Source organism: Candidatus Odyssella thessalonicensis L13, assembly GCF_000190415.1.
Taxonomy (GTDB): Bacteria; Pseudomonadota; Alphaproteobacteria; order Paracaedibacterales; family Paracaedibacteraceae; genus Paracaedibacter; species Paracaedibacter thessalonicensis.
Genome location: NZ_AEWF01000008.1, coordinates 1 through 57671 on the forward strand (window position 1 = coordinate 1; position 57671 = coordinate 57671).

At 36.3% G+C, this 57671-nt stretch carries 51 protein-coding genes and 2 pseudogenes (1 of these 53 running past the window's edge); 37 read left to right on the forward strand and 16 right to left on the reverse strand.

Annotated elements, in window-relative coordinates; translation table 11 throughout:
- Window positions 1-8: 8 nt before the first annotated feature.
- A complete protein-coding gene (locus HMO_RS14800; RefSeq protein ID WP_139016881.1) occupies window positions 9-896 on the forward strand; it encodes a group II intron maturase-specific domain-containing protein in 888 nt (295 codons plus the stop codon).
- Window positions 897-957: 61 nt separating this feature from the next.
- Window positions 958-2226, forward strand: coding sequence for a Y-family DNA polymerase (locus tag HMO_RS0111205; RefSeq protein WP_029448987.1), 1269 nt, complete (start codon window positions 958-960; stop codon window positions 2224-2226).
- A gap of 217 nt (window positions 2227-2443) precedes the next feature.
- Here the strand turns inward: HMO_RS0111205 and HMO_RS16880 are convergent, their stop codons facing one another.
- Window positions 2444-2746, reverse strand: a complete 303-nt coding sequence (locus tag HMO_RS16880; RefSeq protein ID WP_139016882.1) for a hypothetical protein — start codon at window positions 2744-2746, stop codon at window positions 2444-2446.
- Window positions 2747-2900: 154 nt separating this feature from the next.
- On the opposite strand from HMO_RS16880, the gene ltrA reads away from it, so the two are divergent.
- Window positions 2901-4145, forward strand: a complete 1245-nt coding sequence (gene ltrA, locus HMO_RS0111210) for a group II intron reverse transcriptase/maturase (RefSeq protein ID WP_010303084.1) — start codon at window positions 2901-2903, stop codon at window positions 4143-4145.
- Between the two features lie 84 nt (window positions 4146-4229).
- Window positions 4230-4517 (forward strand): WGR domain-containing protein, encoded by a 288-nt coding sequence (locus HMO_RS16220; protein ID WP_010303088.1) that lies wholly within the window; start codon window positions 4230-4232, stop codon window positions 4515-4517.
- Here HMO_RS16220 and HMO_RS14805 read toward each other — a convergent pair.
- Window positions 4440-5099, reverse strand: coding sequence for a phospholipase D family nuclease (locus HMO_RS14805; RefSeq protein WP_010303092.1), 660 nt, complete (start codon window positions 5097-5099; stop codon window positions 4440-4442). The two genes, HMO_RS16220 and HMO_RS14805, sit on opposite strands and share 78 nt — an antisense overlap.
- Window positions 5100-5666: 567 nt before the next feature.
- Complete coding sequence (locus HMO_RS0111220; protein ID WP_139016883.1) at window positions 5667-6926, reverse strand: hypothetical protein; 1260 nt, start codon at window positions 6924-6926, stop codon at window positions 5667-5669.
- A 472-nt stretch (window positions 6927-7398) separates the two neighbouring features.
- Between HMO_RS0111220 and HMO_RS0111230 the strand changes: the two genes are divergently transcribed.
- The gene (locus HMO_RS0111230) at window positions 7399-7611 is read left to right on the forward strand and encodes a hypothetical protein (protein WP_010303101.1); all 213 of its coding nucleotides are present in this window, start codon (window positions 7399-7401) and stop codon (window positions 7609-7611) included.
- 398 nt (window positions 7612-8009) lie between these two features.
- Window positions 8010-9638 carry an F-box protein gene (locus HMO_RS0111235; RefSeq protein ID WP_010303104.1) on the forward strand — a complete coding sequence of 543 codons (1629 nt, stop codon included), beginning with the start codon at window positions 8010-8012 and terminating at the stop codon, window positions 9636-9638.
- 154 nt (window positions 9639-9792) lie between these two features.
- Here the strand turns inward: HMO_RS0111235 and HMO_RS0111240 are convergent, their stop codons facing one another.
- The 3 genes from HMO_RS0111240 to HMO_RS0111250 form a co-directional block, all read right to left on the reverse strand.
- Window positions 9793-10374: a recombinase family protein gene (locus HMO_RS0111240; protein ID WP_010303107.1), complete on the reverse strand. Its 582-nt coding sequence runs from the start codon at window positions 10372-10374 to the stop codon at window positions 9793-9795.
- 728 nt (window positions 10375-11102) lie between these two features.
- Window positions 11103-11426 carry a tetratricopeptide repeat protein gene (locus tag HMO_RS15825; RefSeq protein WP_010303109.1) on the reverse strand — a complete coding sequence of 108 codons (324 nt, stop codon included), beginning with the start codon at window positions 11424-11426 and terminating at the stop codon, window positions 11103-11105.
- Between the two features lie 261 nt (window positions 11427-11687).
- A complete protein-coding gene (locus HMO_RS0111250) occupies window positions 11688-12287 on the reverse strand; it encodes a hypothetical protein (RefSeq protein ID WP_010303110.1) in 600 nt (199 codons plus the stop codon).
- A 253-nt stretch (window positions 12288-12540) separates the two neighbouring features.
- Here HMO_RS0111250 and HMO_RS15285 point away from each other — a divergent pair, with 253 nt between their 5' ends.
- From HMO_RS15285 to HMO_RS0111280, 6 genes are all read left to right on the forward strand, one after another.
- The gene (locus HMO_RS15285) at window positions 12541-12828 is read left to right on the forward strand and encodes an IS6 family transposase (RefSeq protein ID WP_139016884.1); all 288 of its coding nucleotides are present in this window, start codon (window positions 12541-12543) and stop codon (window positions 12826-12828) included.
- A complete protein-coding gene (locus HMO_RS17695) occupies window positions 12810-12986 on the forward strand; it encodes a DDE-type integrase/transposase/recombinase (protein ID WP_083821306.1) in 177 nt (58 codons plus the stop codon). Before HMO_RS15285 ends, HMO_RS17695 begins: the two co-directional genes overlap by 19 nt.
- Window positions 12987-13033: 47 nt before the next feature.
- Entirely contained in the window at window positions 13034-13732 is a 699-nt protein-coding gene (locus tag HMO_RS0111265) for an IS6 family transposase (protein WP_010303112.1), read from the forward strand.
- A 445-nt stretch (window positions 13733-14177) separates the two neighbouring features.
- Window positions 14178-15344 (forward strand): hypothetical protein, encoded by a 1167-nt coding sequence (locus HMO_RS0111270; RefSeq protein WP_010303113.1) that lies wholly within the window; start codon window positions 14178-14180, stop codon window positions 15342-15344.
- 46 nt (window positions 15345-15390) lie between these two features.
- A complete protein-coding gene (locus HMO_RS0111275) occupies window positions 15391-17355 on the forward strand; it encodes a hypothetical protein (protein ID WP_010303114.1) in 1965 nt (654 codons plus the stop codon).
- Between the two features lie 116 nt (window positions 17356-17471).
- Window positions 17472-17894, forward strand: coding sequence for a hypothetical protein (locus HMO_RS0111280; protein ID WP_010303116.1), 423 nt, complete (start codon window positions 17472-17474; stop codon window positions 17892-17894).
- A gap of 226 nt (window positions 17895-18120) precedes the next feature.
- Here the strand turns inward: HMO_RS0111280 and HMO_RS16230 are convergent.
- Both HMO_RS16230 and HMO_RS15290 read right to left on the reverse strand, forming a co-directional pair.
- A pseudogene (locus HMO_RS16230) lies at window positions 18121-18366 on the reverse strand (Tn3 family transposase); the annotation flags it as partial.
- 65 nt (window positions 18367-18431) lie between these two features.
- Window positions 18432-19126 (reverse strand): annotated as a pseudogene (locus tag HMO_RS15290) (IS6 family transposase).
- Between the two features lie 262 nt (window positions 19127-19388).
- Here HMO_RS15290 and HMO_RS0111295 point away from each other — a divergent pair.
- Window positions 19389-20207, forward strand: a complete 819-nt coding sequence (locus tag HMO_RS0111295; RefSeq protein ID WP_010303137.1) for an alpha/beta fold hydrolase — start codon at window positions 19389-19391, stop codon at window positions 20205-20207.
- 241 nt (window positions 20208-20448) lie between these two features.
- Here the strand turns inward: HMO_RS0111295 and HMO_RS0111300 are convergent, their stop codons facing one another.
- A complete protein-coding gene (locus HMO_RS0111300) occupies window positions 20449-21339 on the reverse strand; it encodes a DMT family transporter (RefSeq protein ID WP_010303140.1) in 891 nt (296 codons plus the stop codon).
- 619 nt (window positions 21340-21958) lie between these two features.
- Between HMO_RS0111300 and HMO_RS0111305 the strand changes: the two genes are divergently transcribed.
- Both HMO_RS0111305 and HMO_RS14825 read left to right on the forward strand, forming a co-directional pair.
- Entirely contained in the window at window positions 21959-22669 is a 711-nt protein-coding gene (locus HMO_RS0111305) for a JAB domain-containing protein (protein WP_010303143.1), read from the forward strand.
- Between the two features lie 347 nt (window positions 22670-23016).
- Window positions 23017-23610, forward strand: coding sequence for an acyl-homoserine-lactone synthase (locus HMO_RS14825; protein WP_010303146.1), 594 nt, complete (start codon window positions 23017-23019; stop codon window positions 23608-23610).
- Between the two features lie 286 nt (window positions 23611-23896).
- Here the strand turns inward: HMO_RS14825 and HMO_RS0111315 are convergent, their stop codons facing one another.
- Window positions 23897-24601, reverse strand: a complete 705-nt coding sequence (locus HMO_RS0111315) for an autoinducer binding domain-containing protein (RefSeq protein WP_010303149.1) — start codon at window positions 24599-24601, stop codon at window positions 23897-23899.
- A 443-nt stretch (window positions 24602-25044) separates the two neighbouring features.
- Here HMO_RS0111315 and HMO_RS0111320 point away from each other — a divergent pair, with 443 nt between their 5' ends.
- From HMO_RS0111320 to HMO_RS0111340, 5 genes are all read left to right on the forward strand, one after another.
- Complete coding sequence (locus HMO_RS0111320; protein ID WP_010303152.1) at window positions 25045-25317, forward strand: HU family DNA-binding protein; 273 nt, start codon at window positions 25045-25047, stop codon at window positions 25315-25317.
- Between the two features lie 362 nt (window positions 25318-25679).
- Window positions 25680-26012, forward strand: a complete 333-nt coding sequence (locus HMO_RS0111325; RefSeq protein WP_100070084.1) for a hypothetical protein — start codon at window positions 25680-25682, stop codon at window positions 26010-26012.
- A gap of 1 nt (window position 26013) precedes the next feature.
- Window positions 26014-26319: a helix-turn-helix domain-containing protein gene (locus HMO_RS0111330; protein WP_033444752.1), complete on the forward strand. Its 306-nt coding sequence runs from the start codon at window positions 26014-26016 to the stop codon at window positions 26317-26319.
- 290 nt (window positions 26320-26609) lie between these two features.
- Window positions 26610-27308 (forward strand): IS6 family transposase, encoded by a 699-nt coding sequence (locus HMO_RS0111335; RefSeq protein WP_010303170.1) that lies wholly within the window; start codon window positions 26610-26612, stop codon window positions 27306-27308.
- Between the two features lie 265 nt (window positions 27309-27573).
- Entirely contained in the window at window positions 27574-28233 is a 660-nt protein-coding gene (locus HMO_RS0111340) for an F-box protein (protein WP_010303177.1), read from the forward strand.
- A 349-nt stretch (window positions 28234-28582) separates the two neighbouring features.
- On the opposite strand, the gene HMO_RS0111345 is transcribed toward HMO_RS0111340, so the two are convergent.
- Complete coding sequence (locus tag HMO_RS0111345) at window positions 28583-29884, reverse strand: ATP-grasp domain-containing protein (protein WP_010303179.1); 1302 nt, start codon at window positions 29882-29884, stop codon at window positions 28583-28585.
- 475 nt (window positions 29885-30359) lie between these two features.
- On the opposite strand from HMO_RS0111345, the gene HMO_RS0111355 reads away from it, so the two are divergent.
- The 12 genes from HMO_RS0111355 (at window position 30360) to HMO_RS0111410 (ending at window position 46512) form a co-directional block, all read left to right on the forward strand.
- Window positions 30360-33125, forward strand: a complete 2766-nt coding sequence (locus tag HMO_RS0111355) for a hypothetical protein (protein WP_010303183.1) — start codon at window positions 30360-30362, stop codon at window positions 33123-33125.
- 1 nt (window position 33126) lies between these two features.
- Window positions 33127-34713, forward strand: a complete 1587-nt coding sequence (locus HMO_RS0111360; protein WP_010303187.1) for an MBL fold metallo-hydrolase — start codon at window positions 33127-33129, stop codon at window positions 34711-34713.
- Window positions 34634-36001: an MBL fold metallo-hydrolase gene (locus HMO_RS0111365; RefSeq protein WP_245528679.1), complete on the forward strand. Its 1368-nt coding sequence runs from the start codon at window positions 34634-34636 to the stop codon at window positions 35999-36001. Before HMO_RS0111360 ends, HMO_RS0111365 begins: the two co-directional genes overlap by 80 nt.
- Entirely contained in the window at window positions 35988-36602 is a 615-nt protein-coding gene (locus HMO_RS0111370; protein ID WP_010303203.1) for a nucleoside/nucleotide kinase family protein, read from the forward strand. Before HMO_RS0111365 ends, HMO_RS0111370 begins: the two co-directional genes overlap by 14 nt.
- Before the next feature lie 807 nt (window positions 36603-37409).
- Complete coding sequence (locus HMO_RS14830) at window positions 37410-38471, forward strand: SagB/ThcOx family dehydrogenase (protein WP_010303206.1); 1062 nt, start codon at window positions 37410-37412, stop codon at window positions 38469-38471.
- A 551-nt stretch (window positions 38472-39022) separates the two neighbouring features.
- On the forward strand, window positions 39023-39997 hold the full coding sequence (locus HMO_RS0111380; RefSeq protein ID WP_010303209.1) for a LysR family transcriptional regulator: 975 nt from the start codon (window positions 39023-39025) through the stop codon (window positions 39995-39997).
- A 466-nt stretch (window positions 39998-40463) separates the two neighbouring features.
- Window positions 40464-41144 (forward strand): hypothetical protein, encoded by a 681-nt coding sequence (locus HMO_RS0111385; protein WP_010303212.1) that lies wholly within the window; start codon window positions 40464-40466, stop codon window positions 41142-41144.
- Window positions 41145-41251: 107 nt separating this feature from the next.
- Window positions 41252-41614 carry a helix-turn-helix domain-containing protein gene (locus tag HMO_RS15830; RefSeq protein WP_010303230.1) on the forward strand — a complete coding sequence of 121 codons (363 nt, stop codon included), beginning with the start codon at window positions 41252-41254 and terminating at the stop codon, window positions 41612-41614.
- The gene (locus HMO_RS0111395) at window positions 41614-42582 is read left to right on the forward strand and encodes a hypothetical protein (RefSeq protein WP_010303233.1); all 969 of its coding nucleotides are present in this window, start codon (window positions 41614-41616) and stop codon (window positions 42580-42582) included. The genes HMO_RS15830 and HMO_RS0111395 overlap by 1 nt, the downstream gene beginning before the upstream one ends.
- 14 nt (window positions 42583-42596) lie before the next feature.
- Window positions 42597-43313 carry a hypothetical protein gene (locus HMO_RS0111400; RefSeq protein ID WP_010303236.1) on the forward strand — a complete coding sequence of 239 codons (717 nt, stop codon included), beginning with the start codon at window positions 42597-42599 and terminating at the stop codon, window positions 43311-43313.
- 162 nt (window positions 43314-43475) lie between these two features.
- Window positions 43476-43916: a hypothetical protein gene (locus HMO_RS0111405; protein WP_010303239.1), complete on the forward strand. Its 441-nt coding sequence runs from the start codon at window positions 43476-43478 to the stop codon at window positions 43914-43916.
- Between the two features lie 52 nt (window positions 43917-43968).
- A complete protein-coding gene (locus tag HMO_RS0111410) occupies window positions 43969-46512 on the forward strand; it encodes an SEL1-like repeat protein (protein ID WP_010303242.1) in 2544 nt (847 codons plus the stop codon).
- A gap of 305 nt (window positions 46513-46817) precedes the next feature.
- Here the strand turns inward: HMO_RS0111410 and HMO_RS0111415 are convergent, their stop codons facing one another.
- The gene (locus HMO_RS0111415) at window positions 46818-47636 is read right to left on the reverse strand and encodes a ParB/RepB/Spo0J family partition protein (protein WP_029449010.1); all 819 of its coding nucleotides are present in this window, start codon (window positions 47634-47636) and stop codon (window positions 46818-46820) included.
- Between the two features lie 150 nt (window positions 47637-47786).
- Window positions 47787-48749 carry a ParA family protein gene (locus HMO_RS0111420; protein WP_010303247.1) on the reverse strand — a complete coding sequence of 321 codons (963 nt, stop codon included), beginning with the start codon at window positions 48747-48749 and terminating at the stop codon, window positions 47787-47789.
- A gap of 448 nt (window positions 48750-49197) precedes the next feature.
- On the opposite strand from HMO_RS0111420, the gene HMO_RS15835 reads away from it, so the two are divergent.
- Window positions 49198-50244 (forward strand): DnaA N-terminal domain-containing protein, encoded by a 1047-nt coding sequence (locus tag HMO_RS15835; RefSeq protein ID WP_010303250.1) that lies wholly within the window; start codon window positions 49198-49200, stop codon window positions 50242-50244.
- Between the two features lie 36 nt (window positions 50245-50280).
- Here the strand turns inward: HMO_RS15835 and HMO_RS14845 are convergent, their stop codons facing one another.
- Window positions 50281-50871, reverse strand: a complete 591-nt coding sequence (locus HMO_RS14845; RefSeq protein ID WP_010303254.1) for a GNAT family N-acetyltransferase — start codon at window positions 50869-50871, stop codon at window positions 50281-50283.
- A gap of 27 nt (window positions 50872-50898) precedes the next feature.
- On the reverse strand, window positions 50899-52005 hold the full coding sequence (locus tag HMO_RS15840; protein ID WP_010303258.1) for a DnaA N-terminal domain-containing protein: 1107 nt from the start codon (window positions 52003-52005) through the stop codon (window positions 50899-50901).
- A 478-nt stretch (window positions 52006-52483) separates the two neighbouring features.
- Between HMO_RS15840 and HMO_RS0111440 the strand changes: the two genes are divergently transcribed.
- The 3 genes from HMO_RS0111440 to HMO_RS0111450 all read left to right on the forward strand — a co-directional run bounded on the left by HMO_RS0111440 (window position 52484) and on the right by HMO_RS0111450 (window position 56550).
- Entirely contained in the window at window positions 52484-52774 is a 291-nt protein-coding gene (locus HMO_RS0111440; RefSeq protein WP_010303262.1) for a hypothetical protein, read from the forward strand.
- Window positions 52775-53030: 256 nt separating this feature from the next.
- A complete protein-coding gene (locus HMO_RS0111445; protein ID WP_010303265.1) occupies window positions 53031-54368 on the forward strand; it encodes a hypothetical protein in 1338 nt (445 codons plus the stop codon).
- The gene (locus tag HMO_RS0111450) at window positions 54337-56550 is read left to right on the forward strand and encodes a tetratricopeptide repeat protein (RefSeq protein WP_010303268.1); all 2214 of its coding nucleotides are present in this window, start codon (window positions 54337-54339) and stop codon (window positions 56548-56550) included. The genes HMO_RS0111445 and HMO_RS0111450 overlap by 32 nt, the downstream gene beginning before the upstream one ends.
- On the opposite strand, the gene HMO_RS0111455 is transcribed toward HMO_RS0111450, so the two are convergent.
- Complete coding sequence (locus tag HMO_RS0111455; protein WP_139016885.1) at window positions 56547-56996, reverse strand: helix-turn-helix transcriptional regulator; 450 nt, start codon at window positions 56994-56996, stop codon at window positions 56547-56549. The genes HMO_RS0111450 and HMO_RS0111455 overlap by 4 nt on opposite strands.
- A gap of 405 nt (window positions 56997-57401) precedes the next feature.
- On the opposite strand from HMO_RS0111455, the gene traL reads away from it, so the two are divergent.
- Window positions 57402-57671, forward strand: the 5' portion of a protein-coding gene (gene traL, locus HMO_RS0111460; RefSeq protein WP_083821307.1) for a type IV conjugative transfer system protein TraL. The gene runs 30 nt beyond the window's last position; only the first 270 of its 300 coding nucleotides appear in the window; the start codon lies at window positions 57402-57404; its stop codon lies beyond the right edge, outside the window.

A 57671-nucleotide genomic window follows, 5' to 3' on the forward strand; every position in this document is an offset into this window, starting at 1 on the left:
ATATACCTATGGAAAAAGGCATTTTACAAAAATGGTTAAAGGCAGGGTTCATACAAGGAAGAACTCTCTTCAGAACAGAAGCAGGAACTCCTCAAGGGGGGATTATCTCACCTACCCTAGCGAACTTAACACTGGATGGCTTGGAAACAGGACTGAAAGCAAAGTTCCATAGGAGGAATGGTAGAGAATTATCCCCTAGAGTAAATGTCATCCGTTATGCAGATGATTTTATTGTAACTTGCAGGACAAAAGAACTTCTTGAAGAAAAGGTTCTTCCCTGGGTCACTACGTTTTTAAAAGCAAGAGGCCTTGAGCTCTCAGCAGAGAAGACGAAAATCACCCCTATTGAAGAAGGATTTAACTTTTTGGGACAAAATATACGCAAGTATAACGAAAAACTATTGATTAAACCTTCTAAAGAAGGAATCAAAGGTTTTCTAAATAAAATCCGAGAAGTCATCAAAGCACATAAGCAAGCAACTGCAGGGGAGTTAACAAATTATCTCAACCCCCTTATTCGAGGTTGGGCTAATTATCACCGGCATGTGGTTAGTGCAAAGACTTTCTCCAAAGTAGATGCTGCTATCTTCCGTTGCATTTGGAAATGGTGCCTACGGCGCCATCCAAATAAAGGCAGAAGGTGGATTAAAAGGAAGTACTTCGACAGAATTGGTAATAGAAATTGGGTGTTCTATGGTATGTCTACAAATAAGAGGGAAGGCAAGGTTAAACATTGGTTATGTTATGCTGCCAAAACTCCTATAAAAAGACATATCAAGATTAAAGCACAAGCTAACTTTTATGATAAAAAGTGGAAAACCTACTTCAGTCAAAGATTAGCTAAGAACCAAATCCAACGACCTAAACTCATTCAAATTGTAAAGCCGCGTTCATAGAAGAGCGTCATAAAAGCTTGAGCTGTATGATGGGAAACCATCACGTACAGTTCTTGGAGGACTGGTCCCTAGTAATGGGGACTGGTTACTCGACTATGTTTCATGTGAGCGACTTTTTCGCCCGGATTTACAATCTAAGCCTGTTGTTGTTTTATCCAATAATGATGGCTGCGTCATCTCGCGCTCCAATGAAGTGAAAGCTTTAGGAGTCCCTATGGGGGCACCTTTATTCCAAGTCCAAGAACTGTTAAGCGCCCAACAAGCCAGCATCTTCTCATCAAACTTTGCTCTCTATGCCGACCTTTCAACGCGGGTCATGACAACGTTATCTGACCTTGCACCGCGAGTAGAAGTCTATTCAATCGATGAAGCCTTCTTAGATTTTAGCAACGTCAGCAATATTGCCCAGGTAGCTTATCAGATTCGTCAACAGATAGCCGCTTGGATCGGGATTCCCACGTGCATCGGCATTGCCCCAACCAAAACCTTAGCAAAGGTTGCCAATCACTTAGCCAAGAAAAATTCAGCATACCATGGAGTTTGTATCCTCGAGGATCCCTTGGAGATCGAGCAGGTCCTCCGAACTTTTGCCATTGACGATATCTGGGGCATCGGACGGCGGATTTCTGCTCGTCTCAAAGCCTTAGGTATCAATACGGCCTATGAGCTTAAGCAACTCGATCCTAAATGGATGCGTCAGAACTTTACTGTTGTTGGGGAACGGCTGGTGCATGAATTAAATGGTATCCCTTGTCTGCTCCTAGAACCGGAAGCTCAAGCCCGACAATCCATTCAAGTCTCGCGAAGCTTCTCTAGACCCTTAACTCAATTTGAAGAAATCAGGGAAGCGGTCGCTTCCTATGCAACTCGACTCGCAGAGAAGCTAAGGTCTCATCAATTGAAAACCAATACTCTTGTGATCTCGGTTTGTACTAATCGCTTCCAGGTCACGAATCGCCAGTATTATAATAGCATTCTGATTAATCTACCTACAGCCCTCAATGATGATGGAAGATTGATTCAAGCGGCAGTGCAAGGGTTAGAAGCCATCTTTAAGGCCGGCTTTGACTACCATAAAGCGGGGATTATGGCTCTGGATTTAATGCCCATCACTTTGACCCAACTCAGTCTCTTCGATCCCCACGAGGAGAGAAATACTAAAGCGCAACAGATTAGCCGGACCTTGGATAAAATTAATCAGCGGTACGGCCGAGGAACCGTTCATATGGCGGCTTGTGGGCCAAGATTAAGCTGGAAAGATAGGAAGACCAGGAAGTCACCAGCCTATACTACCTCATGGCACCAACTGCCAAAAGTTAATGCTAAGTAGAGTATAATAACACTTCTCAGTTGCTTAATTCTTAGGCAAAGAGGTAATCTTCAATCAGAAAGCCAAGATTAAGGGATAAAACTTCCTTTATTAAGGAAGTTATCCACGGTATTTGTGGAGTGTGCCGTAGCAATAGAATTAAGGAGGACTAAAGAAATCCAGCGAAATTCTAGACAAGCTTTGAAAAAGATGAAGGAAGGTCCTTCGAAGCCGGCTTTCAGGAGCAGGCTTCAAACCACCTTAAGCGGCTGTTATTAAGAGTGACGGTCGTGAGCGTTAAGGAAAAGTCAGGTAAACTTGGCAGGTAAGAATCATAAAGACGAATGTAAATGAACCATTGATGACGCGTCGTTATTCGTAAAACTGACATCAAAACCGGGATCGTCCACAAATTCCGGGATAAGTCTACAGGAAACCTGATGACTGTGTAGACGGTGTCCGGCGTATAGATGGCGTGAGTATGATTTAGGCTTTTTCGAGGAACTACGGGAACCAGTCGTCTTGATGATAAGGGAGACACCCAAGATATCAAAGTGTCAAGGGTAAGAGTACTGATACAAGGCACTGGGACGGAGCAACGTGTAGTAGTTATGAAGTGGCTGTAATGGTCATGGAGCAAAGGCGTTGCATCAAGCAAGTGTTATTTTAAATTCAACTCGCAAGAGGAGGAAATTTTGAATAAAACAAAGCCTTTCATTATCTCCAAACAACTGGTAATGAAAGCTTATCAATTGATCAAACAAAATGCAGGGTCGGCTGGCGTAGACCAGCAATCTTTGCAAGACTTTGATAAGAACTTAAAGGATAATCTTTATAAGATCTGGAATCGGATGTCGTCTGGGACTTATTTGCCCCCGCCTGTAAAAGCGGTTCCGATACCGAAAAAGTCAGGTGGAGAGCGTATTCTAGGAATACCCACAGTATCTGATAGAGTAGCACAAATGGTTGTGAAGTTAACCTTTGAACCCATTCTAGAGCCTTGCTTTCATGAGGATTCCTATGGATATAGGCCTCACAAATCGGCGTTAGAAGCCGTGGGAGTAACGCGATATCGTTGCTGGTATATAGACTGGGTGGTCGAATTTGATATCAAAGGTCTATTTGACAACATCAACCATGCTCTATTGATGAAAGCAGTTAGGAAACACACAGAAAATAAGTGGGTTATACTTTACATAGAACGCTGGTTAAAAGCTTCTATACAACTACAAGATGGAAAATTAATTAAGCCTACCTGTGGGGTTCCCCAGGGGGGAGTAATCAGTCCTGTCTTAAGTAATTTATTTCTCCATTATGTATTTGATGCGTGGATGTCTCGTTATCATCCAGAGACAAAGTGGTGTCGATACGCCGATGATGGTTTGGTTCACTGTAAAACGGAGCAAGAGGCTAGTCAATTATTGAAGGCACTTAACCAACGTTTTAAGGAATGTGGGCTAGAATTACATCCAGGGAAAACAAAGATTATTTACTGCAAAGATGAGTTTCGTAAAGGTCAATATTCTAATATAAAGTTTGACTTTTTAGGATATACTTTTTGCCGACGGACGGTAAGAAATACGAGGCAAAATCGTCTCATGTCGCGATTTACGCCGGCAGTCAGCCAAGAAGCGAAGAAATCAATGCGGGCTCGCATACGTAAACTAAGGAACCAAGCACAGCGTAGCTTAAAAGATCTAGCCCAATTCTATAATCCAATTCTGAGAGGATGGATTCAGTACTATGGGAAATATCATTTATCAGCTTTACAGCCTGTGTTGCGGCACTTCAATCTAGCTTTAGTGGCGTGGGCGATGAATAAGTACAAACGGTTGAGAGGGCATAAAAGAACAGCATCACAATTTCTGATTAAAATTGCTGAAGAGCAACCAGAGATGTTTGTTCACTGGAAAATGCGTATGATGAAAAGCTTTGCTTGATGGAAGCGGTGTGAGTTGAGAGACTCACGCACCGTTTTGCGAGAGGCTAAGGGGGAAGTTCCCTTGGTCTACTCACCAAAAAATATGCAAGATTATCGACTGAAGGCCATTGATTCCGATAAAGGGATCTATCGTTGGTACGAAATTAAGCAAGCGCCTGATCTTCTGGGCAGATGGTCTCTGATCATTTCTTACGGACGTATTGGCCGGAAAGGGCGAAGTAAGGTTATGAGTTTTGATAGCCTTGAAGAAAAGGACAAGTTCTTACAGAAGACACTTAGGAAGCGCCTAACCTCAGAGCGGCGCATTGGCTGCAATTACACCCTTATCAAGGAAGATCGCATCAGCTTTCTGTCTTCGGAAGGGCGTTGATAAAGCTTTTCTCGCTTCCCAATTCTTTAAGTAGCGTTGAGTCAATTCAGTATTCTTAATAATCAGAAGATTCTCGGCATTCCGGCTATAGGCGGCTGCACTAAAATTGTACGACCCCGTTATCACGGTCTCCTTTTCGAGAATTAGGACCTTACTGTGGGCGATCCCTTGAGGGCTATCAATATAAACTTTGATGCCGTTTTGAGCTAATAAGTTTGCTTTAGAGTGTTTATCTGTTTTATTGGATTTGTCTAAGATAACTTGTACCTCCACCCCTCTTTTTTTCGCATCAATTAAGGCATCAGCTATATCTCTATCCGTGAATGAATAAGCCTGAAGATGAATGGAATGTTTAGCCATTTTTAAGGTGGTTAGAAGCGTTTGCTGACAAAGAGGGTTCGGCGAGAAGCACACCGCTAGCTCTTGAGATTTTTCGTGGATAAGAGTTGGTAGCTCATAATGAGCTGCATAAAAATAAGCAGCATTATATCCCACCCCTAAAGAAAGGGAAATGGCGGAGATTAATGTTGCCAGGGAGAATCGGTTTTTATTTGAGTGTTTAGGTGATTTCTTTTTTCGCATTTATAATCAGCCGCAATAAATGATAATGGTTTCTAAGAGTACCATTTAATTGTTTTACTCTATAAGGAAATCAGGAAGCCTAAGTAAAAAGACTTCTCTTGCGCAACTCATTATTCCTATAGTCTGTTTTAAGAAATCTCAGCCTTGTCCTATAAAAAGTTACTATAAAGGCACAGATTGAAGGAATTAGGAGATGATTCAGATTTGTTATGCCTTTACCGAGAGGTAGAGAAGGAACCATCTCCTTGGATAACTCATTATGACTTAGAGCTATTTGAATTAATAAACTATTTGTATTTATACTTTCAAGTTTATATCACTATTCTCTGTGCTGTATTTTTATCTCTATAGAAATTAAGCTTAATTATTTAACCCATAAGTTGTTTATCAGTGCAGTGCTACCCGTTAAGAACGGACAAAAATTACAGCTCCGTTTGTTAATACTATACCACTTATGCAACTAAGAGAGTCCATCTGTATTCTCTTGCTTGCGAGATGTTCCAAGCTTCTTGAATCGCTTCAAAGGACCCTCACAAACAATCTATCCCATTTCTAGGATCCTTTCTCTTAAGAAGCATAGTTCAAAACTTTCCTGCCTTCCTTTTTAGGAGTTATAATAGCAAGCATGGCTTCTTGTTTTTCATCTTCGATATTTAACGCTTTAAAAATGAGTTCCAATTTTTCTGCACGGGCTCCTCTAAGGGAACTTATAAAAAGCTTAGCTTTTTCGTCTTCCGTTAAACAGAGTTGAGTCGTAATATTATCTAAAACCAGAAGCTTATCTTTCATGGGGGATTGAGGAGACAGTGTATGCAACATACTCGCTTGATATTTACTAACATCAAATTTTTCTACTAAGCATTCACATATCCCGTCAGGTTTAATTCGGTGGGCAAATTTAAATATCTTATCAGGATTTTCATTAATAAAATTACCAACAAGTGTTGCTGTTTCTACTAAACGTTTTTTTGCTTGGATTGAGAGGGTTGGATGGGTGTATGTAAAAATGCGTTGTAATTTATCGGCGATTTTCTTTTCAAAGAGATTATCTTTCATAATAGTTTTCACCCCATCTGCCCGTTCTCTGCATTTTGATTCTGTAATAAACATCTCTGGATCATCTGAATTATCAGTAAAGATCCCATCAAATCCATTATCTGTACCATATTTTGAAAAATGTCCCTGGTAACCAAAATGAATCATGGTCAAGGTTGTTGCTAATTCTCCTAATGTCCCTCTTTCTTTATTATTGTCCGATACATCAGCAGACAAATTACTAAAAGCCTTATTTTCTTTCTCTTTTCCTCTATAAAAAGTAGCTTCAAGAGCTCCCTTAGACTTAATTTTGCCAGAATATTCGTTAAGTTTATTCTTAATATGTTGGGCAGTTCTAATGTCAATTTTTTTATGGGTTAAAATTAGTCTTTTGGATTCCTCTCCATTGTTTTGAAAGTCTGATACCTTCTTTATAACGCATCTGTCAAGATTACTCGCGTCTTCATCATCTATTACGTCTGCTTCTTCTAGATCCTTACCTTTTATTTTTATGGTTCCTTTAGTAGTAAGAGTATAGTTCTCTAACTTAGATTCTGACGACAAATCAACATTACAATCAGAATCAAAAGTAAAATCCAATAAATTCCATTTAAAGGGTGCTGGAGTAGTCTGAACAAAATAATTTACAGCAGTGAACCGCTGGTTATCTGTATCAAAGCATACGACTCTAACGCCTTTTATTTGGGTAGAACTAAAAGAAAATTTGTCTATATCAATGATCTCAGTTGCAAATATATTGAGATAACTTCCTAGAAGAATAGATGTCTGCACGAAGAATCTTTTAAGGGTTCTTTTAAAAAACATTATGTTTAGCTCCTTGGCTCTGGGCACTTAAGTGCGAATAAAGAGCAAAAATATGACTTTTTATCTCAAGGGTTTTTATTTTTCCAAAAATATTTTTATTTAATTTACTCATTTTATTTATGTTTTCCTTTGTTTTTTATTCAGAACGAGATAACAATAATCGATAAATATAATTTTTCTTATCCGCAAATTATACTTAAGGGCCTTACTTAAGTGTATTTTTAAAAGTTTTAGCATTTAGTAGGGTAATTTTACCGGAGTTTTTATCTGTTACACTATTATGCCTTATTATGCTATGAAATTTGACTTACCTGAAGCCGAAGAAAGAGTTTATGGAACAGAGGAGAAACTTTGACAACTAATTGAATATGGATGGGTTAGAAAAATCAGCTCTAGTGCAGATTTATATAGAGTACTCACGCAGCCTTCTGGCTACTTTATGAGAGTAAAAGAGCAGCTTGGTATTTTAGGCGTTTGTGGGATCAAAATTTCTTATCAACAAAGCATGGCAATAAGCGATCTGGATGAGAAAGATTCCCATGAATATATTAGTGAGCATACAGATTGGAATAGGATTCATGAATTGATGCGCCAATACGCACCGAATATTGAGCTGGTCGATCCTAAAACTCTTAATATTCCGAATTCTTAATTCTCTAGTGGCTAAGTTAACGCCCCATATGAGCCTTAACTTCTAGGATGTATCATTTTTAAATTATTGTTGAAAAATAGCACTAGCATTTCTGATTTATTTCATTGATGGTTGAAGGGAAATATTAATGAGATCATTACAAGCTTTAGTCATATCCTTTCCCATATTATTGCCGGGTCCCCATAAATTGGGGGTGCTGGTTATACTTTTAAGGGATATTAGCCTTAGAACATTTTGACGAATATCTGAAACCTATTTATACTGCGGGGGCATTGCATATCGTTATAGTAGAAGAGGATGTTGTAGAAATTATAGAAAGGTAATTTTTATGAGCTTTCTAAGCTATCTTCTAAACCTTAAAACCCAGAAATTATTACTATTGAGAAGGTCTAAAAGAAATGAATATAAAAAGAAATAATGTAGCTAATATCATATTTTCCCAACTATTTTCCTTATTCTTTATTAATGGTATTGCCGCAAATGAAAGTGACTATAATCAAAGATTTTTATTAGCGCCTCCATTACCTGAGATGCCTAATATCGACTTGGATAGCACCCCTAGAAAGCTAAAAGTAGAGAATAGTAAGCAAGAAGAAAACGGGAAAATTAAAGATAACAACTTAATAAATGAACAAATGCTACAAAAAATTTATCAAGAAGCAATAGATAACCGCAATAACTATAAAGATTGGCATAGGTATCATCCTTCTCTTTTTAAAGATTTTATCGGATATCTAAGGAAAGCAAAGGAGGGATTTTTTCAAGTAGCCCAAAATGGAAATGTAAGAGCGATGCATAACTATGCCATGCTCGCCTATAAATATGATAAGCTTGAAGCTGCCCATTATTGGTTTAGAAGAGCAGCCGAAAGAGGTTTTGAGCCCTCCAAACGTAACCTAGTTCGACTAAATAAAAGGCTCAACCTGCAACATGAAAAAAGTCAAATAATATCTTTAGAACTATTCTTAGAGTCCTTACCCTCTGAACTCTTTGTTCATGTGCTCTCTTTCTTACCTCCTACAGATATTGCTTTATCAATAAGATTAGCCTCTAAGCAATTTCATAGCTTATCGTATGATAAGGCCTTAGGTTTCGCAAATAATGAAGAAAGAAGATGGGAACAAATAGTTCGAGCTCCAAGCCTTGCTCATGTAAAAAGGCTTATTGTATGTACAGTTAACGGAAGAAACTTGTATCAGCAAACTTTTGAGAAATGTGGCTATAGTAAAGAAGGTAGCGATCGAATATTAAGAGCACCCTATGGGGAAGAAAAAATATTTCTCTCTCCTCCCGTAGCTTTCAAATTTTTAGGTATTTTACCAGGTGCTCTCTTTTATACCATATCCTATGAGCGACTGGCATTGAAGCTGCCGTATGATTTAGCTACTGATATTGAGGTGTATGATAAGGTTCGTCAATTTGCTGAAGATGTATACCTATCTCCTGAATTCCCTTTTAAAGAATATAAGGTAAATAATCCGAAGTTCGACATTTTAATCCACCGTAAAGACTTTAATACAATATTAGATTATAAAAAACGTAGCATAGTTGCAGGATATATTTGTGCCTTAAATAATATTCGTGGCATGAGAAATTGCTTGGATTACTATAAATTATACGAGCAACTATATAAAAATATTATCGCAACAATTAACACTTATCTTAAGGAACAGGATGTTTGGGCTGCCTTAGGAAATTTGCCTACAATTCAAAAGGAACAATGGACAAATGAAGATTATCGCACTGATATTATAAATAGCAGAAAGATATTCCTTGCTACGACGCAGTTCGATAGATATGCGTTAAACTTATGGATGAGCTTTAAAGCTTTTTATGAACTCAGATTCCCAATCCATATTCTCTCTCTAGATTTGAAAAGAATTAAGCTCTTGTTTAAGAGAATAACGAGTATCTTAATCATAGCCAATCATGAAGAAGCTAATGAGTGGAATATTCTATATAATAAACACAAGTATCTTGAAGGTGAAGAGCTCCCTTATAAGGGGTGGTTATTGGCAGCATCTTAAATGAGATAATTATTATAAATACGAGACTATATGTACGTCTCCTATTTCAGATTAATATTGCACATTAATTTGATCTGAACCCGATCTATGCTTAGCTCTATGAGCTTATTATGGTTCATCTACATAAAGGAACGAAAAGTACCATAGGAGTGCATTAATAATTGATAGTATCTCTGATGCGCATGATAGTTTGTCGGCTTGTATTAAAGTTTCTTGCAATAGCCGCAATAGTTTTACCTTCTTGTAATTGCTGTATAGTTTGCTTTGTCTGTAATTCTGTGAGAATTTTCGGGCGACCGAGAGTTTTGCCCTTTGATTTGGCTCTAACAAGCCCGGCTTGGGTACGCTCAATTAACAGATCTCGCTCGAATTGAGCAACTGCATTAATTACTCCCATAGTCATTTTCCCAGCTGAACTAGTAAGATCGACACCTCCCAGTGCCAGACAATGGACTTTGATCCCTACTTCTTCGAGCTTAGCAACAGTGGTGCTTACATCAATAGCATCCCGTCCTAGTCGATCAAGCTTAGTGACTACTAAAATATCCCCCTTTTCCATTTTATCTAATAAACGCGCAAACCCTTTACGTCGTGAAATATGCATGGATCCCGATATAGTTTCAGTAATTATTCGATGAGGCTCAATAACAAAGCCAGCTTCTAGAATTTCTTTTATCTGGTTGTCAGGGTTTTGTTCCATAGTGGAAACACGGGCATAAGCAAAAGTACGTGGCATAATGTTGTATAAAGTGTATAAAAAGGATGTCCTAAATGTTTCATATGTCCTAATCTATGTCAATATAATTTTTGGACAGTAGGAAGAAGCCGTGTCCAAAACCGATCGATTTTGAACACCTAATAATCGTTTTGATCAGAGAGTATAATCTATGCTAATGAGACCGAATAGATTTTTCCTTTCAGTAGAAGCTACTTAACCATTTAGTATAAGGAACACGATGATAAAGATCATTATTCTAGAAGGGGATAATTAAATTATCATAAACTTTATAATAAATCTTATGTTAAATATTTTATATTCTTTATATTGTTTATAATTGAAAAATTTTAATCTAATACATTAAATTCTATACAGTTTATGGTAATATACGGTTATCAAAATTAGTCTTGCTTCTAGGCCGCTTTTTATAGGGATCAAGCTTAAATATCTTATAATTTGGCACTAGCTTCGTATTAATTTTACAAATATACACCTCTCTTGAGGAACAACAAATTCACTGTCCCTACTAGACAATCTGTGAAAAATGGCCAATGCAAGAGCCAAATTGAGACCTGACCATTTCCTAGCTATACATTTATTGTGAAGTTAGGCTTAAGCTCAATGCTTAACCTTTGACACATTTAGTTGAATTCTCTCTCTTCAATCTTAACCGAAGGATTACCCGACACGGTACTTATTGAATCTTCTTCAATCGCATCCTCTTTAGCAAGTTGCTTCCATTTCTCTCATTCAGCAATATCACCTTTCCCATGTATCGCTAATCCATATTGAGCCTTAACATGACCTTTTATAGCGGCTTTTGCGTAGCATTTTAGAGCCATTTTGTCTGCCCCTGGCCCCTTAGACAGTTCCACGCGGCCCTGCATATGCATCCATCCAAGATTATTTTGAGCAGCAGCATGTCCCTTTGTAGGAGCTGTTTTGTACCAGTACACAGCCTGTTTGTCTGATATTTTCCCTTTAAATAATTTTGCCCGACCTTCCTTATACATCTGGCCAAGATTAAACTGAGCTTCACTTACCCCTTGTTCAGCCGCTTTGGTACCCATTTGTTTGCCTGTGATCCCTTAGGCCATCCTCCTCGCCCTTGTTCGTAGAGTATTGCTAGATTAAAGCTAGCCCCAGCATGTTCTTGATTGGCCGCTTTGATGTACCATTCTACAGCCTTCTTATCTGCGTCTGGTCCCTTAGGTAATCCTGCACCATCTTATTCATAGAGTACTGCAAGTTAGTTTACTGCTTTATATTCTAAAGGGGTGCTGTGGAAAAACTGACAAGGACGTTTTTTCCACAAATGCTAACAAAGAGGCTTACGACCTCTTTTTGTTAGCTTCTAGAAATTGACAATTGAGTTTATAGAGTAGAGTTATTGCTTTTTTATGTCCAGCGAGGGCAGCCTGATTCCAATAGTGTATACCTTTAGGCCGATCCAATATCCTATTCACAACCCCATGTTTGCCGTCATGGTTAAAACCCTCAAACCATTTTTTACCTATTTCATAAAGAGCTTCAGGATCCCTATTGTTCACTTTTTCCAATAATTCCTCTCGATTCTCTTTCTTAAGATTTTCTCGCAAATACCCCTCGTCCTTCTCCTGTGATCCTGCGGTAAGACCGAAAGAGCTCTCCTTAGGAGATTCGATAAGTTTTCTAATTGCTTCCTGTTGGCCTTTTAAAGCTGCTACATGCCACCACTCCTGTGCTTTAAGCTTGTGTGATTTTGTTGTTTTAGCGTCCACCCTGTTTCCGAGTATAAGTTGGGCGGCTCCATTTTGGATAGAAACGGCTACTTCATCTAATCCTTGTGGTGTTAAATTTTCAAGGCCTTTTGGTATGTCAATAGCTTGGACTAATGAGTGATGAAACAGTGTTATAGATACTATTGTTAGGTATTTTTTAAAATAGATCACAGAGAACCCCTTAATTTCTTTAGTTTTGATAAAAGGCAACCGAACAACATTATTAAAGTAAGACTTTTAAAAAACAAGCAAGAAAGAGAGAAGCATTTTCCATTAGGTGCCGTTGCAAGTTTTTAAGAAACTGGTAATTTAGGGAAAAGCAATCTTATAAATGAGCTATATGATGAAGCCCAAAGAGTACCGTCAAGTAGTTGAGATGTAGATACAGTTATTGTAAGATTTATGCAAAAATAAGAGAAAATCTTTGATCATGGGAGATCCTTATAAAGGATGCCGTTTTTCCAAAAGTGTTATCAGCTTTGCTATTCATTACTATTACCGTTATAAGATCAGCTTAAGAGATTTAAGCGAAATGCTTCAGGATAGAGGCCTATCTGTCACTTACGAAACGATTCGAAATTGGTGTCAAAGCTGGGGTCCTGTTTATGCTAGAGGTATTCGTCCCAAAAGACGATCAGCTTTTAAAGACAAATGGCATATCGATGAAGTGAGGATAAAGAAAAAAGGGAAGTTTTGTGGTTATGGCGGCTGATTGATAGTGAGGGAGAAGAGATTGATGTCCTTTTACAAAGGAGAAGAAATGCCAAGTCAGCTATCCGATTTTTAAAGCGAGCGCTTAAAAAATTAGGTGTATCTCCTCGCGTCATAGTGACAGATAAGCTGAAAGGGACTGTTGCATTTAGAAACTAATCAAAGATAATAGCACTTAGCAAAGCTTGTGAAGATAGGACTTTACAATGAAGAGTGATTTCTGGAAGCGCCGTTTTAGCGGCTTAATCATTTTGCAATGTATGCGTTGGTATTTGCGTTATCCCCTCAGTTACCGGAACCTAAAAGAGATGATGGAAGAGCGTGGGGTAGACGTTGATCATACAACCATCTATCGTTGGGTTCAGAGATATGCCCCAGAGTTCGAGAAAAGGTTACGCTGGTATGCTAAGCCATTAGGTTTTTCCTGGAAAGTTGATGAAACCTATATCAAGATTAAAGGTCACTGGAAGTATCTTTATCGGGCTATAACTTCTAGCGGTGAAACCATCGATTTTATGCTTTCCCATAAAAGGGATACCAAGAGTGCTATTAAATTCTTTAAAAGAGCACTTAAACAATGTCATGAACACCCATGCAAGATTAACACTGATCAGAATCCAGCTTATGCTAAAGCTATAGAGAAAATAAAGAAAGAGGGATCGTTAAGCCAGGATGTCAGTCATACTCAAGTAAAATATAGCAATAATAGAATTGAATCTGACCACAGTAGATTGAAAAGGCGGCTCAGACCAATGCTTAGTTTCCAGTCATTTCATACAGCCAACCGAACTATTAAGGGTATTGAAGCGATGCTAATGTTGGTAAAGAAGCAAACATGTTTCTTGAGGAGGACACTGAGCGATCAAATCAAGCTTATTAATGAGCTATTCCACATTTATTCTTAAAGTTTATGACAAATAAGAGATAACTATTATCTCATTCCTTAAATGCAACAGTCCCTTTTAGCTTTTCTTCCGATCACCGTATAATAATAGAACTTTTTTACACATATAAGCCAAGATCACAGGTCTCATACCTCTACTTTAGCTTTGAAGTAGTTTAAACGAAGGATGCTCTTTATAAAAATACGAGTATGTGTTTTAAAAATGATGGTTAAACATTTACAGCCATGGAACCCTAAATATATTGACATCTAAGACGGTAGCATCAGAACCCTTATATAAGCTTCACTATTTGCTTCTCATTTTAAGACGATAGCATCAGCACCGTTTCAAATTAGTTTCCCTCCCATTTTCAAAAAGGTACAAAAAATATCGTATTTTCCTGTAAGGAGGATAACTGAATAAATTTTAAAATCCTTCAAAACGAATTTAAGCTATAAGGTTTGAGATGTCTCTCTGTTTAAAAGCTAAAAAGACCTCTTTGTATTGGCTAACCATAATATTTATTTTTCTAGTTAATCCAATTACGGCAGCTGATAACGAAGTAACAGGAGGAGAAGGAAGTTTTATTCCTCCTTCCTTTCCTTCCTTATCAAATATTAAAAGAGAAGAGGAAGCAGAGCTCAATAAAGAAAGAGGTGAAGAGTCCCAAAACACTTCTTCAAGCAGCCCTACAGACAGAGGGTTAGATAGTGAAGAAGAAGAAATTAAGCCGGCTCATTTTTTTTCTCTAACGCAGGATAATAAAGATTGCCACTCTTATTTAGATAGCCGAGCTATATGGAATGATGAAAATCTATCCTTTTATGATCATGAATTCAAAGACTGGCATAAGAGTGCCTGTCAACATTTGAAAGATCTTACACCCCAGGTGAGAACATTTTTGACATTTAATGATAGGCCCAGCAAAACTAATCTTTTAAGATATCGTGTAGATATACTCTCCACCACCAGCAACTTAGGTATTGAAATAGAAAATGATCAGAGTGTATGGGTGCCAGGATGGCCAAGTGAACCGGTTAAAAAGGACCTCCCAGCTGCTTTTCATAAGGAGAAATTCAGATTTATAGATGACTTGTTACCTCCTGAACAACGTAAATTAGCGCGAGAGAGAAAGAGGCCTTTTTTAATCCAACGTATTACTGCAGGATATAAGTTTGAAACTTATAGTTATCTGATTAAAGAAAGACAAAATTACGTCCAGAAAAGCTTAAATAAAGCGAAAATCAATGATACGCACTTTAATATGCGTTTTTTACATACTGAACAAGGTTTGCTTACCTACTTGTCCTCTGAAGAATTCATTACTAAGGCCATAAAGAAAATAAAGGAAATAACTCAGGACAAAAACTACCAAGGGGAGGAACTAGCTATTGTTATCAATATAGCTTCCTCCAGGAGTGTGTGTCTTTGCTGTGCAGATAGATTTTTTCGGGAATCTGAATGGGGGAATGAGTTATTACACACCCTTCAATCTAACCTAAACACTAAGTTCCTAAACACTAAGTTGAAATTACATTTTCTCGCTTCTGCAACACAAACCTATCCTGATGACCTTGATGCAAAAAATCCAGATTCAAAAGAGCTAATAGAGAGATTGAAAAAATTGAATTAAATTCCCATTATCATCTTAAAGGTAATTAATCAAGTTAGGTATTTGAATGAATAGAATTAGTGTACTTTTAGTTAGTATTTGCTCACTGGTAACTAATAATTATGCTTGGACACAACAAAACGACTATATAGAGGTAATCCAGAATGGCGTAAAATATAATACCACAGTGGAAAGTTTTTGTGCTCAGTATACTCAATCCGAGAATGAAGATTGGTCTGTTTTAGATGTTACCACTACCCTCAACAATTTAACTTTTATTACTCTTAACCCTCTCCTTATTAGTGGATCTCTCTTTACTCTAGGAGCCGCGGTCTATAAATATCGCCGACTTATACTTAATTATTGGTACAATTTGAATACGAGTAGTGAGACCATGGAAGTGGAAGAAATCTTACCCGCAACCATGCCTGGACTGTATAGAGACTATTTACAGGCGATTGATGATATATTGTCCACTGGCTTTCCCACACATAGAAAAAGTAATCTGTCAGACTGGTGGAAGTTTCCAATCTACGGTAGATTCAATACAAAAAGGAATTCTTGGTTAAGTTATATTTTATGTAACAAATTAGTAAAATCTTCAGAAGACTATCTTTATGGTTACCTCTATATCAATGATAGCTATCAAGTGGAGATGAAATGCCATTTCCATATTATTAACCCTGAAAAAATAAATACTAATAATTTTTATAAAATTAATACTTTTTTCAAAAATTATACTAGGGGCTTGAAAGTAGATCCGAAATTTTCTCCTTCTCGTGGTTTACAAGAAACTACTAGAAAGATAGAAGGTAACTCCTCTGATTTAGAAATGGGTAAGTATATAGCTGCTCACCCACATCTTAATATAGAGAAATTTAATACTCTGGATATAGAAGAAGCTCAGAAATTTCTGGATAGTTTTTTAGACAAGAATAATTTCTCACAATCTTACCCTTTCCAATGGGGTAAAGATAATAACCCCTTTAGAGCTTTACTAGAATTATCTAAAACGGATGATAGAGTTAAAGTTAGTTGGGTAAAAGAGATCAATGATAAAAGCGAATTATTAACTCATTTATATTTCCTGTTCCCAACTCACCCCGAAACCTTAACCGATAAAGAATCCTTCAGCATTGTCTTACATATTACCCAGCGTGATGCGGAGGGTTTTATTTACAAGGGATTTATTCCCAAAGGAACGATTTATCTTAAGGGAGAGGAAAACAGTGGTCCTCTTCATTTCACTCTTAGAAAGGTTAGCGGTGATGGTGATTGCGGGTTTCATGCTATAAATAGTACACGGAAGCAGAGTCTAAAACTTCTCATGGAAGTTGCCCATGATTCATCTATCAGAGCCCTTGTGGCACCGGAGATTTTTAGAGCCTTAAGAGATGGGAGTCTTCCAGAAATTTTAGAGCCGGCTTTTAAAGAGTTAGAAAATGACTATAACTTGGTTATGGAAGATGAAAAGTCTTTAGCTGGCTCCCTGACGAGTGAGCTAGGAGATAATAAGGGAGGGCTTCAATCTCTGGATGAGTTATTAAATAGCTATGAATTATCTACCGAACAATTAAATGCAATTACTGCTATAAAAGCTAGGTATGCTGATTTATGTAGAAGAATTCTTGAGCGTGCTGGAGAGAAAAAAATCTATCTTAAATATATAAAGCATTTTAAGACCAGTGGGATAAACGGCAGCGGATGGCTTACTCATACTCCTAACAAGAGTATAGAAGCAACTATAGGCACGACTGGACTATACGATGCTATTGCTTCCTTGCATGGAAGTAATCTTTATGTATGGCAAACCACAGAAGATCCCTCATATTTAAAACTTATTCATTGGTATGAAAATGAGAACAATACTGATGATGCCCATGTACTTCACAACGGGGAAGATCATTATGATAAGTTAGAGTGCTATGAGAAGATAAAAATGAGAGATAATTTATTAAATCCCCAAGAATCTCATCGTCAGCACTTAAAAGGCAAAGTGAGAAAAAGAAAAATAAAGCAGGAGATAGATTAAATAAATAAAGGTGATTTTTTAAGAAAAAAGATATATTATTAATATATAGCTAATAGTGTTCCAAAGGTATAATGAAAAAGGAATAATTATAACTAACGATTTAAGGAGCTAACACAATGAAAAAGAATTCCTTACTATTTTTGTTTGCATTGTCTCTTCTAATAACCTCAAAGCCCCATGCAATGGACAGTGAAGAGCGCCCACTTTTATTAGATGGTGGACTAAGACAAAGGAAGATAAGCCTTCCGAATAGAGGGACATTTTCTGGAAAAGAGGAAATTCTAAGGGCCAATAGAGAAAACAAAGTTTCAATAACACTAAGCCATCCTTTAACGCTAGATCTTACCTTAGATAGATTTCTAAAAATTCAAGAAAACCAATACGGTCGACGTTTCTCGAAAGAGGAGATAATAAGGGATTATTATCCGCTCAGAGAAAATGTAAATAAATTTATCAGTTCCGCAATGTTTGATTTCCACATTAAGCGCGAGGAAGCACGCTTATTATATGAAGCATTTAGGGACGAAGAACCTATATAGAAAACTTGTTCCTAGCTCTGTCAAATTAATTAATAGAGAATATATTAAGGTTAAGAAATAAAGTAAATCTATGATATGTGCAGCGATTTAAAAGCTTTACAAAATATGGTAATCATATTTTATGAGAAAATATATTACCCTTTCAATTAAGTTCGCCTGCTCGCTGGGAAAATAGTATAGGGGTAGTTTGCGGCAAAGTGCAGGGAACTGCGTTAAGGGTAAATACTCACCATCTATAGTACCCTGTAAGGATGATATGCTCCCATCCAAGAGGCGAGAGATGTGCCAATTGCTCCGGGGTTATGGTTATTCCATTCTGTCTCATACCATAAACGATATGACCTAGATGTTTAGTGTTCCAATAGATGATGATAGCAGCAAGCAAGTTAAGATGCATCATTCGTAAATGCTGGTTTTCTGATGTGCGGTCAGTAATTTCACCTCTACGGTTAAAGTTTAAGGCTCTTTTAAGGGTTCCGTTGCAAATTGGGAAACAGGTTGGTTTAAGGCTGAAAGGTAAGATGATTTGGACGCAATTTAGGCGTATACGTTAAAAAGTCGATTGAAAAATCGAACCTGATCCTGGAAGCTTTTTGTCAAATAAATTGTTTGCTCTTTAAGCATCATGGCCATGGCTTCAATGCCTTTGAGCGTTCGGTTAGCCGTCTTAAACGATTGGAAGCCTAACATGGGCCGGGTACGGCGTTTGATACGCCGATGATCCTGTTCGATGATATTGTTGAGATATTTGATTTGCCTATGCTTGACGCGTTCATCCAGACGCCCTTCTTTTTTTAATTCTTCGATAGTTGTATGATAAGAAGAATGCTTATCAGTGGTAATAGATAAAGGCATATCCCTGCACTGTTTCAGCATTTTTTTAAAGAATCGCTTAGCAGCAGCTAGGTCCCGAGTATGAGCTAGCATAAAATCAACAGTGCGCCCATATTTATCGACGGCTCTATAAAGATACTTCCATTGGCCTTTGACTTTACATCCACCCTTAACGACCAAGCTGAAGGGCGAGCATTCCAACGTATCCTTTTCTCAAATTCGGGAGCGTAATGCTGGATCCAGCGGTAAATGGTTGTATGGTCAACCTTTATCCCCCTTTCACTGATCATTTCAGCTAATTGACGATAGCTAATGGGATAACGTAAGTACCAGCGCAGGCATTGCAAGATAACTTCGGGAAGGAAATGGCGATATCTAAACTCTTTGGGCTTCATCACACGGCTCATCTATTGGGCAATCTCCCCTTAACCTAACAACTTCTCAAAAATTTGCAACGGAACCGCAATGATTCTTCTCTTGAGGGAGACTAGCTTGATCCTTATCCTCTAAAGGGCTCCTCTTTAGATAATTACTCTTTATAAAAAGATAAACTTATGTTTCTTCTAATAATTTATAAGAATTTGTTATTAATTATGGCCCAGCAGCACCCTAACCTATATAATCTCCAAGATATGGGGGGAAGATATAGAGGAGGATAAGATGAAATATTTTTATGACGGAAATCAAATTAGATATACTTTGGTATCTACAAACGGTAACAGTGCACTGAATTGGCTGTTTATTCCGGGCGGAGCCGGCGCTGACTCAAGCTATTATAAAAGCTTAACCGATCACCTTCACTGTTCAGGAAACACTTGGTTGATTGACTTCCCCGGCAATGGTGACCATAAAATTCCTTTGGATAACTATGATCAATGGCTCTCCCTATTTATTCCGATGGTACAAAGTTTTACTAATCCTGTAGTTGTCGGCCATTCTTTTGGAGCAATGTTGCCTCTCCTGTTTAAAGAGTGCGAGAGCTTGCTGAAAGGAATGGTTATCCTTAATTCCGCCCCCTGCTTATGGCTTGAAGAAGCCGCCCGGTTTGCTCAAGAGCATAAGCTTCCAGATCTTACGGCCGAAATGAAAGAATTTATCAACCATCCATGTCAAGAGACCTTCAATAAGGCACTCGCCGCTTGTATGCCTTATTACTTCTGTCCTCACCATTTGGAAGCTGGAACACAGTGGCTTAAAAGCATTCCGTTTCCGTATAAGCCCGCTGTATGGTGGCTCAGAAAAGCTCACGAGATCTCTTATACCGCTCAATGGATTCCCAAGAAAGTTAAAACTTTAATTGTCGGAGCCGAACTTGATGCCATTACCCCCTTCTCCCTTTATGAAAAAGACGCACGCTTTATGCGCTCCAATATCGAGAAAGCTTTTATTCAAGGAGCGGGTCATTATCCTTGGCTTGAAAAACCTCAAGAAGTGAGAGAGGCCTTTAAAAAGTTTGAGCAGAGTTTAATGCCCTCTTAAGAGACAACGATATCCTCGAGACAAAATTTCTCTCAGATTAGGATTCAAAGGCGTCGCCCCGAGGATAAGCCAGCGAGAATGCTGAGCTAACTTGGGGCTACCCTTTAAAATAGAGGCAGAGAAGCGTTAAGCTTCTCGACCAAGCGCCTGCCTTAGAGCAAGACACTTTTAGGCAACTTTCTTTGCAAAAGTAGCGGCCTCTCAACCCTTGCACGCTAAGGGCCAGGTGAAGCTTAGAAATTTACTTTCTGAATGAGCACCAGAAAAGCTTTTTTGGCAGCCTCATCATGGGTGCGCCTCCCTTATAAAAGGTGGCCCACAAAGTCATCGGCAAAATAAGGAGCGCCCCAAATATTGTAGTACTTTCGGGGACTTCCTGAAAAAAGATAAATCCTAAAGTGCTTGCCAGCAAAGGCTCAAAGTAACGATAAGGAGCCAACGCTGATGCCTCCACAAACTTGAAAGCTTGCAAAATACAATAAATGATCAGATTTGCACCCAACCCTAAAACAAAGAGAAGGACCAGTTGAGAAAACGACGGTGTCTTCCAAACAAAGTAGGTTGGCACGGCACTCAATAAAGCCGTGATCAAAGCTGAAAAGAAAAGCATTGAAATCATCGACTCTTTCCGGACAACCTTTTTATTGATCACATCGAGAAGGGCAAACAAGAAGGAAGCGGCGATTAAAGTAAGGGAGATCCATGAGAAATTCTGAACTGAGGGAACAGCAATAACAGCTACACCTAAAAAGCCCCCAATTGTTGCGAGCCAGCGGCAGGAAGTAACCTTTTCTTTAAGAAAGAAATAGGCTAAAGGCAGAGTAAATAGCGGAATTGTAAAGCCTAAGAGAGAGGCCACAGACAAAGGAACCACTTGAATGCCATAACACCAGAGGCTGATGCCCGAGAAAAGGAGACCGCCGCGCAGGAGATGAAGACGTAAATTTGGCCGCTCTAAAACGCTGACAGCGGGCAGGAGAGATAAAGCGCCAAACAAGAATCTAAAGAAAACAATCTCTAAAGCTGGGAGTGCATGACCTAAGGATTTCATAATGAGATCATTAAGACTGCTCACGACTAAACTTAATAGAAACCAGAAAATTCCATAGAGGGGCGATGGGTGCGACTGCATAATGGTCCTTTCTTCACAAATTCATCTTTACTAAAAGCTGGGTTCCATTACCAAGTGGATAAAATCCTAGCCGAACGGATCTCTCAGCATCACTACTATGTCTTGCCTCCCTGCCCGGTCCTATGCAAAAGCTTTGCTGTTACTTAACCAATTCAGAATGAAGTTAGTAATCTCAAGAATAAGGTGAAAGATTTACTACCAACAATTAAGGCAATATTTAATTTTATCCACTTAATCCCTGGAGTACGTCAATTAAAAGGCATGCAAAAATATGCCCATGAATATGAGAAAGTACAAGGATAATAAAATAATTATTAAAGTTAAATAATATTAGTGCGATAAGGTGGTATTATTTTTAACCTAGTCAAAAGGATTACTTATTATTATATTAGAATAAATTTGAATGGAAAATGAGACTTCATCATGCAGACGATTTTTTTTAAATTAGGACGCTATTTAGAGCTTTATCCGCCCGCTGCCCCACATGAGTATTATAAAATAACTTACAGGGGCTTATTCATTTAAAATGATTAACCGTTTGTCGTTTTCTATCTCTACTCTAACTAGAGAGTATGTTATAACTTTATCAAAATTAAGTTAATAAATTAAAATTCTTCTTATGATTCATAATCTTTATCATCTACCAACTCCTCCACAAGAAAATCACCGAACCCGTCTAAAAGACAAGCTTAGGCAAGGACCGGCAGACATCTTAACAGATTTTGAGCTGGTAGAGCTTATGCTTTATCAAGTTCACAATGGCTTTGATGTCCGGCCCCTTGCTAAAGCTTTATTAGAGAGATTTGGGGGTCTTAATCATCTTTTAAAAGCAAGTCCGGAAGAATTAGGGGAAGTCCCCGGGATAAGTCGGTCGTTAATATTTTATTTAGAGATAACTCAGGCATTATTTGAGAGATTAATGAAGAATAACAGAAAGAAGGGACACCCTCAGACTTTAAACTCTTCAAAGGTTATTTACCACTACCTCCAAACCAACAAGCATTTTTCGACTCCGAACCGCCTCCATGTATTATATCTGTACTCTGATCAAACATTAGCGTTTCATGATTATGAGAACTTGTCAGACCAAGGGGATTATACAATAACTGCTAACGAACTTATCAAGCGCGGACTTATTAAAACTACCACAAGGATCATCTTAGTCACTCATATTACCTCAGTTTTCAATTTTCCAGCGGCGTCACAGCTGGAATTCACAAAAACAGTAAAAGAGATCGGCGCTGCTTTTAGCATCAAAATTGATGATCATATTCTCTGGGATCAAAAAGGAATGCATTCCTTAAAAGAGCTAGCCTTCTATTTTGATTAATGTGTAGAGATTATTGGACAGGATTTAAAATCAGTTCCGCCAATAAAAAATTGTGAGTTCATGCTCCTCAAAAAAAGACTTGAAAACCGTTTCGTGCTTTCCTATCTTTGAAATATAAGCTTCTTAGGTCTTCTCCTTCAGCTTCTAAGCCCCTCCTCCGGCTTTTTCCTTATCAGAGCTTCACAAATTCAACCTAGAATTCTAATTCTATAATAAAATACTTAATATAAAATATTTTATTAAATTATTTATTACGTTTTTTACTTGATGGGCATTTAATGCCTTTCTGAAATATTGAATCTCTATTTATCATCCTTATATCTTGGATGAAACCAAAGGAGATCAATATGTTAGTTCATTTAACCCCTAATTCATTTAAAGATCACCCAGAGATGGTGGCTGAGTATCAACGTGTTCGGAAAGTGATTTTTCATGATCGCCTTAACTGGGATGTTCAATTGGACGGTGATCGAGAAGTTGACGAGTTTGACTCTGAGTACAGCCATTACCTCCTCACACTTCAAGATAATAATGTGATCGGAGGAGTTCGTTTAACCCCCTCCTTTTTCCCCAACCTTACCTATGAGATTTTTGAGAAGTTCTTCCCTGAAGGCATCTCGGTTGAACGCTCGATGACTCTTCTCGAGACAAGCCGTTTTGGTCTGGTCTTTACCGATAATGGATCAGGCAAAACCCTCCGCTCTCACACCTTCGATTTATTTACCGGTATGGTCAAGTTTGCCCTTGATTATGGATATGAAAGTATCATTACCGTGGTGGATGTGCGCATGGAGCGAACATTACGGCTAGCAGGATGGCCCCTTCAACGGATCACAGAAGTGGTACAAATCGGGGAGACTAAGACTGTCATTGGACTTCTTCCTATCTCTCAGGAGATCCACGATAGCCTTAAAGCTAAAGCCGAAAGCAACAGTGAGTAAGCAAATCTCTAAAAAGCTCACTTCAATTCTGTGAGCTTTCCAAATGTCCTGTTAAGTTTTATCTGTTCTCTATCTCAAGGGCTTCGTGGAGCGTTATTCCCTTCTCCTATAAGAAGCTCTCAGAATTTCTTTTTTCCCTTACTTCCCTTTTACAACGGGAAGAAAGAAATTCTGCCTTTTTCATTATTAATTTAGCTTCCTCCTCGGGTAGAAATACAGATCAATAAACCAACAGCTCTCCCTCCTAACCCCCTCTTATAATAATCGAGCAAGATATTTTTCTTAATTAGAACAAACGACGCAATAGCTTAACTTGGGTTTCTAAAACGGCAAGAGATTCAATCAGCTTTTCCTGATATAGCGGATCTAAAGGTTTTAAGGGAGTCGATTTTTCATAAGATAATAGATAGAACCCCAAACTTTGCAGAAAGGCCCCTAAGCTAAATATTTGGTGATCATTAAAGTTGTAATCAGGGTTAAAAGTCACCGTAAAGACGCCATAGCACTGACGCCCTAAAGCAAGAGGTATGGTTAATCCTTTAACAATATCATACTCTGTTGAGTATTTCAGAACATGATTCAAATTCTGGTCTAGAGGAATAGCTGGAAGATCGGAATTGATGTACCCCCAACAGAAAGGTTGCAATTTATGGCACCCTTTCACTAGCACCGGATCGATCAGAATAATCTCCTTATCAAAATACTCTTTTAGCCATGACATCGGATAATTAGTCAAAAGCTCTTCATCTGTAAGCTTATAATTTAACAAGGAAAGACCATAACCGGGTTCATAATACTCTGGGTCATAAAAGATATCCCTTTCTGGATAAAAATATACACTGAAGTATTGACAGGGCAGCCCTTCAAGAAGAGAAGCAATAAAACCTGCTGAGGGTTTAATCAAACCCTCTCGCCCGTTTTTAAGCAAATCTGATTTTTGTGCCAACTTTATAGTCGGGTTTTGGGGAGCTTCTAAGGAGGATTTTTTCATTATTATTGCCAATTAAAAGGTAATCGATCTTTCCATCCGCTTTCGGGGTTATTTGAGCAATTGAGTATTCAGGAATTCGGGTTTGGCAGCTTGAGAGAAGAAAGCCTATAAAAAGAAGACTTATAGCTTTAAGCATTATGGGCCTACAAGGACGTTTAAGCTTCTGCCGATCAGAATTTGATGACCTAAATCGTAAGAAAGCGGTTTTGTTATTATGTGTTCTAGCTAAGATAAATACTAAAAAGTAAGCTTTTTATCCACAAAATTCTTAAACAAGTAGCTTGCTTGGTTCAGAGATTTAAAAAATTGTTCTTCTGGGAGCGCTCATTTTGTAATTTTGTCATGCGTTATGACATAAAAGCATGCTTAACATTAATACACTATTTTGCAGTTCCTCGTATCTCTGATAAATTGTAAAAGTTACAACTTAAGAGGGAATGATCATGAATAAAACTGATCTCATTAAAACAGTTTCTGAACAATGCAATCTACCACAGAGCAATGTAAACCAAGTTTTTGATGCTATCTTAGCAACGGTTACAGCTAGCCTTAAGAAAAAGGAAGAAGTTAATCTGCCAGGCTTTGGTAAATTTAAGGTGACTGAAAGAGCTGCTCGTAAAGGACGCAACCCCCAAACAGGACAGGAGATTACTATTGCTGCCTCAAAGTCCCCTTCCTTTTCTGCCGGTAAAGCGCTTAAAGACGCTGTAAACTAAGTGATAAGCGGCTTTTTAGTCGCCTTCTCAATCAGGCTTGATGAAATAATATCTTATTATTGTCACATTTTCCTGTGGATGCCTGGCATTTGGGTTTAATCATATTTTTCACCACTTCTTCTATGGCCTTACCATAAGTTATGGTTTGATCAAGGATAATTTTTCAGGGGGCTACGATTTCATTATGGGGAAAATTATACTTCTTAGAAGAAACAATTCTAAAGAATGCAAATAATGGGTTGGAATATAGGCAGCTTGGCAGCCCTATGTTCAATTTTATAATCAACATATAAATAAGTCATTGACTTACTAAGCCATTGACCTATATTTAATATATGAAGCATGATGATACAGATTTCAATTTGGTAACTATTGTTGAAACTTCGTTTTTCATCAAAGAAGCCAAGAAGTTAATCCAAGAAGATGAGCTTGGTAATTTGAAAGATTATTTAGCTATGAATCCAGAAGTAGGTGATATAATTCCTGGACTAAGAGGGATTCGCAAACTTAGATGGCAAGCTAATCAAAAAGGCAAGAAAGGTGGAGCGCGTATTATCTACTTCTTTTATAACTTTAATATGCCGCTTTTTCTTCTGGATATTTATTCCAAATCAAGAAAGGAAGATTTATCTCCTTCTGATAAGAAAGAACTAAATTGCTTGATTGATGAGCTGACTAATGAGTATGGAGTTTGATATGGGAAAACGATTAATTGAATCTATGAGAGAAGCTGTTGAGTTTGCAAAGGGTGAAAGAAATGAAAGCAAAGTGACAAAGCATCGATCCATAAAGGCCGTAAGTATACCCGACTCTATTAATCCTAAAGAAGTTCGTCTGGCCTTAAATATGACGCAGGAAGAATTTGCTGCACGTTTTGGCTTTAATTTACATACTTTACGCAATTGGGAGCATAATAGACGTCATCCGGATAGAGCCGTTTTAGCATATCTATATGCGATCTCTAAGCATCCTCAAGAAATTGAAAGCTCCTTGAGAGATTAATCAATAAAGTACTGAGCAATTTCTTCCTAACATTTATCTCACAAGGATATTATAGGAACCTGCTATAAGATATAAGTTAGAAGCTAGACGGAACTAGTTGTGAGCAGTTGAATTTCTGTTCCAAATTAAGCAATTGAGGCAAGCATGTTAAAAAGAAGACGGCCAGTTGCATTATTGGTATTGATATTCTCATCAATTCCTTGAAAGGTAAGTTTCTTAGGGACTGTTGCATGTAGAAACTAATGAAAGATAATAGCATTTATCAAAGCTCGTGAAGATAGGTTTTTACAATGAAGAGTGATTTCTGGAAGCGTCGTTTTAGGGGCTTAATCATTTTACAATGTATGCGTTGGTATTTGCGTTATCCGGTTAGCTACCGTAATTTTGAGGAAATGATGGAGGAGCGTGGGGTAGACATTGATCATACAACCATCTATCGTTGGGTTCAGAGATATGCCCCAGAGTTTGAGAAAAGGTTGCGCTGGTATGCTAAGCCATTGGGTTTTTCCTGGAAAGTTGATGAAACCTATATCAAAATTAAAGGTCAATGGAAGTATCTTTATCGTGCTATAACTTCTGATGGCCAAACCATTGATTTTATGCTTTCGCATAAAAGGGATACTAAGAGTGCTATTAAATTTTTTAAAAGAGCCCTTAAACAATGTCATGAACACCCATGTAAGATTAACACGGATCAAAATCCAGCTTATGCTAAAGCTATAGAGAGAATAAAGAAAGAGGAATCATTAAGCCAGAATGTCAGTCATACTCAAGTAAAATACAGCAATAATAGAATTGAATCTGACCACAGTAGATTGAAAAGGCGGCTTGTACCTATGCTTAGCTTTCAATCCTTTCATACAGCGAATCGTACATTGAAGGGCGTTGAAGCCATGCTCATGCTTGTTAAGAAGCAAACCTGTTTCTTGAGGAAGTCTTTAGGTGAGCAGATCAAGCTCATTAATGAGCTCTTCCATATATACTCTTAAAATTGTAGATAATTGTTAGATTTCCTATACCCTTACTCTCTTAATGCAACAGACCCATAAATCTAGGTACAGTTATAGGCACTTTTAAAAAGAGTAGCCATTTTAACAGTATACTCTACTGAGTAAATAGATAGGGAATTCAATAACTCCTCTTATCTAGCTTGAATTTAATAGATTGCTACAGTAAGAAATTATCATAGTAATCTTAAGACACTGCTCTAGATTTACAACTTTTAGTCTACAGCGTAGTTAGAGAGAAAATAGAATGCCTTTAAAGTTATTTATTAATTCAATAATATTATGCTCTTCCATTTATAGTATTAAAGTGTTTTCTCTCGAATTAGAAGATTCTCCTACTTATAAAGCCACTTTTATTTCAAGAAGCTCTATGTCATGTTTTTGTCTTCCTCGAAAGCTTTTTTCATTTTTATCCCTTACAAGAGATATGCAAAATAGTAGAGGAGATTGGCAGATAGTCGAAAACCAAGAAATTATCAAAGATGACCACTTATTTTTTGCTGACTTCCCAGCAGAGCTTATTGAAGCAGTGTCATATTATTGTACTCCAAGAGACATTGTAAATCTCGCAAGTACATGTCGTGAGTTGCATAATTTTTTTTCAAGGGAAATGTATTGGAAAATGTTCGTAAAGCTAGGGCCTTATAGCAAATCTGAGCAGCGAATGCCTGAGGGATTTTATAAAAAGAATGCCTTTTTAAATTACTATTATTTAGAGGGTATAAAATCCAGCAATCCTTCAAAAAAGAGAGCTTATATTAGAAAAGCTGCCGCTTTAGGACATGGAGATGCCTCAGCTTTGATAAATTATTGGCGAAAGCTAAAAACTGGTAAAAATATAATCCAGAACTCAGCTATAAGTTCTTATGTTCCCGGGTATGTAGCCAGGAAGTATACTCTAAATTAACAGTCTTCATCTTGAAGGAGAAGATAATTCTTTTATGTTCATGTAAAAGGAAGGAAAGCGCTCAAACTAAGAGCGTTAATATCAAAGAAATACCCAACCTTAATGTCTTTAACAAAAAACAATGAATTCTCAGTCAAAAAAATCTGTGAAAGAATCAGGTCCAGGACTTTTACAAGATTAAAAGTGAAGCAATAAGAAGTAAGAAATAATTATTATTCAAAATAAAGAGGGTAATTTTTTGAACAAAATGTTAAAATGATTTCTACAAATCTCACATCTTATATTACGGGATAGGTGTTTTTTATAAGACATAGTCCTAGTGACTATGTCTTATGGATAATCTTATTGATTATTCAATAATAATGCTCTCTTTAAGGCGCTGTGCCCATTTCTCAACCTCATTAATTGGATTGTTTGAATGCTTAATTCTAAAGGCCACAAGTCCAATAGTATCAGATAAGCTAGCAGGATTTTCAACAATATCGCCTGGCCTTAGCCAAGTATCAAGAAATAATAGATCTTCACTCTCGGAAATGTCCTTAACTTCTTTAACTTTGCCTCCTTTTGAATACATAAGAACAAAACCTGTTTGATCAGTTGGGAATTGCTGATATTTTGTAGCAGGTAAACCTGCTTGGAGAGCGAAATGTTGCTCAAGCAAATCTAATCCAAAACATTTTTGCCAATCCAACCGGATAAAGCCGCCCCCTACACGAGAGCCAATCTCACAAAATACAATTTCTCCTGAATTTTTTTGAAAAATTTCCAAGTGAAATGCGGAACCCTTTGTATCGGGTAATGATCTAATGACCTGTTGAGTATACTCTAGTATTGGGCTTACTCGAGAGTCATCAGGGCTTAGCATATAACTTCCTGTAAACTTACCAGATACGCACTCCATACATTGATTTACATATTGAGAAGGCCAAGCTACCAGTACTTTGTTGTTTTGAGTGAGCCCGTCAATATGAAACATTGTCCCTTCAATAAATTCCTCTAAATCCCATCCAGGATTATTTGAGAAGAAAATTTCTTTCTTGAATGCTAGTTTTTTTATATCCTCTGCGTTTTTCAATAATGTTACGTCTTTAGCACCTGCTTCATCTACAGGCTTCATAATTAAAGGGAAAGGATTTTCTGAGGAAAATTTTATAACATCAAAAATTGTATGTGCCCTAATAAAACGAGGGACCCTAACATTATTTTTAGATAGTATCTCTTTCATTCTAATTTTGTTTCTAAATGCAAAAGCACTATTTGCATCTTGCCCAGGAATATTAAAGTATTCTCTGAGAAAAGCTGCTCTCGTAATATCTGTTTCTGTATTTGCACAAAGCCCTACAATGTTATAACTCTTTGTAAGCTGTAATAAAGCTAGTTCTGGTCCCTGAGAAGAAACATATTCGGGGACTTCACATACAATTAATTTGTCATTTTTTGAAAAGAGTTGTATGTCTTCCTTTTCTCCCATGCACACAACAATCGTTTTACATGGAAGTTCAGACAAAAATTTGTCTGCTTCTAAACGTTTAGTTCCACTTTTAGATAAAACAACAATAGCCTCTTCTCGAACAGGGTGGCTTTCTTCAGCCGCAAAGGCTAATGTTTGCAAAAAAGCAAAATTGATTAGTAAAAACTGAAAGAGGCTCATAATTCTTGTCCTTCTGATGAAATATATCTGCCATGCATGGAAATATACATGTACTAGGTGTTTTTTGTTCTAGGGGGTAAAATTTTAAAAGGGAAGGTTATTTTATGTGATCACTGTAAAACCTGTATTAATTAGTATGTTTGCTTCTCTGTATAAAAAAAGTACCAAAGCTAAAAATTAAAGGTTAAATTATATGGAATTTTATCTTTTTTTTGAACGCATATTTGATAACAATTTTTATTGGTTTGCCCTTAATATTATATAAATTTAAGGTGTAAATAATTATAATTTAAATAAAAGGAGATTAATATAAATATGACTAAACTAACTGCAGAACATATTAAAAAGATAAACAATATTACTAAAACTATTAAGGAGTCAAAAGGTTCTAAGACTCCTACAACGATAATCGCTTACGTACGTTAAGCATACATTATTATATCTCACTCAAAGATCTTTGAGTGAGATATAATAAATGGAGAAATGGAATCGGAGTCTTTTATATTTGTTACAATATTATAAAGATATTAAATTACTTTCAGCGCAAGCCCTTACAATCACAGGGCCATATTTTTTATTATTGCCAATTATTAAATCAGTCAGCTTCTTTGTTGGCATAGCTGTATCTTATTTAATTTATCTATTTATATCTTCGCCTGAGCATCAACCTTTTACTCCAATAGCATGCTTGCTTATGGGCCGCTTATTTTTATTACTCCTCTCATATGTAGTGGAAATTAATAGCCGTAAAAAGGTTTCTAGCTGGTTTCTCAATAAATTATTGTCCTCAAAACTATCTTTCAGTCGAAAAGAAAAGCTAGAACGGATAGCTAATCGTGACTTCCTAATACTTTTTGAAGATTTGATCAGGGTTAGCGATATTTTATACTTTATTATTGTGTTTTTTATACTTTGTTTAAGTTCAGTTTTTGTTAGTTTTATAGATACTTTCCTCCTCGTATTCTCCTCCTTATTATATATTTTACTTTCTCACCTAATTGCCAAGCGTACTATTTATTATACAAAGCAGATTTATAGCAATGCAAGAGACCGCACGGAGCTAGTAAGCAGGTGGGTAAGTATACGTAAATACTTACTTAATTGGGGAATCCAAAATACATTTTTAAGTAAGTTAAAGCATATCTTGCAAGAGGAGGTTGCAAACCGTAACAGAGACTCTTTCTGGAAATGCCTAGATGCTTATCTGATTATTTTTAGTGGGATTATCCCTATCGGTATTTCAGTTTTTATTTGCACGTTATTTTCTACTCCATTAAATGTGCCGCTTTTGTTGATATACTGGGTAATGATACCATTTATCAATGTTATTATGGAAATTGGTCGTTTCCCTGCATCTTATATTCAAATAAAGTCCGTTTTTGAGGATCTCACTTTACTAAAAGAAGAAAACTTATCGAAAACAAATGCAGCTATAAACTTTGATGATAGTTGGGAGATTTGGGAAGATACACTAGAAAGCAACATCCTTGTTACTGATCTCAATGCAATTGCCTTAGAAATATCTGGCTTAGTTCAGGAATTGCAGTTAGATAAAAAAGAAAACTACGTTTTAGAATTAGGTGGTAAAAATATTTCCGCTGGGCAACGTGAGCGTATTCTTCTTCTGAGAGCGCTTAATTTGGCTAAAATTACTCATCGCCCTTTAAATATATCAGTCGAGTTTTCTTCACTTGACAACAATACGCTTAGAAAGGTCCTACAGATTATTGAACTCTACTCTAAAGAGGTAACAATTAATCTGAAACATTTTGAACGATTAATTATTTCCAAAGATATAAACACTCAGGACCAAAAACAAAGTCTTATTTCTGAACCAGATAAGAAGATAAACAAGTCAGAAGAAGGAAAAATTGATTCCTCATCTATAAGTTTATTTAGAGAAGTATTGCCTCTTTTAAAAGCTTCTTTAAGCCCTTGGTTCATATTTCCTGCTTTAGCATTAGCTTTAATTGGAATGCTTATAAAGAAGCAAGATGGTTATGTTCTAAATAATATTATTATAGCACTAATCTTGGGTATCGTCAGCGTATATGCTTGCTCAAAATTAGGGCAGACCATAGAAAAAGTACTAAGGGGAAAAGGACTAAAGTGGGTTGATGATATTCTTTTAATAGCCAATTTTCAGAATGGTCCTGACATAGTGCATCGACTTACAAGAGATATTACGGTTTTTTGGGAACGCCTTACTTATTATTTACATGATTTAAACTGGTATTTCTTCAATATAGTAGTAGCAGTAGTCCTCATAGTTTGGGAAGGTCACATTAACGCAATTTTTATTGCCAGCCTTTTTATATTTTGTGCAATTTGGCTTTGGGTCTCTCTAGCTAGTAAAATCGAGGCTGCTCAAACAGAGCTAGTTGAAGGAATAAATTTATTCTTGAAAAATGCTTTAAATTTTTCTTGCTTAGGATCAGCCTTCTTTATAGATTACTTACGTACAAAGAGGGCAGAGTTTTTAAGAGAAAGCGTAAGTAGATTTGTCCAGAGATACCAATGTTTATTTACTTTAAAAACTGCGCTTATTTTTTGCGCTCAAGCTCTTTCGGCTATCATTATTCTTTGGAATTTGAAGTTTTACGAGCATAATTTTACCTATGACAACCAGCTTGCGGGGCTTTTTACTTCTCTACTTATTGTGGATCGTCTAATTCAGAGCTTTTTTCAAGCTTTAACTGGTTTTAATACCCACAAATTGTCATACATACGGCTTAATAGCTATCCTGTTTTAGTTATAAGGGAGCCCTTAGGGATAGAAATTCTCAAGCATCAGTTACACATTCCTGAAGTTAATGTATCCATTACGCAGAATAGCTTTAAAGAAATTCTTGTAGATATAGGCTGCTGCTATTCTCTTATAGGCCCTTCAGGAATTGGAAAAAGTACTTATCTGAGAGAGATTGCACGCTTCTCTTTAAACGACTCCTCAATCTGTCCTCTCAATAATATTCTATATTTTGATAAAGCATCTCAAGATATTCTTTCTATTCCTCCTTTTAAAGGAGGGATTAGTGAATATCTAAAAGATAAGCTTGCTTCAAAAAAGCTTATAATTTTGGATGAAGCACTTTCCCACCTAGATAAATCAAATTGGGATAACTTTGTGCGGCAGATTCAAACATATATAAGTTGCTACCATATGAGCGCTATTATAGTGGATCATAGATTTACAGTTAATAATAAAATAGATTTTGAATCCTTACAGTGTAGGAAAAATTAAAATGGAATGCATCTTCTTAGGCCATCAATCTTGGCTTATCCAACATAAAAATACCCATATTCTAATTGATCCAGTTTTGGAAGATAACTTTGGCAATGCGAAAGCCAATAGCATTGAAATTTTCCCACCAAGAAAAGTTAATTTTCCTTCCAACCTTAAGATAGATGCAATCATTTTAAGCCATGAACACTCGGATCACTTTCATATACCTAGTCTTGTAAGATTCTCCTCTTCTCCTATTATATTTGGGCCTACGATGTTCGATTTTGTTGATCGCCTTATACAAGAAGCTGGTCTGAGAACAAATCGTATTGATTTCCAGAAAACTTTTAAGATAGGCGAATTAGAAATCCGTCTTTACCCTCCGCACCCAGATACTGTTTTGTGGGAAGGAAGGGTAACTCAAATATACATTTCACCGGTTGGAGAGGTAGAAAATGGTATCTTTATTGCAGTAGATGCTCTTGTTTCTCAAGATTATAAAAATGATGTATCTGAAGGTATAATTCCAAGCCCTAAAACAATCTTTGTATCTAACAATTCCCAAATTACTCCTCCCGGAGTACTAGGAACCCTTGATAACCATATGAATATGTATGCCTATGAGAAAAATGATAGTTATGGTCTTAAAATCTTAAGTGAGTTATTGATTGATTATCTTGAGGGTCTAGAATGGGAAAACGCTGTTATTTGTGGGGGAGGATTTACTAAAAGATACGAGCAAGACTTTGGAGCATTTCCTTTCTCAGATCAAAAAGAACTTGCTGAGGCTGGTCAAAAATTGTTTGAAGGTAAAAAAATAATTGGTCCCTGGCCTGGTGAAGTGGTTTCTATTAATTCTACCGCCTCCATTATTGGTCAAGTCAATTGGATTAAGATGGATATGAGTAAATTTGAGCAACTTAAGACCTTAAGCTTAAACCGAAAAATAGATAAAAAATATAACGAAATTACCCCTCAAACGCATCTTTGTGACAAAGAAATATACACTTATATTGACCTTCTTGAAGCTGAGCTTAATGATTTTGCTAAATATTTCCTTGTGTCCCCTAATGGCGAATCCTCCACCAAAGAAAGTCTCCTTAATCCGCAGGCTAGCCCCTATGTTCTTATGATCCGCTTGAGACTAGAAAATGGAAATTTTCTAGAATACGGTTTGAATTTGCGGACCGGAAGATTTGAGATAGTAGACTCTAATAGTTTACCTAATTTTTCTTTAGTTTTATTTGGAATAGAATGCTTTGCTTCAGATTTCATTGAAATGCTCCGAGGAAACTTGCAAGTTTGGGATATGGCTGGCGTTTCCATGCGATCTTGGTATCAAGGTGAGCCTCTTTTTAGTCCAGTAGCGAGCTTTTATAATTGGTTTGGTGAGGCTTGTCGGCCAGATCTTGCTTATAAAGTTTTAAAAAAAGATGGAATAAATTTTTTACAGGAATTAAGCAATGAAACTAGGATACTTAGGACAACAAGGCTGGCTAGTAGAGGAAAAAAATACACGGATACTTATAGATCCAGTGTTAACAGATGCTTTTGGAAGCTCAAGAAATGTAAAATTCAAAATCTATCCACCTCGATTAGATATTGACCTTAACTTGTTAGGAAGATTAGATGCTGTATTGATTACCAATGAACATTTAGATCATTTTCATTTTCCCTCACTTTTAAAACTTGAGCGTACAGTTCACATCTATGTAGGTGACTATACCCCTAATTTTGTTGCTGAAAACTTGCAAGCTGCTGGGTTTAAAGTTACTCGATGTAAGCATAATGAGTGGGTAGATTCTAAGGATCTATTGTTTAAATTTTATGTGGGATGCTTTAACACTCCTTTTTGGGAAAGGAGAGTATATCATCCTTACATTATAAGTAAAAGTGATCCGGGAGCGCGATTAATAATCCAATCTGATACTCTAATAAATCCTCTTTTTATCAAAGATATTAAGGAGAAAAAAGAAAAATGTCCTACCCTTTTTGTAGCTACCAATAACTCACAAATTCCACACAAAGGGGTGCCTGGAGCTTTTGATAATATATATCCCAGTGAGGAAGATACAAGCAATCAAGCTCTCCAACTTTTATCAGAGGTAACTTGTACTTATACGCAAGAAATGCCTGAAGTTAGACATGTCTTTTTTAGTGGTGGAGCCTATATTTATGACTCACCCAACTCTATTCCATTCAAATATTCTGATATTAAGAGTCTCGGTAATTTAGCTTCCCAATTATCTATTGGTAGGAGAATTCATGGATTAGAGCCGGGTGAAAGCTTTAATTCGCTTACTGGTGAAATACTACACGAACCTTGGTCAAATTTAGACGCATCTCAAAAAAAAATATACGCAGAACGGCTTAATAGCATAAGTGGAGCGACTATTCCTTCCATACTGAAAGAGGCAGTAACAGGCAATTATAAAGATGAAGAGGAGACTATTGCTGATATTAAACTTATAGAGAATGAGCATGCTCTTCTCGCTAGAATGATAGTAGGTACGGCTCTTGGAAAAGTGTTACTCTCTCTAAATAATTTTATTAAAGGAAGTTTGGAATCAGAGAGGCTTTTAATCATTTACCGTCTTTCCCCTACACACAAAAAGGCATATCATTTAAACCTTAATAAGGTTACTTTTGAAGAAACGGATATAGATGAAGAAGCAATATTGAAATATCCATTTGGCGTTGAATGGTACCTTAAAGATTTTGCAAGCATATTAAAAGGTGAGATTCAAGTATGGGAAGTAGCTACAACCAATATGAGACAATGGTATCTAGGCGATAAATTAGATTCACCAATTGCTTTCTTTTACAAGTATTTTGCCGAACAAATTAGACCAGAGCTAGCCAATAAGATTACTCAACGCCATGTACTTAACTAGCTCCATAGCATTAGTAGGACCTATATGTGCAGGCAAAACTACATTATCTCAGGTTATAGGTGACTTCTTTAGCCTGCCGGTAGTACATACTGACGCGCACAAAGGTCAGTATTTTCTTGAGAGCGGTTTTAATGAAGAACACGCTGAAGATATATTAAAAGAGGAAGGAATTGAAGCTTACTATAGTTATCTAAAAGGGTTTGAATATGATTATATAGTTAATAATTTAGTTTTACCTTCGAGTCCCTCCATATATGATTTTGGTGCAGGTTTTGTTTGTTTTGATGAAGTATTTAAAAAGCTTGAGGTTATAAAGTTTCTGGAGAAATTTGATAATGTTTTCCTTATATTACCCCATAAAGACCAAGAAAAATCATACCAACTTATTTATAATCGTTTAATAGAGCGCTCTAAAACGGATAAAGAACTTTTCAACTATATTATAGGTAAAAATTTTGACCTTATTGAATATTTTCTCCAGAAGTTTCAAGATTTATCTTGCCACACTAAAATGGAAAAGATATTTACTTCTTACTCACTAAGGCACACGCTAAAAAACATTATTACGCATCTTATAGAGGCAAAAGGGGTGATATTATAATATTAGTCAGTAATTAAAATTGTTTTTGAAGGGTGTTATAAAGATATTGACATCTAAGACGGTAGCATCAGAACCCGTTTAAGTGTGATGCATAAGCGTTCATCATATTGCTATTCTATTATTCACCGCAGAGAGACACTGTTAATTTAAAGTATGTCCTTTCTTAACAATACCCCCCTCCTCTAATTGGGTAAAAAATAGGGTCACTTTCTTTATTTCTTTACAGGTGTAAGCTGAAATCTGAGCACCTATATTTATACTTTAACTTTTAAGTGAATTTAGATAAATGATGCTTTTTTATAAGATCAGAGGATATGTTTTGAAAATGATCGTTTTAAGAATAGGTGTTCACTACTCCATAATTCATTCATAATTGTTAGGCAATCTTTTCCTAAACTTTGCTCTAATCTTCTTAGAGAGAACTCTTTCTAAAAACCTGCATTTAAATGTAAGTAAAACAACCGTTTTTCGTACATTGTCTTATACATAATCTAAAAACTGATTTTTTATCTATACTTTATAACACTAATTCCCCAATAGTTGCATGCCTTGATATGAGCTATCCCTATCCATATAGACTTAAATCGTGCTTTTCCTAATAGCTGCTACTTTATTAACTGGCACCCATAATTTTTATTTAATCCTCTACATGTAGGTATTAAAAGAATCTAAATAAAACTAAGACTAAGCTATGGTTTATTGGTATATTATATTCCTCTTTTCAAAGTTTATGGATAAGGGTAATGTATTGCATTGTAGATGCTAAGAATAGCTTTAGGGCTATCGGATAATTTAAAGGAAAAACTTATGTATATTAATCCCAATCTATTTTTTCTAATTAAAGATGGTCAATTTATAGTTTGGGACTATCTACACCATACTCAATTCACCCTAGAACCTGACTATATGGAGCGATTGCGGCTTTGGGCAGAAGGAAAAGTTGAGAGCTTATCTTCAATCGATGATGAGTTAGAAGAGGCACAGCTTATTGCAAAAGAGCCATTCATTCAGCAAGAATGGGGATGGGATGATCTTTCTAAGATTTTTCATATTGGGACAAGAGATATTGCAGAGCATTTGATTGGGTTGAGCCGAGAAGAATGGATCGAAAGTTACTTAGCCTATTGCAACACAATTGCGACTCATCCCCCAGCCTTTCATATTAAAAAAGAGGCGGAAATTAAGGTACCTCTTCCTACCCCTGATCTCTCCCTATTGGATCAAGAAAAATATTATTCTGTAGTTAAAAGACGGAAAACCAACCGTTATTTTAAGGGAGAGAAGATTTCTTTGGACATTTTAAGTGCACTTTTATTTGTGAGCTTAGGACCACTTCACGAGAAATGGTCTGATTTAGAAGAAAACGGTTTACAGATTTTAGGACGACGTAAATCTTTTCCTTCTGCTGGTGGACTCCATCCCGAAGAAGCTTATTTAATTGCCTTACGAGTTGAGGGCCTCACGCCCGGCATATATCATTATGATTCAGTTGATCATCATCTAACTCTAATTGAGGAAAAATTTGCGGAAGAAGAATTGATACCTCTTCTGTATGGTCAATATTTTGCCGAGGGCCTTGCAGCAGGCATATTTCTAACCTCACGTTTTGAAAAAGGTTGGTGGAAGTATCCTCACTCACGTGGCTATCGGATGACATTAATTGATATCGGTCATGCCTCCCAGTCTCTGGTATTAACGGCAACAGCCCTAGGGCTAGATACATGGATGACAGGAGCTTTTAGTGACTCACAAGTGGAAAAATTTCTTTCACTAAACTGTAGTACTGAACAACCAATCTTCTTTATAGGCTTTGGCCAGGGTCACTCTAGTACTTTAGAACCGCATATGCTTTCTCAACTGTCCGTATAAGGGTTTCCTTGTATAATTATAAATTCCCTCTTCATTATAATTGTCAAAAATGTCAGTTATAAGATAGACAATACTGTTCTATTAAAAAGATTTTAGGGAAAAGCAGGCATATTAACTTTGATACTTAAGAGAATTGAGAAACGAGTTGCCTTGCAATAATAGGTACTTCTTCGTGATTCTTTAGAGCGAAAGGTACAATAATAATTTTAGTCAAGCGGCAGCATTCTCATGTTCTTTCTTTTTACCCCCTATATTTTACCGAATAAATTTTTGATCTATTTCGAGATATTAACTAATAGGCAGACCTTCTACTGGTATCCATACTGTATAAGTGAATGGTTATCCATAAGATGACAACACTTCCTAGCCATATATGTAGAATTGTCCAATATTTTGTATTAAGTAGCGGATTTTAATATGAATGTGATCCATATAAGTATTAAGTTTATATTAGATATATTATATTATGATAATCTTGTTCGGCATTTATTAGATATAATAGGATTTAGAAATTGAGACCTATAGACCCTTCAAAATTAAAGCCATTTTACATGGTAGCAAGAGAAGGTAGTATTACGCGCGCAGCTCAGCTATTGAACATCAGTCAACCAGCCCTAAGTATGATCATTAGTGACTTAGAACACAATGTAAGAACACAACTTTTTGAGCGTATTCCTAAAGGAGTACGTTTAACTTCTCAAGGTGAAGCTTTATATGTTTACGCTAGAAAATTTGTTGAAGAACATGAAGCGTTTGAAAATTTATTTTATGAAAAAAATGATGAAATAGAAGGGAAGTTGAAAATTGTTACCACTCCTTACCTTGGTTCTGAGTGGTTAATGCTTAAAATAGAAAAATTCTTAAAAAAGCACCCCAAATTAAGAATTAGGATTGAGGTTAGAGAAGACAAAGACATTCATACAGCCGAAGGAGATGTTATGATCTCTACCCCTTTACATCATCAGCCTAACCTTATACAAAAGGTCCTTTTCAAAGTGCATATAAGGCTAATTGCTTGCCCCACATATCTAAAAAAACACGGCACTCCTGAACAAGCTCAAGATTTAGATGCCCATCAGCTTATAACATATGGGGGAAGTTCTTACAGCCCATATGGCAACACGAATTGGATTCTCACAATGGGTAGAGAAGGGCAACTTCCTAGAGAATCTTACTTAGAAATTAATTCTCTCCAGGGGATTATTAATGCAGCTCGAGCTGGATATGGGATTGCAGAAGTACCCGACTTCCCTGGAGTATTAAGGGATGATTTAGAGGAGATTAAATTAAATATAGAAGTGCCCACAGGGCAGGTAAATTATATTTACCATAGTAGTCGCTTACACTCAAAAAAATTAATACCTTATATTCCTATCTTCTTAAACAGATTGAAGAGGAAAGATGAGAAGCATCTCTCCTCTCGCTCAGATTACTTTTTTGCAATCGATACGCAGTACATTATTACAGCTTCAGAATTCTCAAGATTAACTCTGTTCATAAGTTTCTCCTTATTATGTTCAACTTAAAGTTGTTTTTTAGTATTTTTAAACTATGCACACTTATTTCATTACCCTTTCTTATACCTGCTGTCAATTTTTATAGTTTACTTAATAAAGAAAGCTTGATAGTTATATCTTTTCAGAAGTTTAACCTGACTCATTTCAGACTATCTCTTGCCATAGTCTTTTTATTAAAAAAACAACATAATAAACCACTTTATCAAAAAGATAATTATAGTAAAAATAATTTAAAAATAAGTACGCATATAATAAAATGTTGTATTCTATATTTTGTATATAAATATTTATTATTTTATTTTTTTATAAATTTTTTTTGCTCAAAATTCATAAATATATAAAAGCCTGAAAAATAGGCGTTTTTACGTGTTTCCTATAAGTGTTTCTTATGTCCAGAATTTTAAATTCGTATTAGACTTTTTTTAAAAAAGACCTTATTCCCTGCTGATGGTCACATATTACAGAGGAGTATATTATGAGCAACTTAAATAGCATGAGAGTAATTAAAGATCTAAAAGAGTTCGTTGCCTTATGGAATCAGAATGATTTGCTTTTTACCTATAAGCTTTTATTTTATAAAAGTGGTAATTACCCTCAATTAGTACTTAAACAAGCCCAAACTCAATTCTCCTTAAATATGGCTTTTGATCCTTGCTCAGAGGTGCTTGAAGTAAGTAATTTTCAACTGTCTGAAGATCCCCATCTTGAGAAAGTATGCCAACCCCTTTATGATGCTTCTCTTATCGAACTTATCCTACAAGGTTTACTTCTATTGATGTTCTTTGCAAAAAGAATAGATAAGGAGGAAATAAGATTCACAATTGCAGTACAGGACGCTGAGCATCTTGCCCGTCTACAGGACTTATTTGAGACCACTTCAGTCATAATTACAATTCAGGGAAGGAGGCAAGTCTTTGCTTTATCAACTTGTACACATTGGCATGAGGAATTCCTTGAACGTGTTGAGAGCATTAAGATTGATCTGCGTCAACAACTCTGGGTAAAACAGAGAAATAGCAGCACTGTAAGACAATATTTTCAGCATCAGAATCGTTCGAATATAAAAATTTTGGAACATTTGAATAATGCTACTAACCCGGAACCTTTATCTAAATGGGGCATGATTATTTCCTTTCCTCAAGGCTCAAATCTTTAAGAAGGAAGGTCTTGAATAGAAAAGTATTCACGATATTAGGGCGATAGAAGATCTTATATTCTTATATTTGCTCACACCTCTAGGAAAAATTTATCAAGGTATACAAGATGGCAAACCTAAAACTGCTTTCAATAGAAAAGCATATTGCTCAACGATTAAAAGCAAGACGTAAAGAGTTAAAGATAAAGCAACATGAGCTTGCAAAAACTCTAGGTATTACGCCTCAGCAGATTTCTAAGTATGAACGCAAACTAGATAGCATTTCTGTTAAACGGCTTTATAATTTATGCAAGATTCTTAGCGTTACACCCAATTATTTCTTTGAAGACTTAGAGGATATATCCTGCGTTATTGAGCAGGACTCTATGTGGTTATGCACCGAAAACCTACGTGGACAAATGGTTCAAATGAAGATTGGAGGCATTCGCGGAATAATTGAGAACATACGAATTATAGAGGAAAATCAATAATGGGATTTCCTTATTGCTTCTTTCCCACAAAAACTATTTGTATAACTGAGGACCCAGCGTCAGTTGCAAGTCTGCTTAATGATCCCTCTCAGATTTCATGCTTCACTAGTATGGAATTAGCTCTTAACTGTTTAAATAAGAGTGAGAAATCTGAAATACTCTTCGAGAGAATTTTGAGCAGTTATGAAGGCGGGTTAGATTGCAATAATGTAATTTATCTTCATGAGGAGATCTATAATCCCCGACGATTTGAAGCCGTCTCCTGTATCATAATTAGTGATCAAATAGCAGAGAGCAGTGGTTTAGAAATTTTCCGTAAAATAAATGACTCAAACATCCAGAAGATTTACCTGACTACAGATCTAGATCACAAGGCAGCAGTAAATGCTTTTAATGAGGGCCTTATTGACTTTTATTTGTATAAAAAAGATCCTAAAGCGAAAGAGATTCTTAGCACCTATTTGAAAGAAGCTCAGCTCAATTATTTTAAAGAGCTCACTCAAAACTCTAGCCAATTTCTATTAAAGCAATGGCACTCTCTTAATAATGTGGGTTCAATATTGGTGAATCCGCTGTTTATTCAGCACATTCAATCAATTCTTGAGGAACAATGCACGCAAGAATACTACCTTCTTGATATTATTGGCAGTTTCCTGTCCATAGATGGGGAAGGCAAAATTAATGCTATCTTAGCTTTTACAGACGAAATTCTTGCACGCCATATGCAAGATATAGAAGAAACATTACAATTAGAGCCTTCTCTAGAGAAAAAGATAAATGTAGACAATCTGCCTTCCCTATTCTGCATTCCGTCTTTATATCATCCAGTTTTTCATAATTTAGAGCCCTTCGTAGTGCCGGTCTTGCCTTATGCATCAGGACAGCCGCATTACAACTTAGCCCTTGTCTCTCAGATGGGAATTCGACCGCCTTATCTGAGAGACTCGGGAGTTCTTCACCTAACATAAAGAAAGGAAGTAAAATGAAGAAACTCATCTTGAGCTTATTACTAGCCACACCCCTCAGTCAAGGCTATGCCCTTGATACTCATACAGCTTGGAAAGGATCCAACGTTTGGTCTTTAAAAAGGCTGGAGCAGGAAAACCCTAAATACCAAACTGCCAAAGTGCAGGGATTTACTGTTGTTAATGAGACGCCTGCCTTATCAAGGGCAGATCATACAACAGTGACTGTGCAAGAAGTTCATTCAGCCAACCAAGTGGAAGAGACCTCTGCAACTACCAATAGTATATCATCAGCCATCAAGTTAGGAGCAGTAGGTGCTGGCTTGGCAGTAAGCTATATGTATGGTCCAGCTGCTCTGTTATGGGGAGCTTATTACGGTGCCTCCTATGCACTTAATGTGATAGGGGTCAGTGGAGTAACGGGTATTGCTGCTGCCACCAAGTTTGGCATTATGGTATCTGAATCTCCTCTCGCTCAAAAGACTTTAATGGAAACTGGTGGCTATATTGCTGAATACGGAGCTAAAGCCGTCCTTAAAACTGGTGAACTATCCTTATCAGTAGGCAAATATGCTGCAACCACTTCATGGTCTCTCAGCAAGACTGCTTATAACTATTTCTGGGGTAATTCTTCCCCAAAGAAGGTACAGCAGGATGAATCAGTAGAGATGAGGCGAAATCGTCATCTTGATGCTGTGATTAAACGGGTAAACTCTGCGGCAGAGGCTGCATAATAAGTTATTATGAGGAGGCCCTATTAATGAGCCTCCTTGAAAGTTTACCCTATAAATCTGATCCATAAGGATTAACAATTTAAACAATATAGCAAGTCGACTTTAAAGAAGCAGCACTTCTTTAAGGGCGAAATTTTTTATACCAAAAAAGGAATTAATTTTATGAAAGCTGTCTATTTAAGTTTTCTAATAGCAAGTCTTTGTGCGTGTACACCCCAAAATTACAATGTCAACACATCTAAGAGATTATTGACTCAAAGTTCTAAATTCAATCGCTCAGAAATACTCAATCCTGCTTATTTACAAGGTGCTGTGTGGAAGACATTAGAAATGGCTAAGTCAGGTGAACTAACTGCTGAGGACAGTGAACTAGTTCTAACCTTAATAAAAACTCTGAACAATAAAGGGCTTCAGAAGAAATCTATCACTGATAAAATAGATAGTCTTCTAAAGCAGATTAGAGATAGGAAATTATCACAAGCTGACTTCATTAAAGGACTTCAATCAATTTTGCACCATTTAGAAGTAGAAACAGGCTTCATTATTAATCCGCAGTTTGAACAATTTAGTAAGCGCTATTTTTCAAGTGAAAAAAGAAACTAAAATCTAAGATTAACCCTATTAATCACTCTACCAAAACAGGAGAATATTAAACATGTTTAAGATAAGTAAATTATTTATATCCGCTTCATTTTTAAGCTTTTGCTCACCATCTTACTCTATGGAGGATTTTATCCCTTGGCGACAGCAGTTAGAATCTGCTGCGAGAACCATGAAGATGGTTGGCCAAAATGAATCAGCCCGGGACCAGGCAGAATTTGAGAATGATTGGAACACTTTCAAATTGGCTACAATGAATATTAGTTCAGGAATAGTCGCTTATTGCCCTCCTAATACTGATATTTTCTCGCCGTCTGAAAGGCAAGAAATGTTAAATTCAGTTGTAAAAACTCGAGCCTTTTTTAAAACTAAGCCTGATATATTCAGTAGATTTTATATGGGATTTACTGGTTCCGGTCTAACTAAAGAAGGTGTTAAGCATAAGATTGATTTCTCACCCTCTTTTTCAAATCACTTTGCAACAATTGTTATCGCTGATGCTTTGACGTGGGGATTACAAAATAAGTGGCAAATACGCCAGGGAAACAATATTCTCATTAATCATACTCTCTTACAAGCCCTCTCAACTGAGATTCTTGATGAGGTGAAAGGAGAAGGAGATTTGCTTCCTGTGCTCTTTCAAATTATAGAAAAGATCTATAACAGTAATGATCAAAAACAATTTAAGGGTATCATTTTAAAAACTCCTTCATACATACGAGAAGAAGCGATAAGAAGTGCGATAGAGTTAAATTACCTTATTGCCCCTACTGTCAACTTTCTAGATATCTACACTGGAGACTTTTCTATCTTTGAGGATAAAGGATGGCAAATTCATAAAGCGAGCCAGTTCTCTACATGGGTAAGAGATACTAATCGCAGTTTACAAAACTCTAAACAAGAATTTATTGACACTTTATATCCGAATCCCAAGCGCTATGATACTTACCTTAAGTCTTTATTACAGCCTTTAATGCCTCGAGCAGTTCTATTAACTGAAAATACTAAAAGGTTTTTTTCTGATTTGCCATCAGATATTCCGCTTGATGGAACTCATGTAGGAATTGAATATCGGCTTTTTCATCCTCCATTCGGCACTCGGGAAGGTAATTACATCCCCTCTGCTCAATCATTCTATATTACTCGCCCCTTTACTCGGCTCTCCTTGCTTACTTTTTTAAATGAGATCAAGGAAGAAGAAATGAACGAAAAAGTACAAAGGATGCAAGAATTAGCTTTAATTCTTCATAGTTTATATTGCGATAGTTTATATATTGACAGGCTTCCTCTAGAAAACAAAAACCTTAGATGGCAAAGAGCGGCGGAGCTTGGTTTTACGCCAGCTATTCATAACTCTGGACTCTTTCTTGAAAATGATGATTCTGCCTCTGCTCTAGATTACTATCAAATGTCAGCGGATCGAGGATTTGCTCCAGCTCTGAGAAATTATAGTTTGCTTTTAAGGGAAGTTGCGCCCGACCACCCTCACCTTCCCTTATATAATGATATGAGTCAGCTAGCAGGCGAATCTCTTAATCTCTCAGCCATTCCTGGAATGTTTTTTGAACCTCCAAGCTTAGAAGCAGCATTTAACGGGGTCATCTTTAACCCTCAACCATACGGGATCAAACTTAGAAACAGTATTAAGGTTAAGAATGGTGACTTAGAAGTATATTTCCGTGATCCAGCACATTTAAGAACTTTAATGGCCCAGTTTCCTTTACTATCAGCGGATAATATCTATTTTATTTACAACCTAAATACGCATGATGGTCATGAATTTAAGGCGCCTTACGGAGAGCTAATAAAATCTAAATTTATTCATGTGATGGCTGACCAAGCTCTTAATGTTGAAGGATATTTGGATTCGCAATATGATATAGTGCTCCCTAAAGAGTCAGATATAAATAGCTTAAGTAGAAATTCAGGACAAATAATTACTAACCTAAGTATATATGAGCAAGGACTCAAACTCGCTGAATTCCTCGAATCATTGGATAAAACTCTTGTTCTCGAAAGAACAGAGCAAGCTAGAAAATTATTTGAAGATAGAAAAAGGGACCGTCAAGTTTATCCTGAGAAGTATCCGCAAAGGCTCGCTGATATAGCTCCTAAGCGTTATATAATCTCTGATGGGGCTGTTAAGATGGTACAAAGCGATTATTTGCATGCTGAGTCAGATATAATCTTTATGGCACCCAATCTATCAGATTTTAAGCAATTAATATCCCAGCTAACTCCTTTTACTACAGGTTCCTATATATTCTTGATAAATCCTTTACAAGATTTGACAGGAATTTATAGTGATCATAATCCATTCTTATCTATTGGATTCGAAATCACTTCAGAGAAAAACTTGCTGACCGCTGGAAGTATAGTCATCCCTGATTATGATTTATCAATCAAAGTAAAAGGTAATTGGTGGCATTATGCTAATCTAAGAGCAAAAAATATTAATGTTAAGGTAGGAAGAAATTTAAGTCTTATAAATATTTTTATGAGTAGCAATCAAAGTAGGCCGCACGATCTCCCTCTTCCTCTATGGCAAAAGCTCAAGGAATTTTACTGGAAAGAATACAAACTCTTCTTAAAAGATTAAGGGTATGGAAGTTAGAGGCTATCAATTTAGTCTCTATTCTTTCCTATAACGTCTATAAATTATTGCGGCCGCAATAATTCTTCTTATTCATGACTGCTAAGCGTTACGGTCAAAAGAACAGCATTTCTTTAGAAGAGGTAATAAAGTTTATTGATCAAATGAAGCGCAGAGGAGTTACTGTGGTCACAATAATTCCTTTCCCTATAAGGCGGGCTAGCAGCAATGAGTCAGAGAAGGCCCATAATGTGAGATAAAAAGTTTCTTATATTTTTGAGATTATATAGTATATATTTCCTACTCTAAAGTTACAGTTCCTCAATAATCTTCATAAGCTGGATTTTTAATTGTGACTTTTCTTCATTGGAAAGCTTAGATATAGTACTCTTATCTATTTTAAATCTATTATCAGATCTAGAAATTCTTAAAATTGGTATGACCTTTTGCTTAGATTGAGAGACCTTATCTTTCTTATCTGCAAACATTAAAGAGTTTATAAATTCAAGTTTTTTATCATCACTATTAATTTTAAACAACTTTCTAAAATTTTGGCGTCCGCGAAAATTTGTCTTCAACATGGTCTCTCTTACTAAAGAGGAAAGCTCATTTAATTTGAGAAGCTCAGATATTTTTGAATTTGAGAGACCAATTTTCTCAGACAGTTCTTTTTGTCCGCCCCATCCAATCTTCTCAACCAGTAACTTTAGAGCAGCCGATAGCTCTACAGGATGTAAATCTGTTCTTTGAATATTCTCAATTAAGGCTATTTCTTCAGCTTGATCGTAATTTTCATGAATTATACAAGGTATATTTTTTAAACCAACAATTTTAGCCGCTCTTAGCCGTCTCTCTCCACTGATTACCTCAAATTTATTATCATTATCCTTACTTCGCACTACTGTTAATGGTTGTCTTATACCGTGCTCTTTAATAGTGTCAGCAAGACTCTTAAGCTCGGCTTCATCAAATACTCTTCTAGCTTGTTTATAGTAAGGAATTAAATTTGTTACATCTAAATGAGATATTTCATATCTCTTTGACTGCAGCATTATACTTAATCTTTCGCCCGAGCTGTGCTTCCTATTTAATTCGCTTGATTCTCTTATCTTTGCATTTTCTATCTTCATAATTACTCCAATTTTTCGCCGCGGCGAACATTTTTTACTAGTGTTAAAATTCCGACGGCTATTCCAATTTGCTTAACTCTCTCAACTTCGCATTTTCTATCTTCCTAATTGCTCTAAATTTTCGCCGCGGCGAAAATTTATGCACTAACTTTAAAAATCCAGACGACTAATTCGAACAATTTCATGTACTAAATCTAATATATCCTCAAATGAAGCGGATTTAGCTTTACAGAACGCGGCGATAGGGAGTTTCTTTTTAGATGCAATGTTAATTTCTTCAGATTTCCTAATAATTGTGTTTTGTACAATGTTGCCATACTCTGCCCTTAATGCTCCTAACACTTCTTGTGCAGTGGCTGTCTTGATCTCATATTTATTGGGTATTATACAATAATGAGGAATGATACCCATATCAGCGTAAAACTTCTCTAATTCATCTACTAGAACTCTAAGCCCTGCAAGACTAAACGGCTGAGTTTCGCACACTATATTAATCCTATCACTTGCTACAAGAGCATTCATATTTAGTGTGCTAATGGTAGGGTTAGTATCGAGAATAATATAATCATATTCCAATCTTAATGAATCTATAACATTTTTCAACTTTTCTTCTCTTCTATTCTTAGCATTAAGAGGAATCTCTACTCGAGTAAGGGAAATATTTGAGGGAATAAGATCTAAGCCTGGAAAAATTTTGATTAAGGAATCGCTTACCTTCGCATCATTAATTAGTATGTCATATGCTGTTAAGCAATTTTGATCTTCTGTTATACCTAATACAGAAGATAAGTGTGCTTGCGGATCTAGATCTATACACAGAACCTTAAATCCCAACAAGGATAAATGAGTGGCTACTTGGAAACATAAACTTGTTTTTCCTGTCCCTCCTTTAAAATTGTAGAATACTTGTACCTTTTGTTTAATAGGTTTGTTATGGGAGGCATAGATAACATCCGTTACTTTTCTTATGTTTTCTATATCAAATTTGCGATTGTGGCCAGTATCACTAACAATAGATGTGACATCCAAATTTGCTATTGCTCGAGATAAGCTAGCTTTGGGTGCATTAGTTATATGCCCAAGCATTGATTGGTTAAAATAAAAGTGTTCCATGCGCTTCCCTCATTCCCTTAAGTAGGCGTTTTAATTAAATTAGCACATTTTAGAAGTAGGAACAAGTTTTAAACAAACTACTTTTTTTCGTTCCAATGTTAAAAAAATGAAGTAAGCATTTTAATGTCTAAAAAACAATTTAAGGGAAGATACAAAAATTTTTATTTGACAGCTTTTGTAAAATTGTGAGACTTTTGTCTTATAAGTAATTTTTGAGTTATTTTATTAAGGGAATAAGGGTTAAACAAAAAAACCCTGGTTGGCGCCAGAGTTTTTTTAAATGTCTTACACGAGAAGACTTTTCAGATCTATATTAATGCTATCATTTTATAATGGTAGTTTCAATACATAATTGTTTTTTCGTGTAAATCATTACGGACTATTTCGGAGGTTTATGCGATGTTTGCATTTCTAACAGGTCGACATCTGCTCTCAAAGGAGAGAACAGATGACTTACACTAAAACTACATTTGCTAGGAATATGGTTCTCCATCCTGAGGTTATTAGATATTTTGGTACCTCCACAGCAGCATTTCTAAGTCGGCTCAATTACTGGGTCCAAGGTAGAAACTCTGGTGTTATGCATAAAGGAATGCGATGGATTTTCAATACAGCACAAGAGTGGTCTCAACAACTTGGTATCTCAGATCGCCAAGTTCGCCGTATTGTTGCTGAATTAAAAGAAGCTGGTATCATTTTAGTAGAAAAACTTGCCGACTATAAATCTAATCGAACAAACTACTATACCATTAATTATGATCGCTTGAATGAACTTTTTGAGGAAAAAAATCTGCCAACAGAAGTTTTTTTAGTGTCCGCATCATCCGGACAAAATGTCCTAATGACTAGAACAAAGAATACAAACAAAGAAAATAATATATCTGAAACAACGCAAGAAACTCTTACAGCACCGTTACTACCTAACACTCAAATTCAAGCTATAACGGGTAATCACGAAAACAGCCCAGCTAGCGGTATACCGGAAAAAGTAACTGTTCAAGAGATGTTAGCTTACTGGAATACTATCTTCCCAACGAGTCAAATTGAAATGAACGCAAACCTTGCACCATTACTTAGAGCAGCTCTTCAGGTCAAATTTAGTTCAAGGTTAAAAGAATGGCAGCATTATTGCAGAACCATTGAGTCAAGTGCGTATTTAACCGGAAAGAGCTTTAATCTCTCTATCTATTGGGCATTGAAATATACAACCATTGACCGGATCAAAGCAGGGGATTTTGGGGTCAAATCTATTCCTAATATTTCAGAGAAAGAGACTCTAGAGCAAAGGTTTGTGGAACAGATTGGTTTGCTTGCCGAGCCCGAAAAGTGTAAGAGTATTCGGCTAAAACTTCTCAAGGTATATGGCGCTTATGCATATAAACACTGGTTCCAGTCGTTGGAGTTCTTTTTGAATGGTGAAAGGGTCCAGTATAAGGCCCCCAGCCGTTTCCATGCAGATTACATTGCTCGGGAATATAAAGATATCCTTATTTGAAGAGAGTTCGCAAAAAATAGACGGGAGTACTTACTACTAAAGGAAGACTTGCTTATCTTCATTAAGAGCGGGTACTGCTATTTGAGGTAAAAACTTAATCATAATTAGATTGGTATTTCCCTTAAAATAGCCCTCTGTAATGGAGTGCCTGCCACGCTGACGAAAGCCAGCTTTTTTATATACATGGATTGCTTTGTTATTTTTTTCATCAGGATCGATAAAGAAAATATGAGCACTTTGCTCCACTGATAACTGGTAAAAAAGCATAAATTCTTGCAGAGTAGGAGCCGCTAGATCTTTACCAAGATAATCCGTATTCCCAATAGCAAAGTCAAGCGTTACTGTTTTGCCTGATTTTGAAAGAGAATGGCCCACCCAGGCTTCAAACGGTGAGGTCATAATAAGACTAAAAGGGGTCTCTTTCTTAGAGTTTAGAATAGATCCTATCCAGTAAGTATAAATTCCCTGATAATAAGGGGAGGGTGTTTTTCTTCCGTGAACGAAATTAATTATATCTTGTCTATGCTCCTCACTATTGTCCCAAAAATCTTTAATATGAGGCTGACTTAGCCATTCCATGATGACATCTAAATGGTGGATGTTTGCCCTTTCAAACTTTATATTCATTATTGTTTTCCCTTTAATCGTATCAGATCATTTTAATAGAGAAGATTTCTTTTTTGATTTTACAATTATTCTTACTGATACTTCTAAATAGGATATCAGTAAAGCTTCGTATTGTTTCTTAATCCAATCTCTATGAAAAGGTGAAGGGGTGTGAAACTCAACAATACCCGGAGCGAGCCTTATTTCACAACCTTTGAACCAGGAAGTGTAGGCTGCATGGCCAAATTTCTCAATAAGAAGATACCTAACCTTCTTTACAGCGCTATTAATCTCCAAGGGCTCAATGTCTTGACTGGAATGGTGGGTAGAAGGGGGGATATTGTGTAAATCTTTTATTCCAAATTGCTTCTCAAGGATACGCTGAATAAAATCAAATTTTAAAGCTGTTTCTAAAGCGACCTTGAATCCATTTCTAACTTTACCCATTAGAAACTCACTGGAGGCAATTAGTCTGCAATAGTCTTTCCACTTCCCAAGATTACTATCAAATTTATACTTTAGAGCGCCTATCAGGAATCGGCAACGTGTTTTGGTGAGAGAGCATTTTTGTTGAGGAAGTATAATTTCGTTCCAAATATCAAGCATCTGCTGCGATAAGGATTTCGGAACGTATTCCTTTTCATTACTCTTACAGTTATTATCCCGAAAAGGCTCAGATACTATTGGATTATTTAAATTCTCTTTTTTGGTAATCTTATCATTATACATCGGCTCATTTTGATTCTCTGATAGATTCATTTTGACCTGATTTTCTTTTGAAACATAAGGCTTGATAGGGCGTGTATCTAATATTTCATTCAGACGATCATAATTTATTGTGTACCAATTCGTCCGATTCGACTTGTAGTCTGAGAGCTTCTCAACAGATATAATACCCAGATTCTTTAAAATTCTTATTGATCTATTAACAGTACTGCGAGAGATAATTTTTAAGTCTGAGGACCATCCTTCATATGAATTGGCAATCCATTTTTTATGTTGATACAGTTTCCCTTTAACAAGCGGATTACTTATCCAATAATGGATCTGTTGTAAGAGAAGAGCAGCCGATCGTCCAATAGTTTTTATAAGGAGAGGCTGCAGAATAAGACATTTGTCTTCCTGGATTAAAGCCCTAAACTTTAAAGTGTGCATAATCTAAACATTCCTTTTTAAACGCTTTGATATGCACATGAGCGAATGCAACAACGAGAGTAACTATACTAAACACTTATTACAAAATCAATAGATGCTGTTTTCGCTTGCTTTGTTAAGTTCATAAGATTGTCTGTTTACTACAAGCAAGAGAAAATTCATTAATTAGGGGCTTTGAAGTAGTTTTATATTTGGTTTTTGCCTTACTAAACTCTTGCCTTGAGCTAAATATAGCTGACTCTTAGATAAATTGTTGATGACGCAGTATTATCAAGATATGATGACCTTAGTCATGTATTACATAAGTAATACGGATAACCTTGCAATAGGGAATAAAGTTTACCATATTAAGTTATAAGCTATAATTAATCAAAATGCTGGATTGGATGATAGACAGAACAACTTATCCTATCACTTAGTTCGCGGGCGCAAATGCATTTTATTGAATGACTACTTATCCTAAGAGGGCCTACCCATTATGACGCGAAAGCAAAGCAATTTTAATTCATCTCCTATAATTCAAGCTAATGATCACAGTACAGAGAGTCAAGGGGCTTCACCTGACAAGCATAAAGCCTCAAAAGGGCATATAAAGACATTTAGGCTTCGAGACATTGATATTGAGAATTTGAATCTAACGGTTCAAAAAATTAATGCAAGTGGTAAAATCCAACCGATCAACTCGACGGATCTCATAAAGGGGTTGTTAACTATGGCCAGAAAAACGTCAGATGAGAAGTTGATTAATTATATAAGAATGTCTTATTAGATAAGCTTTTTACTCTTATCAAGCTACCAGGTCTTAAAAATTGTATGTTGGTCCTAGCACACATAATTATCAATTCTGGAATAAACTTAGCTCAATAACAAAAGAAACCCTTGCATGATTGGTCTAATTTGTAATACCTTTGTATTACAAATATAATACAAATATGTTTCAAAAAGCTCATCGGTCATTAGGTTCTTAAACAAGAAATTTTCTGCTCTAAGAGTTTAATTGGCACAAGCTAGAAAGGATATTAAAGATGCATGTTAACTTTAAAATTAACGCGCGCGGCTTTAATAAAATATTTTGTTTAGGTAAAACCGATTGGATTCTCGCTTCAATTGTTTCTTTAATTATAGGAATTATATCTTTTCTACTGATCTCAGTTATAAACGTCTGTGTAAATCAAGCTTTAGTCTTTGATCTCAATGAAAAAATTTCCCGTTGTGATCAGGTATCTCTCACCTTAAAAGAATCTATGGGCCAATTACCCTTATCCGAGATAAAAAGTAAGTTAGCTCAATTGCGAAGTTCTTTCTTTTTCCAAGTATATCAAGAAAAAGACGGATTAGATGAGGAAATCACTTATCCGATCATTGTTGATCGTCAAGGTTATAGTTTAGAAGGGAAGTTTAAAAATATTCCAAATGATCATCTAAAAAATTCTAAATCTATTTATCTTTATCGAAATAATGTAGTTCTTATCTATCCTCTTTTACAACGAGAACCTATCCTATATCTGATTATACCGTTAAAAGCGAGCCGACGCGTAAATATGTCTTTAAACGATAATGGTTTAGGCCTTAAAGCTGTCTATGATCCTTTCTGGGTTCTTCAAGAAAATGCTCTCTTACTTATTTCTTTGATGGTCGTGGGTGGTACAATTTCCTTTATATTTAAAGCCTGGTTGGTTAAGAGACGTAGATCAAGGTTTTGGTCTCGTTCTCGAAATATCATTGGAAAAAGTTTGCTAATTAAAAAGAATTTAGAAATATCAAAGAAATCAGTTTATAACCTTCGCTCTACTACCTCAGAGATAAGGAAGAATCTGTTAAATTTTGCTGCTCGTTATTTAGACATTTTTGGGAATCTTCTAAAGCTTATAGGAGGTTCAAATTTCAGATCCTTGAATAAAGAACAAGCTAAATCCCAACAGATAACAGTTTTTGATCCTTTTTCAAAGAGAAAGCATTTATTTAAACAAATTCTGCAGGAAGCAATAAATGTCTTTTCAGATGAAATTGAAGTTAGGAGAGTAACCTATACCATTGAGGAGACTAATAAAGGCATAATTATGAACGATTATGATTTCGTCTTCTCTCTACTCCTCAAATCGCTTGAAGCTGTTATAAAACTGGCCCCTATTAGCTGCAATATTAAGATTACGAGCGCGGTTAAGGAAGGGGAGCTCAATTTATGCTTCTCTGGAAATTTTAAGTCTAGCTTAGAAAGCTCCCATTATCCCACCTATATTAAGCATGAAATCTACAAAAAAAAGGATACAACTTTTTTAAAAGTGGCAATCCAAGATCTAGCAAAATTCAACAATACTAAAGGTCAAGAAAATGACAATATTATACCGCTCTTTGTTAAGTAGCATACTTTTAACATTTTATTGTTCTGCTTCTCCACAATTTAAAATTCAAGAGCGAGATTTACTAGAATCTAAGATAAGAGAAGAACTGCTGAGTCGGAGAAAACTCAACTTATATGGCTTATCAGGCATGGGAAAGACAGTGTCTTCAAGAAAAATTAAAAAGAAACTCAAGGATAGCGGGTATTATGTTGCCTGGCTTAATTGGGACGAAATTTCTTTTGAAGAACAGATCTATAATATGCTTAAAGCTGCTGACTGTGCTTCCTTAGAAGAGCTATTAACTAAAAGTGCACGCTCTAAAGGATTGGTGTTAATTATCGATAATTATGCTTATCCGGACGCAGACAAGATAAAAGTAAAATTAGGAAAATTGTGGGAGAAACCCAAAGTATGGGTTCTTATCACCAGTCAGCTCAAACTTCGGCATTTAGATGGCTATCAGATGCCGCCATTTCTGCCTGAAGAAGGAGTGGAATTAATGGGCAAGTATTTCCCAGAAGAAAGTAGATCTCGACTCACGAATATCTGTAGCTTATTAGGGTCTTACCCCTATTATATCTCGGTCTTATCACGCCATGTCGAGAAATCCAGCACTTTAAGTCTGCAACGGTTAGAGGATACATTAATGCATAATCCCAGTGAGATTCTGAATAGTAACTTAACTGAGGAAACTGAAATGGAGACAGAGCGTAGTAAAGGTCTTGTAGTTATTAAAACAATATTGGAAGAGCTTAAAAAGGAGGATTATGAAGCTTATCAAGCTTTAGGTTTTTTAAGTTTACTAGGCTCCAAATCCATCCCTTTAGAGTTAATCCACTTCTTCATTAAGGATAAAAGGAAGGCAGATTATATTATAGAGAAACTTCTAATGTTAGCGTTTATAGCATCAATTCATAAGGGAAATGATTTTATAACTTATGATTTGCATGACATTACCCAGCGATTAATTCGTGAAACCCTTTCTTCAGAGGATAAGGCTAGTATATTAAATCGAGGTGCAGAAGCATTTATTTCTTTTTATAAAGAGAACTATTCTAAGATAACTGACTCAAAGCGAGAAGCTCAAGTTTATTTCAATCATTTAAATTCACTAATATCATTATATTCCGATAATTTAAAAACTCTTCCTTTAAAGGTGATCCTTTTAAAGCTACCATTAATGTCTCGCAAAAATTTTGAAATGGCCGCGCATATTGCTACTTCTATTGAGAAGTATCAACCGGAGAAAAACATTAATGATCAATATATTCTCTTTGAGTATTTTATCGATCAATCTTTTATTAAATGCTATTTTCATACAGATAATGAGGAAAAGTTTAATACGGGAATCAATTATGGTAAGAAAGCAATCAAATTAGCTGAAAAAAAAGGAAATGTTGAGCAAGCTTTTAAAGCTAATTCGAGGTTAATGTGGATTTACCTATATGCGGGTAAAGTTAAAGAAAGTACGCCCCACCTTGAAAAAGCTAGCGCACTGCTCGATAAAATCAGTGATCTTTATTCGCGCAAAGAGTATTTTTTTGGTGCCTCTTGGTATCATTTGGAATGCGGTAATTTCAGAGAAGCATATACTCTAGCTCAAAAAGGAATAGAGCTCGATGAGAAATCTAAAAATGCAAACATTGGTCTCTATCTTCGTCAATTTAAAGCTGTCTGTGAATACCGTTTCGGTGAATTAGATGCCGCCTTACAAACCATTGAAGAGGCTTTGCGACGTTCCCATATTGAATTTGCAGACGAGACTTCTTTTGCCGAAGCAGAACTTTTACAAATCAGGGCCTCTATATATAGGGATAGACAGCTTTACGAGGCAGCAGAAAAGGATATTAAAGATAGTATTAATTTATTTATAAGGGAACGAGGCGATAATCCTTATTATGCCAATGCTGTTTCTCACAGAATTCTAGCAGACATTCTTTTTAATCAAAATAAACTTAGTGAAGCATCTGCTATGATTGAAAAATCTATGGATATATTTAGAGCCTTGGTTAAGGAGGAGGGCACGTACGAACTTGCTGAAGCCTTTTTTGTTAAATTGAAAATTGATCTAAAAAGGCAGGACTTTAATAGCTATTTAAAGGGTTTTAAAGAACTCCGTCAAAGGTTTTCCTGTGACCATGAAGTTGTGCAGAAGATCTCTCGATATACCATTGAGTGTGGGCAAGAATGGTTATTATATTAAAACTTGTTAGAGTTCATATACCAATCAATAAAGGATGGATCAAATTCTTTGTTAGTGTATTTAGCTGCATACTCATATAAGTCCTCCACAATTTTTAAGGATGTCGTAAGCGTTAATGTAATATTCTTTTCGCTTACATATTTCATAAGAGACTTCACGCACTCAAGGAAAAGTTTGGTATCTAACGACCCTTCCTCGACGTTGACTTTGGAAGTACTATGATGCTTTCCCGTTTGCTCAGCAGAAGTAAATAGTGCATTTAAATCTAGTTCAAGGTAATGCGCAGCAGCTAAAATAACCTCAATTTTAGTTTCTTTAACTCTTCCAGCTATAAAATTTCTAAGAGAAGACCGTGGGAGGCCAGCTTCCTTTTCGATTTTTGCACATGATAATTCTTTATTATCAATAGCTTCAGCTAAACGCATTCTTACTACGTTCGAATCCATGAATCACCTTGCTTTATGACTATTTATAGCATTTATTTTGATACACCAACTTTATCCTAAAAGGAGAAGACAGTTAAAATTCTCCTATGAGGAATGATGTTCTCATTTCATGCCTTAATTATACCTTAAATACTTTGCTTGATAAGTACTAATTTCACAAAAAATTAATTTATGCAAAGATCTTTGCAAACATATCACAAAATGCAAAGATCTTTGCATTTTTTACTATAAATACAAAAAAGTTTGCATTTTTATAGTGACAATGCAAAAATCTTTGCATAATATGGCAAAAAAATCAAAGATCTTTGCATAAAATGAGTAAAACGTGCAAAGATATTTGCATTGTGCACATGAGCAGTAACAACAAACGTGCAGCATTTGTAGTTTAATGATTAAGGCTTACTCATGAATATTAAGGAACATCGAGTATACAAGTACATGGCTGAACCGCTCCGTATCGCCGGTTTGACACTTGATGAGATCTCTCTATTAATAAGCTCTATTTTCCTGTTTATGATCTTGGAGGCGATGTCTTTTAAGCTTTTCTTCTTAGGTTTGGGAACAATTGGTCTTTATTTCTTACGCAAGCTCAAAAAAATTGCGACAGGATTTTCCTTAAAAGCTTACCTCCATTGGCAATTTGGCGTGCGTGCGGGTCTCGTTAAGGAATTTCCT

Excerpts from the sequence above, each read along its gene's own strand:
- HMO_RS14845 (WP_010303254.1), bottom strand. The coding sequence starts at position 50,871 with ATGAATATAAAGTTTGAAAGGGCAAACATCCACCATTTAGATGTCATC.
- HMO_RS15825 (WP_010303109.1), bottom strand. The coding sequence starts at position 11,426 with ATGGGTACCAAAGCGGCTGAACAAGGGGTAAGTGAAGCTCAGTTTAAT.
- HMO_RS0111240 (WP_010303107.1), bottom strand. The coding sequence starts at position 10,374 with ATGCCACGTACTTTTGCTTATGCCCGTGTTTCCACTATGGAACAAAAC.
- HMO_RS0111280 (WP_010303116.1), top strand. The coding sequence starts at position 17,472 with ATGAAAAAGAATTCCTTACTATTTTTGTTTGCATTGTCTCTTCTAATA.
- HMO_RS0111450 (WP_010303268.1), top strand. The coding sequence starts at position 54,337 with ATGACAATATTATACCGCTCTTTGTTAAGTAGCATACTTTTAACATTT.
- HMO_RS0111300 (WP_010303140.1), bottom strand. The coding sequence starts at position 21,339 with ATGCAGTCGCACCCATCGCCCCTCTATGGAATTTTCTGGTTTCTATTA.
- HMO_RS15840 (WP_010303258.1), bottom strand. The coding sequence starts at position 52,005 with ATGCACACTTTAAAGTTTAGGGCTTTAATCCAGGAAGACAAATGTCTT.
- HMO_RS14805 (WP_010303092.1), bottom strand. The coding sequence starts at position 5,099 with ATGCGAAAAAAGAAATCACCTAAACACTCAAATAAAAACCGATTCTCC.
- HMO_RS0111395 (WP_010303233.1), top strand. The coding sequence starts at position 41,614 with ATGGGATTTCCTTATTGCTTCTTTCCCACAAAAACTATTTGTATAACT.
- HMO_RS0111415 (WP_029449010.1), bottom strand. The coding sequence starts at position 47,636 with ATGAAGATAGAAAATGCAAAGATAAGAGAATCAAGCGAATTAAATAGG.
- HMO_RS0111295 (WP_010303137.1), top strand. The coding sequence starts at position 19,389 with ATGAAATATTTTTATGACGGAAATCAAATTAGATATACTTTGGTATCT.
- HMO_RS0111345 (WP_010303179.1), bottom strand. The coding sequence starts at position 29,884 with ATGAGCCTCTTTCAGTTTTTACTAATCAATTTTGCTTTTTTGCAAACA.
- HMO_RS0111380 (WP_010303209.1), top strand. The coding sequence starts at position 39,023 with ATGGTAGCAAGAGAAGGTAGTATTACGCGCGCAGCTCAGCTATTGAAC.
- HMO_RS15835 (WP_010303250.1), top strand. The coding sequence starts at position 49,198 with ATGACTTACACTAAAACTACATTTGCTAGGAATATGGTTCTCCATCCT.
- HMO_RS0111405 (WP_010303239.1), top strand. The coding sequence starts at position 43,476 with ATGAAAGCTGTCTATTTAAGTTTTCTAATAGCAAGTCTTTGTGCGTGT.
- HMO_RS0111370 (WP_010303203.1), top strand. The coding sequence starts at position 35,988 with ATGTACTTAACTAGCTCCATAGCATTAGTAGGACCTATATGTGCAGGC.
- HMO_RS0111440 (WP_010303262.1), top strand. The coding sequence starts at position 52,484 with ATGACGCGAAAGCAAAGCAATTTTAATTCATCTCCTATAATTCAAGCT.
- HMO_RS0111340 (WP_010303177.1), top strand. The coding sequence starts at position 27,574 with ATGCCTTTAAAGTTATTTATTAATTCAATAATATTATGCTCTTCCATT.
- HMO_RS14800 (WP_139016881.1), top strand. The coding sequence starts at position 9 with ATGGAAAAAGGCATTTTACAAAAATGGTTAAAGGCAGGGTTCATACAA.
- HMO_RS16220 (WP_010303088.1), top strand. The coding sequence starts at position 4,230 with ATGCAAGATTATCGACTGAAGGCCATTGATTCCGATAAAGGGATCTAT.
- HMO_RS0111270 (WP_010303113.1), top strand. The coding sequence starts at position 14,178 with ATGTCTCTCTGTTTAAAAGCTAAAAAGACCTCTTTGTATTGGCTAACC.
- HMO_RS0111455 (WP_139016885.1), bottom strand. The coding sequence starts at position 56,996 with ATGGATTCGAACGTAGTAAGAATGCGTTTAGCTGAAGCTATTGATAAT.
- HMO_RS0111335 (WP_010303170.1), top strand. The coding sequence starts at position 26,610 with ATGAAGAGTGATTTCTGGAAGCGTCGTTTTAGGGGCTTAATCATTTTA.
- HMO_RS0111330 (WP_033444752.1), top strand. The coding sequence starts at position 26,014 with ATGGGAAAACGATTAATTGAATCTATGAGAGAAGCTGTTGAGTTTGCA.
- HMO_RS0111355 (WP_010303183.1), top strand. The coding sequence starts at position 30,360 with ATGGAGAAATGGAATCGGAGTCTTTTATATTTGTTACAATATTATAAA.
- HMO_RS0111265 (WP_010303112.1), top strand. The coding sequence starts at position 13,034 with ATGAAGAGTGATTTCTGGAAGCGCCGTTTTAGCGGCTTAATCATTTTG.
- HMO_RS0111305 (WP_010303143.1), top strand. The coding sequence starts at position 21,959 with ATGATTCATAATCTTTATCATCTACCAACTCCTCCACAAGAAAATCAC.
- HMO_RS14825 (WP_010303146.1), top strand. The coding sequence starts at position 23,017 with ATGTTAGTTCATTTAACCCCTAATTCATTTAAAGATCACCCAGAGATG.
- HMO_RS14830 (WP_010303206.1), top strand. The coding sequence starts at position 37,410 with ATGTATATTAATCCCAATCTATTTTTTCTAATTAAAGATGGTCAATTT.
- HMO_RS0111410 (WP_010303242.1), top strand. The coding sequence starts at position 43,969 with ATGTTTAAGATAAGTAAATTATTTATATCCGCTTCATTTTTAAGCTTT.
- HMO_RS0111315 (WP_010303149.1), bottom strand. The coding sequence starts at position 24,601 with ATGAAAAAATCCTCCTTAGAAGCTCCCCAAAACCCGACTATAAAGTTG.
- HMO_RS0111445 (WP_010303265.1), top strand. The coding sequence starts at position 53,031 with ATGCATGTTAACTTTAAAATTAACGCGCGCGGCTTTAATAAAATATTT.
- HMO_RS0111360 (WP_010303187.1), top strand. The coding sequence starts at position 33,127 with ATGGAATGCATCTTCTTAGGCCATCAATCTTGGCTTATCCAACATAAA.
- HMO_RS0111420 (WP_010303247.1), bottom strand. The coding sequence starts at position 48,749 with ATGGAACACTTTTATTTTAACCAATCAATGCTTGGGCATATAACTAAT.
- HMO_RS0111400 (WP_010303236.1), top strand. The coding sequence starts at position 42,597 with ATGAAGAAACTCATCTTGAGCTTATTACTAGCCACACCCCTCAGTCAA.
- HMO_RS0111320 (WP_010303152.1), top strand. The coding sequence starts at position 25,045 with ATGAATAAAACTGATCTCATTAAAACAGTTTCTGAACAATGCAATCTA.
- HMO_RS0111275 (WP_010303114.1), top strand. The coding sequence starts at position 15,391 with ATGAATAGAATTAGTGTACTTTTAGTTAGTATTTGCTCACTGGTAACT.
- HMO_RS0111235 (WP_010303104.1), top strand. The coding sequence starts at position 8,010 with ATGAATATAAAAAGAAATAATGTAGCTAATATCATATTTTCCCAACTA.
- HMO_RS0111385 (WP_010303212.1), top strand. The coding sequence starts at position 40,464 with ATGAGCAACTTAAATAGCATGAGAGTAATTAAAGATCTAAAAGAGTTC.
- HMO_RS0111230 (WP_010303101.1), top strand. The coding sequence starts at position 7,399 with ATGAGAGTAAAAGAGCAGCTTGGTATTTTAGGCGTTTGTGGGATCAAA.
- HMO_RS15830 (WP_010303230.1), top strand. The coding sequence starts at position 41,252 with ATGGCAAACCTAAAACTGCTTTCAATAGAAAAGCATATTGCTCAACGA.